The sequence below is a fragment of the Waltera sp. genome, assembly GCF_046969025.1.
GTDB classification, from domain to species: Bacteria; Bacillota; Clostridia; order Lachnospirales; family Lachnospiraceae; genus Acetatifactor; species Acetatifactor acetigignens.
This window is the reverse complement of the sequence record NZ_JBKVQF010000005.1, coordinates 25,075-82,745: the sequence shown is the minus strand read 5'-3', so window position 1 is coordinate 82,745 and position 57,671 is coordinate 25,075. Positions and strand designations below refer to the sequence as shown.

The following is a 57,671-nucleotide window of genomic DNA, read 5'->3' as shown; positions in this document are numbered from 1 at the left end:
GTATATGATGTAAAGGCCGGAACCCAGACCGACACCAAGATCCGTCTGCGCGGCAAGGGTGTTCCTTCCTGGAGAAATAAGGATGTCCGCGGTGACCATTATGTAACACTGGTGGTTCAGACTCCCGACAAGTTGAAACCGGAAGCAAAGGAACTGCTAAAGCAGTTCGATGTACTGACCGGAGATTCCCTGAATGCTGTGAAGAAAGCAACGGAAAGCGGAGAGGGAGAGTCCAAGGAGAATGACTCCAGGGACGGCAAGAAGAAAAAGTTTTGGAAGTAAAAGTTAATAAATAAAATTCCCCGTAGCCTCGGCTGGGGTAAGAAACGCGGCACGCTCGTGCTCTATCGCAGAGCGTAGCGGTACATAAGTGAGGAAAGTACCCTCGCAATGCGTCCCTTGGGACGCTATGGTACCGACGTCTGCTTACGGCACTGCTTATTCTTACACCCAGCCGGGGCTACTGGTTTGTTGGGAAAAAGTTAAAGGTATCTTTGAAGGCCAATGATATAGAATACAGTTTGGTTTTTTTGTCAAAAGGCAGGGTGAACGGTTTGACAGAATGGGCAGAAACGCTTACAATTCAAGTAGTTATGCTGTCTGTGACACGAAGGAGCCTGCAGGATGGAGAACCGGAAAGAGGAATTTCTGAAAATTGTATGTCAGAGTTATCTGATCGTTATTCTGGCAGTGCTGCCTCTTTATTATATTCCCTGGAATGGATATTATAAACTGGGTGATACCAAATATTACCTGTATCGCAATGTTTCACTGCTTTGCCAGGGGATCGCATTGCTGGCACTGTGTGTCTTTGCTGTAAGCAGCCGGTGGACAGGGGAACATCGGATTTTTGCCAGATCTCTGGCTGAAGTAGTGAAAAAATCGGTCGATAAATGCAGAACACATGCGGTAACGACGGCGGTCTGCCTGTACGGAATCTGTGCGTTACTCTCTGCAATCTGCAGCCCCTATGGCAGTATTGCGTGGAACGGAGAGCGGGAATGGTACATGGGAGCTGTCACGATCTGTTTGATGATCGGAGGTTTTTTACTGACGGCGAAGTACGGAGGTAGTTGTAAAACGGCGATATGGTTAGGAGAGGCGGCTTTTGTGGCGGTCACCCTGATCGGTCTGTTGCAGAAGCTGGGCTATGATCCTCTGGGACTTCTCAAGGGTTACGTTGTGGGGGACTGGGAATTTACCCATATGTTGACCACGCTAGGGAACAGCAACTGGCTCAGCGGGTATTACAGTGTGATGTTTCCCTTTTCCATGACGCTGTTTCACCGGGCAGTGGAAGCAGGGAAAAAAGGTCCCACACTGCTGGCAGGAACGTGCAATATGTTGGCCATGATGCTTCTGCTTTTACAGGGAAGTGACAGCGGTGTGATCGTGGCATGCACAGTCATGGGGGTGTGCTTTTGGCTCGACCGGAAGCAAACCGGACATTGGGAAGTATATTTCCTTTTTCTTGCAGCGGTGGCGCTGGGAATGTGCCGTTGGGGTAAATGGATGTTATATCTGGGAACGTTTGACATTCTCCTGCAGGATGGCATCGCCAAAAAACTGGCAGCCTGGCAGGGATGGATTCCGGTTGCAGCAGGGTGTCTGCTGCTTTGGGGAGCCTGTCGCAGGATTCCGGAGAATAAGAAAAAAATATTGCAAGAGGGAGTATTGTGTTGTGCACTGGCAGGAATAGCGGTAGTGCTGGCATGGTATCTGCATCGGTTGTTGGTAATCGATTTTGCGGAATGGGGCAATCGCCGGGGAAGATTGTGGCAGATGGCATGGATGGGTTTCCGGAAAGGAAATCTGCATCAGAAGCTGTTGGGAGCAGGCCCGGATTGTTTTGCATCGTATCTGGGAGAACTGTTGCCGGGAGGCACGGTGCTTTTTGATAAAGGATATTTTGAAGGTTCTGTTTTTACCAATGCACATAATGAGTGGCTCACCACACTGGTCAATATGGGACTGCTGGGTGTGGCTGCCTATGCAGCTGTTTTTATCACGGCGCTGCAGACATACAGGAAGAATTTTCTCGCAGTATTGTTACTGCTTACCTACGGGATACATTCCCTGATCAGCTTTCAGCAGGTGCTGAATGCGCCGCTTTTCTTCCTGATACTGGGATTGTGTGAAGCGGCGGCCCGGGGAGAAAAGACCAAAACCAATCAAATGGATACGGATGAGGAGTTGCTAGAAGCTATATGAAAAATATTTGGAAGATTTTTACCGGAGATCTGAAAAAACTGGTGAAGCAGCCTTTTGCGCTGGTTATTATTATCGGGTTGTGCGTGATACCGTCGCTGTATGCGTGGTTTAATATATTTGCCAACTGGGATCCCTATGCCAATACCGGAGGAATTCCTGTGGCGGTAGTATCCCTGGATCAGGACTATACGCTGAAAGACGGATCGGTGGTAAATATGGGAGAATCCGTACTGGAAAGCCTGCATTCCAACACCAGTGTAAAATGGATCTTTCTGGATACCGAGGAAGAAGCAAAAGAGGGCGTGGAAGCCGGAAAATATTATGCAGCCGTCGTCATTACCGATAAATTTACTTATAGTATGTACAATGTATTTTCGGATGATTTTGAGAATCCGGCGCTGATCTATTATCAGAATCAGAAGAGCAATGCCATTGCCACCAAAATCACGGATACGGTGGCAGGAACTCTGCAGAATACCATCAATGAGACCTTTATCAAGGTGGCGGCTACCACGGTATTTGAAGAGGGCAATACGGTGTCGGATCAGGTACAGGGGGACAGTTATGTAGAGGAATTCTGTTCCAAACTGGAGGAACTGAATGACAATCTGAAGGAATACAGTGCCATGATCGACTCCTTTCAGGCAGGCAATGCGCGGCTGGAGTCTGCCATCACCCATGTCAACTATGAGATTCCCGCGATGCAGAAGAAACTGGACAGCACCACAGCCAGTCTGAACCAGAGCAGTCAGGATCTGTCTTCTACCAGAGACACCCTGGGCAATTTCAGCAACAACATCGATACTTCCATGAGCAATATCAATAACTCTCTGGAAAGTATCAAAAAGGCTCTGGATGAAAGCAAACTGGCGGAGGATACCGCCCAGATGACGAGAGATCTGAACCGGGTGGCAAGAGATACCAATACGCTGAACGGACAAGTAAATACACTGCTGGCGGCACTGATCCAACAAAAGCTGGAAAGCGTCTCTGACGGTAATGCTGCGAACGGCGGCACCGGCAGCAATATCAACGCAGCGGCAACTGATGCGGCTATGGAAGCATTGAAAGCCATGCAGAAGGAACTGGATCTGATGAATACCGTAGTGGGCAGCGTTCTGGAATCCACGGACGACAAGGCTGCGGAGAATGCAAAGGTCAATGTCAACAATGCCATGAATAATTTAAGGAGCGCCATTGACAGCTGCGAGACTTCTGTAAGTAATATGCAGGGAATCTATAAGAATAATCTGGTGCCCCAGATGCAGAAGGTTCTGACAAATATGTCAGATTCTCTGAATCAGGTGACCAATCTGGTAAATACCCTGAGCAATACGGTGAAAAATGTCGGAGTTGTCATGGAAGGTGTCGGTGACACTGTGTCCGGAACCAGTGAGAGTCTGGGACAGATCAAAGATGTGGTAGATAATATCAGCGCCAAACTTACAGATCTGACAGAGAAGCTGGACGGTGCATCCGAAGAGGAAATGATGGATATTCTGGTGCGTTTCCTTGGAGGAGATCCGGATAGTCTGGGGGCATATTTTGCATCTCCCGTAACCATGGAGACCATAGCCATGTATCCGGTGGCTACGTATGGTTCTGCCATGACACCGTTCTATTCCACACTGGCGATCTGGGTAGGTTCTACGATCCTGGTGGCACTGGTGAAAGTAAAAGCCTCTCCGAAAGGGCTTGAAAATGTACAGAGCTATCAATTGTATTTCGGCAGATATTTGCTGTTCTTCTTATTGGCACAGATTCAGGCAGCCATCATTGTGGCCGGAGATCTGTGGCTGTTAAAAGTAAACATTGTGGAACCGGGGCTGTTTTTCCTGGCGGCAAGCTTTACGGCTACGGCATTTTCCCTGTTGATCTATTCTCTGACACTGGCATTCGGAGATGTGGGCAAGGCCGTCTGCGTTATTGTTATGGTATTGCAGATCGCTGGTTCCAGCGGTACCTTCCCGATCGAACTGCTACCGGACACCTACCAGAAGATTTATATTTTCTTTCCCTTCCCCTATGCCATCCGGGCCATGCGTGAGGCACTGGCGGGTATGTACGGTACTGCCTATATGGAAGCACTGGCAAAATTGAGCCTGTTTATGATCGAGGGACTGTTGATCGGCCTGGTGATCCGGATCCCGTTCGTAAAACTGAACCATTTTGTGGAAGAGCGTATGGAAGACACTGAGTTAATGTGACACCTGTTCAGAACCATGAAAACGAAAACTCCGCAGGAGTGGGTTTGTGAATGAAGTTCCGAACAGGCAGAAAGGTAAAATCATGGAGAGAAATTACGAAGAAATTTTTCAGAAGGTTCTGGATTACGAGCAGGCCCTTCATGAGAAGAATAGAAAAAGAATAAAGATCGGTCTGAAATGTATCTGGATCGTCCCCTTGTTTTTTCTGGCACTGTTGTTCCTGACTGGCAGCAACAAGGTCATCTTCCTGATCCTGTGGATCGTGTCGCTGTTTGCCCTGTCAATCTATCTGATCGTTGTGGAATATATGGATTATAATCTGCAGGAGAAGATCATGGAGCTCAAAGGAGAAGAAGGCGATCTCAAAGCGGTGACTCCGACAGACTTTGACCGGGCGGCGCAGATCATCCGGGAGACCCGGAAACTGATTGGTGAAGGCCTGAATTCCCCGGTCGAGACCGGGACCGAAGAGAATCCGGAAGACGAAACCGAAGAGGAAAACGAAGACGAGACCGAAGACTGGGAGGATGGTGAATAGTATGCATAATATCTGGAAAATATTTACCACCGACATCCGTCGGATCAGCAATAATGTGGTGGCGGTCGTTATTATCATGGGACTCAGCATCCTCCCGGCACTGTATGCCTGGTTCAACATTTTCTCCAACTGGGATCCTTACGAGCCCGCAGCTACCAGTCAGCTGAAAGTAGCCGTGGCTTCCGATGATGCCGGGGCGGAGATCATGGGGCTGTCTCTGAACGTGGGAGACAGTGTGCTGGAGGCTCTGGGAGCCAATACCACTATCGGCTGGGTGTTCCCGGAGACCACGGAGGAAGCACTGGAAGGTGTGAAGAACAGTGATTACTATGCGGCATTGATTATTCCGGAGACTTTTACTCAGGAAATGCTGGGATTTATCGACGGTGAAGTGGATCATCCCACCATTTACTACTATGAAAATGAGAAAAAGAATGGTATTGCCCCTAAAATCACGGGCAAAGCGAAAAATGCTGTGCAGGAACAGGTAAATGCCACCTTTATCAGTACTGTGGCAGAAGCGGTGATGAAAGCGGGAAATGCCCTTTCGGTGGTGAATGCCGGCGGGCAGACCAGTGTGGAAGAATCTCTGGATACCATGCAGGCACAGTTGCAGGACTATGTGGTTATGTTACAGTCCTTCCAGAGTATTATGACCTCCGCGGAGATGATCATGGAGACCAGCCAGAATATGCTTCCGGATATGGATAATATGCTGGAGAATGGACGAAATACCATGATCGGTATGCAGACCATGATCAATTCCAGCGTCGATGCGGTTGACGTTATGGGAGATATGGTGAGCAGCAGTATGGACATGGTCACGGAAGCGTTGCAGTATCTGTCGGTCTTTTCTGATGGATTGTTGGAGCAGATGGGCAGCAACAATGTTGGAAGCACCACGGACACCGGATTGGGCACGGCCATCGGACTGGTACAGGGCATGCAGGCCAATATGGATGTGCTGGGAAGCCTGATCACCGGACAGGATGCTCAGATTCAGGAGATCAACCAGTCTCTGAAAACGATCGAAGCGGATCTGAAACAGCTGCAAGACAGCAAGGGAGATGTGGATCATGATATCAATACTCTGCGGGCACAGATCCGGGAACAGATCCAGATCTGCAACAAACAGCTGAATAATCTGATGAGTGATTACAATAACAATGTCAGACCTTCTTTCCGGGCTACCGGCAAATCCATGCAGCAGGCTTTCCTGAATGCCGCAGCGATGATGAACGGTACGGATGTGAATATGGATGAAATTTCCGATATTCTGAAAGAGTATCAGCAGACTTTGCAGGAAGGTAATGTCAGCCTGCAGGATTCCCTGGTGATCGCACAGGAACTGCTGGACAAGGTCAGCAAAATAGCAGATAATATAAAACGGATCACCGGTGCGGAGACCTATGAGGATATTTTAAGCGCTATGGCTGCCGATCCGACGGCGGTGGCAGACTTCGTATCTTCTCCGGTCAGACTGGAGACGGTACCTGTTTATCCGGTGGATCATTACGGCTCTGCGGCATCGCCGTTCTATACGATCCTGGCAATCTGGGTGGGAGCGCTGTTCCTGGTGGCTATTATTCACGTGGGTGTGAAACCCATTGAACCGGGGGATCATTATAAGGCGCATGAGAGATATTTTGGCAGATATCTGCTGTTTTTCCTGATCGGACAGGCACAGACACTGCTTATTGTTCTTGGGAACCTTTATTATATTGAGATACAGTGTCAGCACAGGTTTTTATACTGGCTGGCGGCAGCCGTGGCCAGTGCGGCATTCAGCTGCTTTATGTATTCTGTGACTTTCGCTTTTGGAAACGTGGGTGAGGCACTGGCTATTGTAGTCATGGTCATCCAGGTGGCGGGAAGCGGCGGAACGTTCCCTATCGAGGCTCTTCCGCAGGTATTCCAGTGGATCTATCCTTTCCTGCCGTTCCAGTTTGGCATGAAAGCGTTTAAAGAATGTATTGCAGGAATGTACGGCGTGGATTATTGGATCAATGTAGGAAAAATGACACTGTTCCTGATCGTAGCATTGCTGCTGGGACTGGCACTGGAGCCGCCGTTCCGCAAGCTGAATCATATGATAGAGAAGAGTAAAGAGAAGACAGGGTTAATGATCTGATGAAGATGAAAAAAATGACTTCGGAAAAGAAACATAAAATTACAACCATTGGCTTATGGCTGATCCTCATTCTGTGCACGGCGGTATTGTTCTCCCTGTGTCTCAGTGAGGGGATCGACTATGATGAAGCATACAGTTATCGCACCGCCCATGACAATACGATGATGGGAATCATTCGCGTGGTACTGGCGGCCCATGATACGGATGTGCCGGTATGGTATATGGGATTGCGGCTGTGGTCGTTTCTGGTAGGAGACGGCATTATTGCCTACAAAATGTTTGCATTGCTGGGAACGGTATTGTCCATGCTGCTGGGGCCTGTTGTGATCCGCAGGCAGTGGGGAGCGAAGACAGCAGCCCTTTATATGATCATGGTAAGCCTGACACCTGCAATGATGAAGATCAGTGTGAACAACAGAATGTATTCCTGGACGGTGTTTGGAGTTACCGTCTGCGGACTGACCGCTTATTTCCTGCGGGAGCGGCTGAACAGTAAGGCCCTGTGGACGATATTGTTTCTGACGACCTTCTGCGGTATTTTCAGTCATTACTTTACCGCGTTCAGTTACCTGTTTATCTACCTGTATCTGGTGGCGGTGATTTGGCAGCAGGACAGAAAACAGATCTGGAAGCCGTTTGTCTGTGGTGGTTCCGTTGTATTGCTTTTTGTGGCATGGCTGATAAAATCCGATTTCTTTCATCTGCTGGTTTCTGATGGAAACCCGACGAACCGGTCCAAATTCGGTATTTACGAATTTTTTGATTTCATTTTCGGAACCGGAGTGAAGTATGCGACCAAAATGGGAGAACTTCTTTTTGTACTGACACTGGTCTGCGCGATCCTCTTTTGGAAGCGGCTGGGGAGAAGAAACGGTGTTTTTGCGGTTCTGTGTACCTGTATTTTCCCAGTAAGCTATTTGATGGCGGCGCTGCTGGCATTACACGCGTCCCACTTTTTTACCTACCGCCATGTTATGCATAGCATGGGATTGTTCTGGCTGGGAATGGCTATCATTTTATCCAGGATCAATTTACAGGAATGGATCGCCTGTCTGTCCTTCACTGTGTGGATGGGAGTGTCGGCCTACGGAATCTCTTATCATGAAGAATATGGTACAATCTCATATCTGGAAGAGACGAAGGCATTTATAGCGGAGAATATGGAGCCGGGAGATGTGGTCGTCTACGATACGGATTCCCGCTTCGGACAGCTATTCGGATGCTATATGCCGGACCAGATCTTTTATACCATGGAAGAGGTGCCGGATCTGGAAGAACTGGTGGGGAAAAGAGTCTGGTATTTCCAGTGTTTCGGACATCTGCTGGAGGAATCGGATAAATATACCGTAACCTATGAAAATATGGGACATTATGGATTTCAGTATATGGATGGGAATACGGATTTTGATATTTTAAAGGTGAACATAACGGAGGAAACGGGAAATGATTAAATGGGTGGAAAGAGGAGTCCTGCTGGCAGCGATACTTTCCATGTTGTTTGTATGGCCGTATGGAGGAATCCGTGAAGATAAAAAGGACAGTTCCTTAAGTGAGGATTATGGATATACAGAGCCCCTGCAGGTGGGAGAATATGCTTCGCAGTATTTTGTTGCGGAGACAGATTTTCTGAAAACACTGGAAATCGCAGTGAACTATAATCAGGAGGAAGAACGGAACGGACTTCTGGGTCTGGAGATATGGAAAGAGGATCAGAAGATATATGAAGGTGTGATTCCTTATGATGCCATGGAATCGACAACATTTTTCCCTGCCGTCATCGAGACCCGGCTGAAAAGGGGCGCTGTATATGAATACCGGATCGTGAATCAAAGTATTTCCGAGAATCTGCCGCAGGTAGTATATACTACTACGGAAAAGGCGCATGTACCGGAAAATCAGCAACTGGTGGTACATGAAGCAACTGTGGACGGACAGGCATTGAACCGGTACACCTGGAGAGAGAAGCTGGATGCGGTCAGCGTATTGGAAATCGACAGTTTTATTGCAATCGTGGCTGCAATGATATATGCTGTGTTGGAACAATGGAAAAGAAAGGAAAAAAAGAACAATGAAGTGGGTTAAATTCAGAATAAAGACGGTAACGGAAGCGGAAGATATTATTATCAGCACCCTGTACGATCTCGGACTGGAAGGGGCACAGATCGAAGACAAGGTGCCCCTGACCGCCATGGAGAAGGAGCAGATGTTTGTAGATATCCTGCCGGACGGACCGGAGGATGACGGCATTGCCTATTTAAGTTTTTTTGTAGAGGAAAAAGAGGACGGCAGTCTGGAAGTGGCCGGGGAGAAGACCACGACCGAAGCTGTACTTGCGGATGTAAAGCGGGAACTGGAAGACTTACGCCAGTTTATGGATATCGGCGAGGCTTCTGTTGTGGTAGATGAGACGGAGGACATTGACTGGATCAACAACTGGAAACAGTATTTCCACCAGTTCTATATCGATGATATTCTGGTGATCCCTTCCTGGGAAAATATCAAACCGGAAGATACTGACAAGATGGTGCTTCATATCGATCCCGGTACGGCATTTGGCACCGGTATGCATGAGACCACACAGCTGTGTATCCGTCAGCTGCGTAAGTTCATCACTCCTGAGACAGAGCTTTTGGATGTCGGCACCGGCAGCGGTATTCTGGCAATTTTATCCCTCATGTTCGGGGCAAAACATGCCGTGGGAACCGATCTGGATATCTGTGCTGTGGAAGCTGTGGCCCAGAACTGCGAAGTGAATGGAATCGATCCGGCACAGTTTGACATGATGATCGGCAATATCATTACAGACAAAGAAGTGCAGGACAAGGTAGGCTATGAGTGTTATGATATCGTGGTGGCCAATATTCTGGCAGATGTACTGGTACCGTTGACTCCTGTCATCGTACATCAGCTGAAGAAGGGCGGTATCTACATCACCTCTGGCATCATTGATGACAAGGAGCAGACCGTGGTGGAGGCTGTGAAGGCCGCTGGATTGGAAGTACTGGAAGTGACCTACCAGGGAGAATGGGTCAGCGTTACCGCAAGAAAGAATTAAGCGCTTAAAATAGGAGTTTCTATGTATCAGTTTTTTGTAGAACCGGAACAGATCGACGTGGCAGCGAAGAGCGTTATCATCCGGGGAACCGATGTGAATCATATCAAAAATGTACTGCGGATGCGCCCCGGCGAAGAAGTGGCTGTCAGCAATGGAATCGACGGGAAGGAATATCGCTGTGGGATCCTTGCACTGGAAGAGGACTGTGTCCGTCTGGAGCTTCGTTTTATCAAGGAAGACGGAGTAGAGCTTCCGGCGAAGATCTATCTGTTCCAGGGACTGCCCAAGGCGGACAAGATGGAGCTCATCATCCAGAAGGCTGTGGAACTGGGAGCCTTTCAGATCATTCCGGTGGCTATGAAACGCTGCGTGGTGAAATTGGATGAGAAAAAAGCGGACAGCAAAATAAAGCGCTGGCAGGGAATTGCGGAAGCAGCCGCCAAGCAGAGCAAACGAGGCGTGATCCCGACGGTGGCACCGGTTATGAGTTATGTGCAGGCGGTGAAAACGGCTTCTGAAATGGATCTGAAACTGGTACCTTACGAGCTGGCGGAAGGAATGCCACAGACGAAACAGCTCATCGAAAGCGCAAGACCCGGACAGCAGATCGCTATTTTCATCGGCCCGGAGGGCGGATTTGATCCGGAGGAGATAAGACTTGCCACGGAGGCGGGAATTCAACCGATCACTTTGGGGAAACGGATCCTGCGGACGGAGACGGCCGGATTTACGACTATCGCATGGCTGATGTATCAGTTGGAAAATTAGACAGCGGACGGCACGGATCGCCTGCCTGCGGCATATTTTAATCATAAGAAGAATATAGTAATTATTCAGAGCAAAAGGAAAGCCCGGAAGAGTCGATTTGGCGAATAGGGCGCTGAATAGTTACTGAAGAGATAGATAGCAAGGAGAAGAAGAGAATGGAAGTCTATATGGACAATTCCGCTACCACAAGGACATTCCCGGAAGTGGCAGAGTTGATGACGAAGATCATGTGTGAAGATTACGGTAATCCCTCCAGCCTGCATATGAAGGGAGTGGAGGCAGAGAAATACCTCCGCTATGCCAAGGAGACTCTGGCAAGGATTCTGAAGGTGGAGGAGAGAGAGCTTTTATTTACTTCCGGGGGAACGGAATCCGATAATATGGCACTGATCGGCTGCGCCCTGGCGAATTGCCGCAGAGGCAATCATCTGATCACGACGCAGATCGAACATCCCGCTATCCTGCAGACCATGCGTTATCTGGAGACCCAGGGGTATCGTGTCACTTATCTGCCGGTGGATCCCTGCGGACGTATCCGGCTGAAAGACTTACGCAGAGCCATGACACCGGAGACCATTCTGGTATCTATCATGCACACGAATAACGAGATCGGAGCCCTGCAGCCCATTGAGGAAGCCGGAGCTCTGATCAAACAGATGAACCCGGATACGCTGTTCCATGTGGATGCGGTACAGGGATTCGGAAAATCCCGGATCTATCCCAAGAAGATGCACATTGATCTGCTGTCCGTCAGTGGACACAAGATCCACGGACCGAAGGGCGTCGGACTGCTGTATGTAGGGGAACGGGTGAAGATCCAGCCCATCGTATTCGGTGGCGGACAGCAGCAGAACCTCCGCTCCGGTACCGAGAATGTGCCCGGTATTGCGGGACTTGCAAAAGCAGCGGAAATGCTCTATAGTCATTTTGATGAGGATCATGCCAGACTCTGCGCCTGCAAGAGACGATTCATTGAAGGTGTGGAAAGACTGGATCAGGTGAAGGTCAACGGACTTTTGCCGGATGCACCGTACGGTGAGGGAACGGCGGCACACATTGTCAGCGTATCTTTTGCCGGCGTCAGAAGTGAAGTGCTCCTGCATGCACTGGAGGACAAGGGAATCTATGTTTCTGCAGGAAGCGCCTGCTCTGCACACAAGCCGCAGCCTTCTGCTACACTGAAAGCCATCGGCATCGATAAATCCCTGCTGGATTCCACCATACGTTTCAGTTTTTCCGTATTTACCACGGAAGAAGAGATTGACGTATGTCTCCAGGCATTGTACAATATAGTACCTATGTTACGCAGATACAGTCGCAGATAAGCGATTTGAGAAACACTCAGAAAGGAAACGAACGTGTTTACATCATTTTTGATAAAATATGCCGAGATTGGCATTAAGGGAAAGAACCGTTACCTGTTCGAAGATGCTCTGGTACGCCAGATTAAGTATGCACTGAAAAAGTGTGAGGGAGAATTCCTGGTGCACAAGACACAGGGCCGTATCTTCGTAGATGCAGAGTCAGAATTTGACTACGATGAAGTTGTGGCACACTTACAAAGAGTCTTCGGAATCTCCGGAATCTGCCCGGTAGTGCACGTACAGGATGAGGGCTTTGAGAAGCTGTGTGAAACCGTGATTGACTACATTGCAAAAGTATATCCCGATTGCAATCAGACGTTCAAGGTGGCAGCGAGACGTGCCCGGAAAAATTACCCCAAGGATTCCATGACCATCAACATGGATATGGGAGAAGCTATCCTGAAGGCTTATCCCAATATGAAGGTGGATGTACATCATCCCGATATTATGCTGAACATTGAGATCCGTGAAGAAATCTATATCTACTCCGTGATCCTGCCCGGTCCCGGAGGAATGCCCGTAGGTACCGGTGGCAAGGGAATGCTGCTTCTCTCCGGTGGTATTGATTCTCCCGTGGCAGGTTATATGATCGCCAAGAGAGGCGTCAAGATCGATGCGGTATATTTCCATGCACCGCCTTACACCAGTGAGCGTGCGAAGCAGAAAGTAGTGGATCTGGCGAAGATCGTTGCCCGTTACACCGGACCGATCTATCTGCATGTGATCAATTTTACCGATATTCAGTTATATATTTATGAGAAATGTCCTCATGAGGAACTGACCATTATCATGCGCCGTTATATGATGCGGATTGCGGAACAGATCGCGAAAGAGACTGAGTGCCTGGGCCTGATCACCGGTGAGAGCATCGGACAGGTGGCATCCCAGACCATGAATTCCCTGATTGCTACCAATGAAGTATGTGAGCTGCCGGTCTACCGTCCGCTGATCGGATTTGACAAGCAGGAGATCGTAGAAGTATCCGAGAAGATCGGGACTTATGAGACTTCCATTCTGCCCTATGAAGATTGTTGTACCATCTTCGTGGCAAAACATCCCGTGACGAAACCGAACGTGAAGGTGATCCGCAGACATGAACACAATCTGGATGAGAAGATCGACGAACTGGTGAAGACCGCACTGGAGACCAAAGAACTGATCATTGCGGAAGCATAAGTGCGAATGCAGAGTAACTATTCAGAACCGGGGAAACAGAGGTACTGAATAGTTACTTTTTTGAAATGGCATATAAAAAACACCTCAAGAGGATTGCGTCTCTCAAGGTGTTCTCTGTTTTACTATGTATTCGGAATTCCGAATCGGTAACTTATACCAGATAAGGCTTTAATACTTCCAGAACCTCATCAGCGCCATCCTCTGCATGGATGTTCAGGTCGATAGGCTTGGAAAGATCCAGGCTGAAGATACCCATGATGGACTTTGCATCAATTACGTATCTGCCGGATACAAGATCGAAATCATAATCGAACTTAGTAATATCGTTTACGAAAGATTTTACCTTATCAATAGAATTTAAAGAAATCTGAACTGTCTTCATGTTGACTACCTCCTTAATGTGTGTCATACCTTCTGACTTTATATTAATGGGGGAACGCTCAAAAGTCAAGACGAAAACAATACAAAAAAAGTGAGGAATCCTATGAAAAGTGTAGCATTACACAACCTCGGATGTAAGGTTAATTCCTATGAAATAGAAGTAATGCAACAAATGTTACAAGAAAAAGGTTATACTATTGTACCATTTGATGAAACCGCAGATATTTATATTGTAAATACCTGCACAGTTACCAATATTGCAGACCGGAAAAGCAGACAGATGCTTCATCGTGCGAAGCAGAAAAATCCGGCGGCACTGGTGGTGGCTGTGGGATGCTACGTGCAGACCGGAAGGGAAGATGTTGAGCAGGATCCCTGCATCGATCTGGCGATCGGCAACAACCGCAAGAAGAACCTGGCATCCATTCTGGAGGAATATTTGCAGGATCTGGAACAGGAAGATGCGGTGGCAGAGAATGCAGAAAATGCCGGACATGGTGTGGACAAGACTCTGCATGACACTACTGTTATAGACATTAACCATACTGCAGAATACGAAGAAATGACTCTGAAACAGACGGCGGAGCACACCCGAGCCTATATTAAAATTCAGGACGGATGCAATCAGTTCTGCTCTTACTGCGTTATCCCCTATGCCAGAGGCAGAGTCCGCAGCCGCAGGGCGGAAGATATCATCCGGGAGATCACCGGCATGGCACAGAACGGATACCGGGAGATCGTATTGACAGGTATCCATATCAGTTCCTACGGCATTGATTTCGACGAGGAAGCCTGGAAGCGGGGAGAAAGTGTCTCCGTATTAAAAGAAGATGAGGAGAGAAGAGATTATTCCGGCAGCAGTAAGCTGATCGATCTGCTGGAACGGATCCATGATATTGAAGGTATTGAGCGGATCCGTATCGGTTCCCTGGAACCCCGCATTATTACGGAGGAGACGGCAGCCAGAATGGCGGCACTGCCGAAGCTGTGTCCCCATTTCCATCTGTCCTTGCAGAGCGGCTGTGATGCCACGCTACGCCGTATGAACCGTAAATATACTTCCGAAGAATATGCGGAGAGTGTTGCGCTGCTTCGTAAGGTATTTGACCATCCAGCCATCACCACAGATGTCATTGTGGGTTTCCCGGGGGAGACTGAGGAAGAGTTTGCGCAGACAAAGGAATTTTTAGACCGGATTCAATTCTTCGAGATGCATATTTTCAAGTATTCCAAACGGGCAGGCACCAGAGCGGCCGTGATGTCTCATCAGGTGCCGGATCCCGTGAAGACCACCAGAAGTGCGGAACTTCTGGCTATGGAGAAGGAACAGTCGAAGCAGTTCCGGACCCACTATGTGGGACGGGAGGCGGAGGTGCTTCTGGAGGAGACCAAGGAGATCGGCGGAATGGAATATCTGCTGGGACACACGAGAGATTATGTCAAACTGGCTGTCTCTGTGAAGGAAAATAAAAAAAATGTTGCAAATACCGTGATATGCGGCAGGGTACAGGGGTTTTTGACGGATGAAATCCTATTACTATCACCCCTTGAATTTTCAAAGTAAATGCGGTAATATAAGGCATAACGGAAAGATTTGCCCTATGGCAGAAAAAGAGGATCGTATGCAGGACTTAGGAAATACACAATACTTCAAGGTAGAGACAGAACCTGAGACCGGTGTGAAGCTGGTGCTTTCTACCGTATATGAGGCACTGACGGAAAAGGGATACAACCCGGTGAACCAGATCGTAGGTTACATCATGAGCGGGGACCCTACTTATATTACCAGTCACAAAAATGCCCGCAGCCTCATCATGAAGGTAGAGCGTGACGAACTGGTGGAAGAACTGCTCACGGAGTATATCAGGACAAAACACTGGAAATAATTACAGTTATCAGGAGGACCCACATGCGTATTATGGGGTTGGATTTCGGCTCACGTACCGTGGGCGTGGCGATTAGTGACAGTCTGCTGTTGACAGCGCAGGGTGTGGAGATCATTCGCCGCAAAGAAGAGAATAAATTACGACAGACGCTGGCCCGGATCGAAGAACTGATCGTGGAGAATGAAGTGGAAGAGATCGTACTGGGACTTCCCAAGAACATGAACGATACCGAGGGTGTCCGCGTGGAACTGACCAAGGAGTTCAAGGAGAAGCTGGAGCGCAGGACCGGTCTCCCGGTATATTTCTGGGATGAGAGACTGACGACTGTGGCAGCGGACAAAGCCATGATGGAAGCGGGAATCCGCCGTGAGAACCGTAAGGATTACGTGGATATGATCGCAGCTACTCTGATCCTGCAGGGCTATCTGGATCGCAGGAACAATGAGAAGAAAAAGGAAACAGAATGAGTAAATTGGAAAAGATTACATTTCGCCCCGAAGGCGAAGAACCTGTAGAATTTTATGTACTGGAACAGACCAGGATCGGTGGACACAATTACATCCTGGTAACCGATGTGGAAGAGGGAGACGGAGATGCCCTGATCCTGAAGGATATGTCTCAGGATGGTGAAGAAGAGAGCATTTATGATGTAGTCTCCGATGATGAAGAACTGGAAGCGGTATCCGGAGTATTTGCGGATATGTTAGAGGACGTTGATTTAATTTAGATCATATTGGGGCAGGTCATTAAGCCATAAAATCACTCCTGTGCAAGCACGTCCTGTTTTCAGGCTTATGACCTTGATATATGATAAATACAGGCAGTTCTGCGAGAAGGACGGTCTTATATTTATATATGATTTGTATGATTGGCAGAGAGGGATATTGGAGGCTTTGCCGGTTTCAGCATATAATGGTTTTGTGCTAAAAGTGACAGGGAATACACGAAGGGCATGAGAGATGCCGTTATTTTGATGGAATCGTAAGATCTGGGATGTCTGATCTCCACGGGAGTCTTTGAGAAGAGAGCCGGAAGGAGCAGGCGTGAAATCACAGATCTTTGTTTGCAGAGCATAACAATCCGTTCTAACGCCGGGATACATACACTAAGAACAGTTGTATAGACGTATAGAATTTGGAGGTAATTTCGTTGAAAAAGAAAAAAGAGAATAGTAACGTTTCAGGTCTGAAGATCATTCCTTTGGGAGGCCTGGAGCAGATCGGTATGAACATTACTGCCTTCCAGTACGAGGACAGTATTATTGTGGTGGACTGCGGACTGTCTTTCCCTGCGGATGATATGCTGGGAATCGATCTGGTCATTCCCGATGTAACATATCTGAAGGATAATATCGATAAGGTAAAGGGATTTGTCATCACTCATGGACATGAGGATCATATCGGAGCACTGCCCTATGTGCTGCGTGATATCAATGTGCCCATCTACGCAACCCGCCTGACCATGGGGATCATTGAGAACAAGCTGACAGAGCATAACCTCATGAAGAAGACCAAACGCAAAGTGGTGAAGTTCGGTCAGTCCATCAATCTGGGTGATTTCCGTGTGGAATTCATCAAGACGAATCACAGCATCGTAGATGCCGCAGCACTGGCAATTTATTCCCCTGCCGGTATCGTGGTACACACCGGAGACTTCAAGGTAGACTATACTCCGGTCTATGGAGATGCCATTGATTTACAGCGTTTTGCCGAGATCGGTAAAAAGGGTGTACTGGCACTGATGTGCGATTCCACCAATGCCGAGCGTCCCGGTTTTACCCCTTCCGAGAAGACCGTAGGTAAGACATTTGATACCTTATTTGAAGAACATAAAAATACCAGAATTTTTGTGGCGACTTTCGCATCCAATGTGGATCGTGTACAGCAGATCATCAACACGGCCTATAAATTCGGCCGTAAAGTAGCTGTGGAAGGCCGCAGTATGGTGAATATCCTGGATACCGCCATCAAGCTGGAGTGCATCAATATCCCCGAGAATACACTGGTGGATCTGGATCAGATGAAGAATTATCCCGATGAGCAGCAGGTGATTATCACCACCGGAAGCCAGGGCGAAAGTATGGCAGCCCTGTCCCGTATGGCCAACAATATGCACCGTAAGATCACGATCGGTGCGGGGGATACCGTAATCTTCTCCTCCAACCCCATCCCGGGCAATGAAAAGTCCGTCACCAAGATCATCAACGAGCTGCTCCGCAAAGGCGCAGATGTTATTTTCCAGGATGCTCATGTATCCGGACATGCCTGCCAGGAAGAGATCAAGCTGATCTATACCCTGATCCATCCGAAGTACGCAGTACCCGTGCATGGTGAATACAAGCATCTGAAGGCACAGGCCAAGATTGCAGAGAGTCTGGGCATCAGTAAGGACAATATCTTCATCCTGTCCTCCGGAGATGTATTGGAAGTCAGCGAGGAACAGGCCAAGGTCAATGGCAGAGTACCCGTAGGAGCTATTCTGGTGGACGGTCTGGGTGTCGGTGATGTCGGAAATGTAGTATTGAGAGATAGACAGCATCTGGCAGAAGATGGTATTATGATCGTGGTCATGAGTCTGGACAAGGCCAGTGGAGAACTGGTAGCAGGTCCCGACATTGTATCCAGAGGTTTTGTATATGTGAAGGAATCCGATGAACTTATCGAGGAAGCCAGACGCACCGTGGATGATGCGCTGCAGGCATGTCTGGATAAGGGAATTACGGACTGGGGTAAACTGAAGACCACCACCAAGGATGTCCTCGGCGATTATGTATGGAAGAAGACCAAGAGACGTCCCATGATCCTTCCGATCATTATGGAAGTGTAATAGCAGCGATTGCTGGAAAGGTCGTAAGCAGATGAAGATTACATCGGACGAAAATGTAAATCAGGCTGTAGAGCAGATGGTACAGGCGATTCGTAATACCGACGCTTATCTGGAATATCAGAAGCAGCTGGCCCGCGTGAAGGAGCAACCGGAACTTAAGAGACAGATCGATGAATTCCGGACCAGAAATTTTGAATTGCAGACCAGCAAGGACACCAACTTTGATAAGCTGGATCAGTTTACCAGAGAAAACGAAGCTTTCCGGGAGAATCCACTGGTGTCGGATTTTCTGGCGGCGGAGCTGGCATTTTGCCGTATGATGCAGGGGATCGGACTTTACGTTACCGATCAGATGCATTTTGAGTGAGCAAAAGGAAAGTCTCGAAGAGACGATTTTGCGAATGTATGGATCGAAATGCGGATTACTTGGATAAGAAAGGACAGAACACATGAAGGCAGCAAATTTGGCAGGTGCCGTATTGGGCGCTATCTTAAAAGTGGCATTTGCAGTGATCGTGGTATATCTGGTGTACACCGGAGCGTCTACATGCTACGACTATGGTTATCGTATTTTCACAGAACCGGCGGTCTCTGCCGGAGAGGGACGTAAGATCACAGTAACCCTGACCTCGGACATGTCCGCAACGGAGATTGGCACAATTATGCAGGAAAAGGGCCTGACACGTGACAGCAGACTGTTCGCATTACAGTATCTGTTATCTGAGAATAAGAAGGACTGGCAGCCCGGAACTTATGAGCTGAGTACTGCCATGACCGCAGAGGAAATGATGGAAGTCATGGCCGGACAGACGGAAAGCGCAACGGAAGAGACAGTGGAGACTATAGACAACGGCAGTGCGATTACCGGTGAGACACAGGATACCACTGCAGTTGCACAGTAAAGTGTGAAATGAGGGACAGTATGATCATAGACGAGAGAATGTCCGCGTTTATCGATTCCCTGGACAGCGGGAATCCGGCGTGGCTGAATGAGATTGAAAAATTCGCTCTGGAGACACAGGTTCCCATCATACGCAGATCCATGCAAAGTCTGCTGAAATTTTTGCTGAAATTTACAAAGCCGAAGAGCATCCTGGAAGTTGGGACTGCTATCGGCTTTTCTGCGTTACTGATGAGTGAATATGCACCGGGGGATTGTCATATCACGACGATCGAAAAATATGAGAAAAGAATTCCTATCGCAAAAGAGAACTTCCGTAAGGCAGGCAGGGAAGACCGGATCACTCTGCTGGAGGGTGATGCTACGGAGATCCTGCGGGAACTGGAAGGCACCTATGATGTGATCTTTATGGATGCGGCGAAGGGACAGTACATTCATTTCCTGCCGGATATCTTACGCCTGTTGGCCCCCGGCGGACTGTTGATTTCCGACAACGTATTACAGGACGGTGATATCATAGAATCCCGTTTTGCCGTAACCAGAAGGAACCGGACCATTCATGCAAGGATGCGGGAATATCTGTATGAATTGAAACATCATCCGGAACTGGAGACGGTGATCCTGCCGGTAGGTGATGGAGTGACACTGAGTACGAAGAAAGAGGAAAGCACGGTTACTCAAAATAAATAACATAATAATACGGGTATTCCCAGGTCTGGTAAGCCAGTCCGGACTCTGACAGATTCTGCAGGAATTCATTGTTCTTTTTGTATACCACATAGACGGAAGAAGGACTGATCTTCGTGGAATAGTCGGTGAGAAAATGATAAGTGTGTATACCGTCGGTAAAGGTTTCTTCATCCTGAGTATCATAAGGAGATGCGGGATAATAAAAGAAGAAAAACTCCTTCATGTTGACCAGATCCACATAGAGATCCGCATAATCCAGGTTGAGATTCACATCATCCACACACTCCCGGAAGGAGATGGAATACAGATAATTCGGGCAGACGTCGGTCATGGTATAGACCCGGAAATAAAAGCTGCAGAAAGAGATGCACCATAAGAGATAACCGGCGGACAAAAGGAGCATAAAGCCTGTGTGATAAGAGGACAGGAAACGGCAGCAAAGGAAAAGTCCTTTTATCAGGAAGAAGAGATAACAGATAAAGAAACTGTTAGCCCGGTAGACATAGCCGGATCCGGACAGACCAATGGTGATGAGACCGCTGAGAAAGAACAGCAGATAGATACTGTCGGCCTGAAAAGTCCGCTTGTACAGAGAGACAAGAAAACTGTAAACTGCACCGATAAATCCCAGAACAATAAAAGGAATGGATAAGGGATAAAGCGTGTAAAATTTAGGTACGGCATCTAAACGGTAGGAACCACATGTCAAGGTAATCTTTATGATATCTTTTATATTTTCCCAGAAAGAAGTGACTCCCACATCGGACATGCGCTCGGAGGCGATGGGAGATATGGTAAGCCCCAGAAAATGAATGGTTTCCCAGTGGAATAACAGGGAGCATACAAATAATATTACGGGCAGAGCTGTAATACATACACATGCAGCCCAGAGCAGAACCCGGCGGAAGGATATTTCTTTCGTGTATAGCAGATACAGGGAAATGCAGATCAGAAAAATAGGGATCAGGAAGTAACTCAGTGCATACGAATACATCGTGATACCAAAAAAGACTCCGGATAATATAAGGTTCCGAAGGGTCTTAGTCTGTGTGAAACGGATGAGAAACAGCAATGCTACAGCTGAGCAGCACAACATAAGATTACAGTCCAGGGCAAAACGGGCGGACATGATATAATAGGGGCAGACTGCCAACAGGAAAGCAGCAGCAATACTCCATTTTTGATCATCGAACACCAGACGGATACTTTTGGTCCCGACAAAAAACAGCAACAGGCTTGCAAGGACTGCGGGAATTTTGAGAAGCGTAAGAGACAGGTTGCCCTGTCCGACTGTCCGGATCAGCAGAGCCAGTAAGTAGGTATAAAGAGGACTCTGACCACCATAAAAATTCTGAGGGTAAAAAGGGCGTACATTGAGATACCGGTCGGTTCCGTAATGAGCCAGACACCAGGCATTATAACCCAGTCCTGCTTCATCGATATGAAGAACGTCAGGCAGGCTTTCCAGACGATAAACGCGCAGGAAGACCGCAATGAGAAACAACAGCAGGAGGGCTGCGGAATACCAGTATTTTTTCACCAGAGATTTCAGATCCTTCATTTGTGGATACCTCGCAATCAATCAAAATAAAATAAGTAATACGGTGAAAATTCTACCGTATGGCAGGAAAGTCCGGAATCGTTCAGATAAGAAATAAATTCCTGATTTTCTTTGCGGACAATGTAGGCTGCGGAAGGAGAGAGCGGAGTGGAAGCATTCAGTATATAATGCTTGGGGATTTCATCGTCTTCTTCCCGGGCGGACAGGGGAACGCGCTCATAAGGAGAAATAGGATAATAAAAATACAAAAACTCCTCTACATCAACGCAGTCCGCATAGATTTCTTTATCCCCGAGATTTTCGTCAATATAGGTGACAATGTCGGAAATATCGGCAAAATAGAAGGAATTTGCATAGGTATGCAGATCCAGCACGGAATATATAGTGTAATAGTAACGCATAAACGAAGCAATCCACAGCACATAGCCATAAGCCAGAATGCTCAGAAATGCTTTCCGGTAAACGGTAAGAAAATCGCAACATGCCCGGATACCACGGAGAAAAAAGAACAGATAACAGATATAGATGCTGTTGGCACGATATAGATGATCTGTAGGTGTCAGAGCAACCACAAAGGAGCAGCTGATGAAATAGAACAGATATACTGTGCCGGAATGAAAACAGCGTGTCCGGAAGGAATTTCCGAAGTCATAAACGGAACATAACATTCCCAACAGGATAAAAGGGATGGAAACCGGGTATAAGGTATAGAATTTATCCACGGAATCCATAGGATAAATACTGTATGTCAGAGTGATCTTAAGGTTGTTCCACAGATTTGCACCCAATGAGGAAAAAGAAATTTCATCCATGCGGTTGCCGGAAATAGGAGAAATTGTAAAGCCGAGAAAATGAATAGGCTCTGCATGGAAGAGAAGTGTGTAGGTAAAAAGGATCACGGGCAATGCCGTAATGCAGACACTGACCGCCCACAACAGTATTCTGGAAAACGTGATTTTTTTATGGTAAAGCATGTAAAGAGAGATCAGAACCAGAAAAATAGGTATGATCAGATAACTCAATGCATAAGAGTACAAGCTGATACCGAAGCAGACTCCGGACAGAAGTAAAGTATGTAGTTTTCCTGTTTTCAGATACAAAAGCAGTACAAGAACAGAACAGGAAATGCAGCACAACATCAGATTGCAGTCCAGGGCATAACGTCCGGACATCACAAAATACGGGCAGAAACACAGAAAAAGAGCAGCAGCGAGGGTGATTTTTTTATTATCAAAGATAAGGGACATGCTCCTGGTGCCGGTGATCCACAGAAGAAGACTGGCAAAGGCAGCAGGAAATCTTACCAGAAAAACGGACAAATTCCCCTTCCCGAAAAACTTGATCAGCAATACGACAAGGTAAGTATAGAGAGGGCTTTGGCCACCGTAAAAATTCTGCGGATAGAAAGGCAGCACATTGAGATAACGATCGGTACCGTAATTGGCCAGACACCAGGAGTTATATCCAAGAGCAGCTTCGTCTATATGTAAAACATCCGGTAAAACGGTCAGTTTATAGAATCTTAAAAATACTGTGACACAAAACAGAAAAAGTAATGTGATCTGATACCAGTTTTGTTTGCATAAATTCTTCATCTCGTGTATCCTTATATATTATGATGTCGGGGTCAAAAGCCCCCGACTTTGATGCCTACGGATTGTTCCGTGCTACGCACTCCCACAATCCTACCCAATATTCGCATATCGTGGGATTATCATCCCACTTTTCCCGCTGATCTCCCTGTTGTATAATGCGGGATTTCACGGATACCTGCTGCTGGGATATGTGGTGTATCTGCTGGGATCGAAAAAGGGAAAGCGGATTTTGCTGATAGTACCCACACTGCTGGTGTTTGCGGTATGCATTCTTTCCCCGGTCAACGGAGAACTGCGCTATATGCTGCCGGTGATGATAATGCTTCCGCTAAATCTGACATGGTGTGCTTATCAGGAAAGAGAATCTGTTGCAGAAAAAGAGGAGAAATAAAATGACATATAAAAAACCGGAACTTTTAATCCCGGCCAGCAGCCTGGAAGTATTAAAAACGGCTGTTATTTTTGGCGCGGATGCTGTTTATATCGGCGGAGAAGCTTTTGGACTGCGGGCCAAGGCAAAAAATTTCAGCAGTGAAGAAATGGCGGAAGGAGTTGCATTCGCCCATGCACATGGAGTGAAGGTTTATGTGACGGCCAATATTCTGGCGCACAATTATGATCTCGAGGGAGCCAGAAAATATTTTGCCGAGCTGCGGGATATGAAGCCGGAGCAGCCGGATGCGCTGATCATTTCCGATCCGGGAATGTTCATGATCGCCAAAGAAGTCTGGCCCCAGGTGGAGGTGCATATTTCCACGCAGGCCAACAATACCAATTATGAGACATATCTGTTCTGGTGGAAGCTGGGAGCCAAAAGAGTGGTGTCTGCCAGAGAACTGTCACTGGTAGAGATCAAGGGAATCCGGGAGAAGATTCCTGCGGAAATGGAGATTGAGAGTTTTGTCCACGGGGCAATGTGTATCTCTTATTCCGGCAGATGTCTGCTGAGCAATTTCTTTACAGGAAGAGACGCCAACAGAGGTGCCTGCACACATCCCTGCCGCTGGAAATATGCGGTGGTGGAGGAGACTCGTCCCGGAGAATATCTGCCGGTCTACGAGAATGAGCGGGGGACATATATTTTCAACTCCAAGGATCTGTGCATGATCGAACATATTCCGGAGCTGGTGGAGGCAGGAATCGACAGTCTCAAGATCGAGGGGCGTATGAAGACCGCATTGTATGTGGCAACGGTAGCCAGAACCTACCGGAAGGCCATTGATGATTATTTTGCCGATCCGGAGCTGTACGAGAAAAATATGGACTGGTATAAGGCAGAGATCTCCAAGTGCACCTATCGTCAGTTTACGACGGGGTTCTATTTCGGCAAGCCGGATGAAAATACGCAGATCTATGATAATAACACTTACGTGAACGAATATATTTATCTGGGAATTGTGGAGGCAGTAAAGGATTCTCTGTGCCGGATCGAGCAGCGGAACAAATTCTGCGTGGGCGATTCCATAGAAATCATGAAGCCTGACGGCACCAATGTACCGGTCACGGTGGAAGCTATGTACACCGAGGAGGGAGAAAGTGTGGACAGTGCACCCCATCCCAAGCAGGTGCTGTGGATAAAGTTATCCATGCCGCCGCAGGAATTTGATTTGCTGCGTCAGAAAAATGCTGATTGAGAAAGAGTGACCGGAGGTAACGCCTTATGAAAAGGGAAGGCAGAATTCATAAAGGAGTGTCCATAGGTGCCTATAGTATTCTCATCGCTTTTATGCTGTTGCTGTTGTGGACAGTACTCAGGTATCCGGGGAATCATCTGATCCCATGGCAGATGGCTCTGGGGGTGGCGGCTGCTACAGTGTTGCTGCTGGCGGCCGGTGCGGCATGGAATAAAATATATACGGTGACAGGCCGGAGAAATTCGCTGTATGCCGCAGCGCTGGTATTGTTTGGGGTGCTGCTTTATGTGGTTTCATTGAGCCGGCAGGGGAATGAGAATACTCTGCTGGATTACACCTATGTCTATCGGGATGCTCTGAATCTGGCGAACGGGAGAGAACTGGAAGACACCAATTATTTTTTGACCTATTCGAATAATCTGAAGCCGATGCTTTTGCTTTCCGTTCTGTTTCGGATGGCATTGCTGATGGATGTGTCCCCGTTTTATTTTGTTTTGCTGCGGAATGTAATTCTGGTGATGCTGGTGGCATGTGCCTGTGGTTATCTTGCGGAACGGAATGGGGATACTTGCTGGAGATTTCCGATCCTGCTTGCCTTTGTATTTCTGCTTCCGATGTGGGAGATGACTGCCGTGTTTTATACGGATTCCATGAGCTTCGGTATGGGAATCCTGGGACTGGCTTTCCTGAAATTGGCGGCAGCATCCAGGGGGAAGCGCCGGCAGATCCTGTGGGCGCTGCTTGCGGCCGGTATGGCAGTACTGGCAGGCACATGGAAGATCACAGTGATCATACCGCTGATCGCATGCGCTGTGATCCTCTTGTGGCAGAGAGTGTCGGTGGACCGTCGAGTGACATTGCTGTTTGGAGGTTTTGTCGTGATTCTGGGAGTGGCTCTGCAGCTCTGGGCCAATTCCTACGAGATCACAAAGGAAGCATCTGAAACAGCCAATCCTGTGATCAGCTGGGTGGCACTGGGAATGAAGGAAGACGGTTCCTGGACCAACAACAGAGAGTTTGTGGATCATATGTATGAATTTTCCACCAGACAGGAAAAACAGCAATACAGTATGGAATATATTCGCGAAAACAGATCGGAATTCTGGAATCCCGTACATTTGCGCAAAAAGGCAAGCTATAATTTTGCCAACGGAAATCTGGGGGCCAGTGCATTTTTGAACGTGGAGTACAGCGATGGAACCCTGCTCTGGGAAATGTTTTCGCCCTGGGGAAAATACTACTGGCGCACCTGTCAGTATTGTTTCTGCTACCTGGTGTCCATGTATGTGCTGTTACTGATCGGAATGATCCTCAGCCTTCGCAATATTATCAGAGATCAGGAACCACCTGTAATGTTGATGATCTGTCAGTTGGGATTTATCGGTATCGTTGTTTTTTTAATGTTCTGGGAAGCCAGTGGAAGACAGATGTACAATCAGATGCCCGGAATCCTGCTGGGAAGTGTTCTGAGTATAGAGTATTTTTGGAAAAACTTATCACTAAAACCTCGAAAATAATAATTGACCATTATAACGCACATGTTGTACACTGTATTCGATATTATTTTATTGTATACCGAAGGGAAGTAGGGACATGCGCGAAGAATTGAATGTAGAGGAGCTTTTTGCCAGCAAGGTGTTTACCCTGGGCAAGATGAAAGAGAGGCTCCCAAAGAGTACTTACAAAGAAGTGAAGAAGATCATGGATCAGGGAGGAGAACTTTCCCTGGCAACTGCGGATGTAGTGGCAAGTGCCATGAAGGATTGGGCCATCGAGAACGGTGCCACTCATTATACCCACTGGTTCCAGCCGTTGACCGGCATTACCGCAGAGAAACATGATGCTTTTGTGACACATCCTGATGAGGATGGCCGGATGATCATGGAATTTTCCGGCAAAGAACTGATCAAGGGAGAGCCCGATGCATCTTCTTTCCCTTCCGGAGGCTTACGTGCTACCTTTGAGGCAAGAGGTTACACTACATGGGACATCACCTCCCCCGCATTTATCAAAGAGACCGCTACCGGTCCGACCCTTTGTATCCCTACAGCATTCTGTTCTTATAAAGGCGAAGCACTGGATAAGAAGACACCGTTACTTCGTTCCATGGAGGCTCTGAGCAAGCAGGCGATCCGTATCGTCCGCCTGTTCGGCAATACAGAAGCTACCAAAGTACTGCCTTCCGTTGGCGCGGAGCAGGAATATTTCCTGGTAGATTCTGCCAAGGCTTTGCGGCGTGAAGATATTATTTTCGCCGGACGAACCCTGTTCGGTGCTCCCGCCCCCAAGGGACAGGAGATGGATGACCACTATTTCGGTGTTATCCGTGAGCGTATCGGTGGTTTCATGCATGATGTCAATATCGAGCTGTGGAAGCTGGGTGTAACATCCAAGACCCAGCATAATGAGGCGGCTCCCGCACAGCATGAAGTGGCGCCCATCTACGAGTCTGCCAATGTGGCAGTGGATCACAACCAGCTGGTAATGGAGACTCTGAAGCGTGTGGCAGGCAAGCACGGTCTGCGCTGCATGCTGCATGAGAAGCCTTTTGCCGGAGTAAACGGTTCCGGTAAGCATAACAACTGGTCCATCACTACGGACAATGGTGTAAACCTTCTGGAGCCCGGCCAGACCCCCAATGAAAATATTCAGTTCCTGCTGGTACTGGCATGTATCATGAAAGCTGTAGATACCCATGCGGATCTGCTGCGTCAGAGTGCGTCCAATGTAGGTAACGATCATAGACTGGGCGGTTACGAGGCACCCCCTGCCATTATTTCGATCTTCCTGGGCGAACAGCTGGAGGATGTGGTGGCACAGCTGGTGGAGACCGGTAAAGCAGACAATCTGAAAGAAGGCGGTGTACTTCGCACCGGTGTATCCACATTGCCGGATTTTGTAAAGGATGCTACCGACAGAAACCGTACTTCACCGTTTGCCTTTACAGGAAATAAATTCGAATTCCGTATGGTGGGAAGCGAGGATTCCATCGGAAGCCCCAACACCACCCTGAATGCCATTGTGGCAGAGGCGTTCTGCGAAGCTGCAGACCGTCTGGAAGGTGCGGAAGATTTCGATATGGCAGTCCATGATCTGATCAAGGAATATATGACGGAGCACCAGCGTATTATTTTCAATGGCAACGGTTATGCCAGGGAATGGGAAGAGGAAGCAGCCAGAAGAGGACTGCCCAATATTCCTTCCATGGTAGCAGCAGTAGATACTCTGACTACTCCCAAGGCTATCCATCTGTTTGAAAAGTTCGGTATTTTCACCGAGGCAGAGCTGCGTTCCCGCGCGGAGGTACTGTACGAGACCTATGCAAAGACCATCAATATCGAGGCACTGACTATGGTGGATATGGCAAACAAGCAGATCATTCCTGCAGTAATGAAATACAGCAAGTCGCTGGCAGATGCTGTTATTGCTATTACGGAAGCTGGCGGAGACACCTACGTGCCTACCCGTATGTTGCAGCAGATCACACAGAAGCTGACAGAGATGGAAAAGGCATCCGAGGCACTTCTCGAGGTGGAGAAAAAGGCTTCCGCCATGGAGAGAGGCAAGGAGCAGGCATTCTGTTATCATGATGAAGTCATGGTGGCAATGAACGCACTGAGAAAACCTGCGGATGAACTGGAAAAGCTGGTAGACAAGAAGTACTGGCCGTTCCCGACCTATGCGGATCTGTTGTTTGAGGTATAGAGCACTTCAGAGATCGCTTCGGATGCAAAAGTAAAGCCTCGTAGAGGCGATTTTGCGAATGGAGTTCTGAATAGTTACAATTTTTTCAAAAAAGGTATTGCATTCAAAAAAAATCTGTTGTATAGTAATGAGCCATAGAGGAGCGATCCTCACAAGTTAATATTTTTCAATGCGAAACGAAGGCGTTTACACTAGGAAGTGTAGCGCCTTTTTTTGTTGCTATTCAGAGCCGTAACTATCGTACATCTTCGGCGAATGCTTGCATGCGCAAGAAGATGTAACGATAGTTATTCGGCGAAGTAACTTACATAAGCAAAAGGAAAGCATCGAAGATGCGATTTTGCGCATGTAAGTTCTGAATAGCAACTGTGCAAGTAAGTCGCAGGAAGCATGGAAAATAGCAAGAATAAGGAGGAAACGAAGATGAGTGAAGTATTAAACGTGGAAGAAATCTTTGGCAGTAAGGTATTCACTCTGGGTAAGATGAGGGAAAGATTACCCAAGAGCGTATACAAAGAAGTGAAGAAGATCATTGATCACGGCGGAGAGCTGTCTCTGGCCACCGCTGATGTTGTAGCAAAGGCAATGAAGGATTGGGCCATCGAGAACGGTGCCACCCATTATACCCACTGGTTCCAGCCTCTGACCGGTATCACCGCAGAGAAGCACGATGCATTCGTAACCCATCCCGATGAGTACGGCAAGATGATCATGGAGTTCTCCGGTAAGGAGCTGATCAAGGGCGAGCCCGATGCATCTTCCTTCCCCTCCGGAGGCTTACGGGCTACCTTCGAGGCAAGAGGCTATACTGCATGGGATATCACCTCTCCCGCATTCCTGAAAGAGGATGCAACCGGCGTGATCCTCTGCATTCCCACTGCATTCTGTTCTTACAAGGGTGAGGCACTGGATAAGAAGACACCGCTTCTTCGTTCCATGGAAGCAGTCAGCACACAGGCACTGCGTATCGTAAGACTGTTCGGCAATACCGAAGCTACCAAGGTCGTAGCTAGCGTGGGACCGGAGCAGGAATATTTCCTGGTAGACAGAGATAAATACTTAAAGCGTGAAGACCTGATCTTCGCAGGACGTACCCTGTTCGGTGCACCCGCACCCAAGGGACAGGAGCTGGAGGATCATTACTTCGGTACTATCCGCGAGAGAATCGGTTCCTTCATGAAGGATCTGAACATTGAACTGTGGAAGCTGGGTGTAACCGCCAAGACACAGCATAACGAAGTGGCTCCCGCACAGCACGAGCTGGCTCCTATTTATGAGACCGCCAACATTGCGGTAGATCATAACCAGCTGGTTATGGAGACCATGAAGAAAGTAGCAGGACGTCACGGTATGACCTGCCTGCTGCATGAGAAGCCTTTCGCCGGAGTGAACGGTTCCGGTAAGCATAACAACTGGTCCCTGGGAACCGATAACGGTGTCAACCTGTTGGATCCCGGCGATACTCCTAACGAGAACATCCAGTTCCTGTTAGTACTGGCATGTATCCTGAAAGCCGTAGATACCCATGCAGATCTGCTTCGTCAGAGTGCATCCGATGTCGGCAACGATCACAGACTGGGAGCTAACGAGGCACCCCCTGCCATCATTTCCGTATTCCTGGGCGAGCAGCTGGAGGATGTGGTAAAGCAGCTGGTGGAGACCGGTGATGCTACTCATTCCATCCAGGGCGGTAAACTGTTGACCGGCGTATCCACTCTGCCGGATCTGGATAAGGATGCCACCGACCGTAACAGAACTTCACCGTTTGCTTTCACCGGCAACAAGTTTGAGTTCCGTATGGTAGGTAGTGCAGACTCCATCGCCAGCCCCAACACCACTCTGAACGCTATCGTTGCAGAAGCTTTCTGCGAGGCAGCAGACATTCTGGAGAAAGCAGACGATTTCGATATTGCCGTACACGATCTGATCAAGAAGTACCTGACCGAGCATCAGAGAATCATCTTCAACGGCAACGGCTATTCCGAGGAATGGGTAGAAGAGGCAGCCAGAAGAGGACTTCCCAACATCAAGTCCATGGTAGAAGCTTCCGAGACTCTGACCACCGAAAAGTCTATCAAACTGTTCGAGAAGTTCGGTATCTTCACCAAGGCTGAGCTGGAATCCCGCGAGGAGGTTCTGTATGAAACCTACTCTAAGACCATCAATATTGAAGCCCTGACCATGGTAGATATGGCGAAGAAGCAGTACATTCCTGCAGTTATGGAGTATACCAGGACTCTGGCGGATACCGTACTGGCTGTTAAGAGTGCAGGTGCGGATGCAACCGTACAGACCACTGTACTGAAGAGCATTTCCGAGAAGCTGGCTGAGGCACAGGCTGCAGAAACTGCTCTGGAGGATAAGCTGGCTGAGGCAGCAGGCATCGAAGATCCCAAGAAGCTTGCTTTCTTCTATAAAGATGTGGTACATACCGCAATGGATGACCTGAGAACTCCCGTAGATGAACTGGAGATGATGGTTGACAAGAAGGTATGGCCGGTACCTGCCTATGGTGATCTGATCTTTGAAGTATAAACAGCATTGCAAAATACCATAATACGTTTCTCTCATTGTGTTGAATAAAAACGGGGCTTGCCGCAGGACGGTGGGCCTCGTTTTGCAGTTATGTATGTTTCTTGTCATTGCTATGGGGAAATTCCTGTGTTATGATAACTGCATGATGAAAAATATACTGAAAAATAAGAAATTCTGGAAAATTATCTGTATTCTTGCAATCATTGCATATACGGCAAAAAATTTATTTATTGGTGCAGATACGGACGAAGGCTATGGCATCATGGCGGGTTATCGTCTTGCCATGGGAGACCGGCTGCTGCTTGAAATGTGGGAACCACACCAGACTTCTGCCATTTTTACGGCGGTTTTTATCAGGCTGTTTGTGAAGCTGACAGGTGGAGTGAACTATCTGAACCTGTTTTTGCGGCTCGTATTTTTCCCAATCCAGGCGTGCGTCAGCGTCTTTCTGTATAAGACGATCCGCAGGACGGTGCCGCAGATGGATGAGAATGTGGCAGCACTGATGGGGCTTCTCTACTATGTGACAACACCCAAGTCCATTTTTATTCCGGAGTATTCCAATCTTCATAACTGGTTCTTTGCACTTATGGTGCTGTGCCTTCTGAGATACTTCGGAGCGAAGGACTCCGAGGGCAGACAGACAGCAGGAGAGCTGCGGTGGCTGGTGCTGGCAGGTATATTCATGACCTGTGATGTGCTGGCTTATCCAAGTATGGTACTGGTATTTTTGTGCTGCCTGGTATTTCTGCTGGTGCGCAGATCAGAGAAAAAATGGAAAGAACTCTGTGCTTATGTACTGCCCTGTGTGGCAAGTGCGGCAGTAATGTTTACATATCTTCTGAGTTATATGACACCGCAGAAAATGTTGGAGATGGCAGGCGAGATCCTGGGAGAGGGGTCCCATCAGACTACTGTGGGAGAAAAATTGTTGGGATGGGGGTCAAGCCTGGGAGAGATGGCCATGATCCTTCTGTGTGCCCTGCTGGTGTCTCTGGGAATCCGATGGTTTATAGAGAAAGTGTGGAAGAAAAAACTTCCCGGACTGCTACAGCTTCCGGGCATGCTGTTTTTCGTAATTGTATTTCTGATCCAGATCTGGTTCTGGCTGTTCAGTTCCTTTAATGCAATTTATCCGCAGCTTTTGCTGATGGCAGTATCCCTGACGGGATGTTATACCTATCTGCGCAGAGACAAGACGGAAAAGCTGTTCTATGAACTGATCCTGCTGGCATTTGTCAATTATTTTTCGGTACTTCTGTTGTCTAACTGGGGACCGATGCTGCTGGTCACCTATCTCATTATGGGAGCAGTGGCCGGACTGGTATGTCTGGGAGACTGCTGGCAGAAGGAAAACACCGCAGGAAAGAAGGCAATTCAGATCCTGTGCCTGATCCTTGTGCTTGGGAATGCATTTTCCTATACCTGGCTGATTCTGGGATCCCAGGAATATCATGCCTATGTGATTCAAAATGTGCGTGGCATCAACAGAGAGGGATTACGCGCCGGAATCCTCACGGATTATATGACTGCATACCGTTACAACAATAATCTGGCTGTATGGCCGGAGGCCGTGCCGGACGGCAGTACCGTGCTTTATGTGGGACCGTCCCAGTTCTATTGTATGCTCGGAGAACATAAGCAGGCATCCCCCGATACGATCTGCTCTATGATCTATGATGAGCGTCTGTTGGACTACTGGAAGATCAATCCGGACAGATATCCGGATGTGGTGGTATTTGAAAGCTGTTATGGAGATATTGCCCAGGAAGGAGAGAACAGCTTTATCTGGAACTGGTTGATGGAGGATTTTAAGCCTGCAGAGAGGAAGGATTACCCCTATATCACGGTGTTTATGCGATGATTTTACGGAAATTGTTCCAATTTCATATATTTTTTTAAATTTTTTTTAAATTAGGTATTGCAAAAAGGGAACAGATAGTGTATACTTCATCAAGTAAACGACATAGGGCTATCGCCAAACGGTAAGGCAACGGACTCTGACTCCGTCATTTCAAGGTTCGAATCCTTGTAGCCCTGCGAAGCAGGGGTTGACCTGCGAATAGGAACCTCAGTAGAGAAATCTGCTGAGGTTTTTTCGTGTCCGGAAAATATTGGATTTACAGGAATTATGAATAAGCAGATTTAGGAAGCGAGTAATGAAGCATTATAGAACGAGGCGGAAGATGTATACTGATTTCTGCGGAGCAAGCTGAAAATTTACTTATGGATAAGTCAATTCATAGGTAATGGTTTTGAGTAAAAAATGAATATGACGGTTCTAAGGGCAAAAATTTCGGTTTTTGCCCTATTTTGTCGAAAAAAAGTGAAAAAGACAAGGAGAAAATGCAACAGAATCTCAAATGAGAACACAATGAGGATACGCTATAATTTATCCTATGATAAGCAATACTCAATGATATTATCGGAATTGAGGTGGGATAAGACCAGATAATTTATGAGAGAAGGTAATGTACATGAACGATCAAAAAAGACACAAGGAGGGAGCAGCAGACATTTATAGAACCCTTATGGATTTGGTAGGACCGGAGGATACAGAACTGATATTTGAAGAGTTCCGTGGGCAACAGGTCACCTTTCCGAAGAGATTCTACAAGGCGGATTATGTAGCAGGAGAAGTGAAACGTCGTTATGATGGTACGAACCTGCAGGAGCTTGCAAAAGAATTTGATTATACGGACAGACATTTGCGAAGTAAAGATATGGCAAGTGGTTGTAATTGCTGGAACGAAAGGAGAGAAATGATATGGCAGCAAATGTAGAAACTATGTTTTACACAAGAGAAAAACCATGGCACGGATTAGGAATAAGGGTGGCAGAGGCATTGACATCCAAAGAAGCTTTAACGAAGGCTGGATTAGATTGGCACGTGGTGCAGAAACCGCTGACAACTTATGATGGAAGCCCGGTTCCGGGATATTTTGCTAATATTCGTGACAAAGATGACAAGCTTTTGGGAGTAGTAACAGACCGATATACCGTAATTCAGAATGAAGATGCTTTTGCCTTTACCGATGGGCTGTTGGGTGCAGGAGTTAGATATGAGACAGCCGGCAGTTTGTCGGAGGGTAGAAGAGTATGGATATTGGCTAAACTTCCCAACGAATACATTATCAGGGGTGACAGGATCAGCCCCTATATGGTGTTTTCGAAAGGGGCTATTTGCTGGAGCTTTGATAAAAGGTCATGCGGAAAAAGCTGTTTCTTAGCTTTGTTGATGCGTTGACAGTAAAGACTAGTCTTACAGATAAGGCGCTGGAGATACTCTGCTTGATCTATAAAGAATCGCCGTGTGTTGATATAGAGGATTTTGTCACTCCCACCAAAACGGGTGCGTGCAATACGGTAACCAACCTGGAACATCGAGCTGAAGCAATTTATCGAGCAGCAGATCTCGAGGAATTGGGAGGCAGTCTTCATGTACTTCGACGAACTTTGGCAACAGATATGTATGATAATGGAGCACCAATTAAACAGATTGCTTCTTACATCGGTGATTCTGAGGCTACTACAGAAAAATATTATATTGCTGTCAGAAAAAAGATTATTTCCGAGGGGAAGGTGACGCAGATTGTACCAGTACCTGTTCAAAGGCGGACACAGAAAATATCATAGGGCAGCCATTGAGAAAATGAGAGGCTTGTGGTACTATGATTATAGGAAACGGCACATATTATGAATGGAAAGAAGGTGTAGGTAATGCCGCAGCAACTTGAAAATTTATTGAAGATTTATCGGGAGGAACTGGAAAAGGTTACGGATGACAGAGTAAAAAAGGTTATTCTATACGGATCGTATGCGAGAGGAGATTTTCGCCCGGATTCAGATGTGGATGTCATGGTATTGGTGGATGCGAATGTGGACAATGTAAGCCCCTTGGAAAGAAAGATCTGCGATATTACTTATGACTTCAATAATGAGCATGAGACGGATATCATGCCGGTAGTGCAGAGCAAGGATCACTTCGACTACTGGAAGAATGCGGATATGTTTTACCGCAATGTGGAGAAAGAGGGGGTAGTTATTTGAACAAATCGGAATCGGAAGGAACTTTTGCGGATGTGGCAAGGTATAAATGGGAGCAGGCAAAAGATGACCTGGAAACCGCAGAAATCCTATTAGAGGCTGGAAAATATAAGGCAGCCAATAACAGAGCGTACTATTCCTGCTATCATGCGATAGATGCAGTATTGGCGATGGAGCCGATTGCATTTAAAAAGCACAAGGACACGTTGGGATACTTTAACAAAAATTATGTCAACAAGGAAATCTTCCCCAGAGAGATAGGAAGAAAAATATCCCGGTTGGAGGTTATCCGTCATAAGAGTGATTATGATACCTTTTATATTGCGAGTAGGGAAGATGCCCTGGAGCAGATCGACGTAGCAAAAGAAGTTGTCGAACTGGTGAAGGATTACTTGGTACAAAAAGGGCTGTTTTGAGAGCGATAGGTCAATTCATAGGTCAATTCCGAACAGGACAATCTGTGGAAGCCTTGTTATTACGGGAATAGCGCTAAAAAAGGCAACGGACTCTGACTCCGTCATTTCAAGGTTCGAATCCTTGTAGCCCTGCGAAGCAGGGGTTGACCTGCTAAGAAGACCTCAGTAGAGAAATCTGCTGAGGTTTTTTTGTGTCAAATTCTAAAAAAAACCATAGCAATCACTAAAATTCTCATATTTTCAAAAAAAACACAAATGTTAAAATGAAATCATTCCAAAAAGAAAGAAGACAGGAGTGAGTTTATGGGAAAAACAAAAATGAAAAGAACGGAGGCTGGATCCGGTAATTTAAAGGAGCATTTTAAAAGAAACTGGCCTTATTATGTGATGATGTTGCCTGGAATTATATATCTTGTTATGTTTAAGTATATTCCTATGCTTGGTAGCGTAATCGCATTTAAAGATTATTCTGCATATAAAGGAATTTGGGATAGTGCATGGTGTGGATTGACTAATTTTAAAAAGCTGTTTACATATCCGGATTTTTACAAAATCCTCAGAAATACGGTTGTTCTGGGATTGCTGAAGACTGTTTTGACATTTCCGGTTCCCGTCATTTTGGCATTGATGTTAAATGAACTACGAAATGCTAAGGTGAAAAAGGGAATACAGACGATTATTTGTATCCCATATTTTGTATCCTGGGTAGTGGTAGGAGGACTGGTATTCGATATTTTTGGCATTGGTGGACTGTTTAATAACGTAAGAGAATTTCTGGGAATGTCTCCCTTACTGGTAATGCAGAAAGAAAGCTGGTTTCGTCCTATTTATGTTCTTTCTACGATATGGAAAGAATCTGGCTGGGGTACGGTAGTATATCTGGCGGCAATTAGCGGAATGGATCCGAGTTTGTATGAATCAGCTTCTATTGATGGTGCGTCGCGATTCCAGAAAATGAAATTCATTACATTTCCTCTTTTAGTGCCTACGGTGCTTACACTTTTACTTTTGAACATCGGAAGCTTTTTAACACTTGGATTTGATCAAGTATATAATTTATACACACCAATGACTTATTCAGTGGCAGATATTTTTGATACGTATGTTTTCCGTGTCGGAATTCAACAGGCACAATACAGTTTCGCAACAGCGGTAGGATTGTTCCAGTCGGTAGTAGGTCTGTTTATGGTAGTTACTTTCAATAAAATTGCAAATAAAGTTTCAGAAGACGGAGGATTGTGGTAATGAAGGCTTATACGAAAAAATCACATGTACGGGAATCTGCAAACGATAAAATCTTTGGGTTTGTAATTAGCTTGATTCTAATATTGTTTGCCGTTATTACGGCCATCCCACTTATTTCTGAGGCTGCAGTATCCTTGAGCTCCAAAACGGCATCACAGATGAATCAGATTAATTTATTACCGGTAGGATTTACGTTTGATTCCTGGAAATATCTTTTTATGAAAGGAAAAATATGGATGCCTTTCTTGATTTCGGTTTCTTCCACAGTGTTGGGTGTGGCGATAGCATTATTACTAAATGTTTTAATGGCATATCCGTTGTCGAAAACAGAATTCCGACCGTCCAAATATATTATGTTATTTGTGGTATTTACTATGGTGTTTGCTGCTCCTAAAGTTCCTTATTTTTTGACGTTACGTTCTTATGGATTATACAATAATTACTGGGTGTTAATTCTTCCTCATATTATGACAGCGTATAACCTGATTATAGTCAGAACATTTTTCAAACAGTTTCCCCGGGAGTTGGAAGAAGCTGCAATGATTGATGGATGTGGAAAATTTCGTATTTTGCTTCAAATTGTGCTTCCGGCTTCGAAAGCTGTGCTGGCTACGGTAGGATTATTTTACGGAGTGACAATGTGGAACCAATATGAGCATCCGATGATGTTTATACAAAATATGAACCTGTTTCCTTTACAAATGAAGATTCGAACAATTGTTGACGGAGGTGGAGAATTACAGGCAGTTACCATGGCACAGACGGCAAATTATACATCCGCAACGCTCAGCGCAGCAGCGGTTGTATTTGCGATTCTTCCGGTTTTGGTCGCGTATCCCTGGATACAGAAATATTTTGCGAAAGGTGCAATGCTAGGGTCTGTAAAGGGATAAATAAAAAATAAAGAAACACAGAGTAAGAACTAAAAAGCCCATATTTCAAAAGAAATAGGAGCTGATAAAATAGAATTACCAAAAGAAAGAACGAGGTGGAAAGGTATGAAAAAAAGGTATGCAAAGAAACTAATGAGTGCAACGCTGGCATCGGTGATGGTGATGTCAATGTTGTCGGGGTGTGGAAGTGCTGATTCTAAGAGCACAGAAGCAACAGAACAGACGGCAGAGGCTTCTACAGATGAGGATATTGAAATCTGGAGCACCAACAATGGATACCTTCCGGTGGAAGCAGGAAGTGAACTGTATAATTTTTATAAAGATATCATAGGTGTAGGGATTGTACAGCCTTATGTAGAGTGGAATGGTGGAGAAACCTATTTGGAGCAGTTGAATCTCAGAATTGCTGCCGGAGATATGCCGGATATGTTTACTCCCTGGAATGGTGTAGAGACAGAATTAATTGCGAATGGAGCATTACTGGATCTGACAGATCTGTTGCCTGAAAAAGCACCTCATTTGTGGGAGAGCATTCCGGAGGATGTCTGGGACGCAGTAAAAGCGAATGATCCGACCGGGCAAAACCGCATCTATGTGATTCCGCAGGTTATGAGTTACGGAAGAAATGGCGCTATGATTCGTAAGGACTGGCTGGATAATCTCGGTCTGGACATGCCCACAACCCAGGAAGAGTTTGTAGAAGTACTCAGAGCATTTAAAAACGATGATCCCAATGGCAATGGGGTGGCAGATGAAATCCCTACAGGTGGTCGTGCAGAAGCAAGATGGATGGGACAGTTGTTTGGACAGTACGGAATTGCAATGTGGGAAGGATATCCTCAGTGGGATATTTATGATGGAGAACTTACTTACTCTGCAGTAACCAAGAATATGCGAGATTGTCTGGAGTGGATGTCCGGGTTATATGCAGAAGGATTGCTCGACCCAGAGACTTTTCTGAATGATAAGGCTGCGTGGGACGGTAAAATCAATTCAGGTGTAGTTGGTATTTGGGAACATTTGCCTCAGGAATGCTATAATTATGCGGAAAATATTTATAATGGTACCGGAGTAAAACCGGAAATCGCTGTATTACCTGCCATTTCAGCACCCGGATATGAAGGGTATTATACAATGCGTCAGATGAACGGCGGAGGATTTGTTGTAGCAAATACGGATGATGAAGCGAAGATTGACAGAATCATGAAAGTATTAGATGCTTATGGAAACCAGGATCTGTGGATGAAATTTTATAATGGTGTGGAAGGTATGCACAGTGAAGTGGTAAACGGGGAATCCGTTCGTCTGCCGGATGATCCATCCACGCAGCAGAATTTGGTATTAGTACCTTTCAACCAAATTGCAACCATTGATTTCCAAGTGAATGTACTGTCTTCCCAGTTAACAGATGACAGAGCATGGGCAGTATCTCAGGCAATTGAGAATGCTCAGGAAAACCAGAAATATGTAAAGAGTTTTGCTGGGGACGGTATGCCGGAATCGATTACTTCTGATTATCCGGATATTGCTAACCGGACTTTATATATTGAATATGCTACCAAGATTATCACCGGAGAATACTCCATTGATAAGTTTGATGAATTTGTAGAAAAATGGTATGCCACCGGTGGAACGGAAGTAACTGAGAAAGCAAGAGAGTGGTACGCAAAAAAAGCACAGTAATATTCTGCAAGAAGATGAGGAGTCCTGAGAGTTTATTTCCCCAGGACTCCTTTGTAGAAACAGGAGTACAAAAGAATGCAGAGCTATAATCCATATCTGCCTTTGTGGGAATATATTCCGGACGGAGAACCACATGTATTTGGTGACAGGGTTTATCTATACGGAAGCCATGACGGGTTTGGCGGAAATAAGTATTGCATGAACGATTATGTCTGTTGGTCTGCCAATGTTCATGACCTAAAGGAATGGAGATACGAAGGCATTATCTACCGGAGCAGCCAGGATCCAAGAATGCCGGATGGTAACAGACAAATCTGGGCACCGGATGTCGCAAGAGGCAAGGATGGAAGATACTATTTATATTATTGCCCGGACGGTGACGGAGAGGCAATCGGTGTAGCTGTATGCAATGAACCTGCAGGACAATATCAATTCTATGGAATTGTGCAGGATAAAAAAGGACAATGGATCGGAAAACGGGAAGGGGATATCTGGCAGTTTGATCCCGGTGTTTTTATAGATGAAGACAGTAAAATTTACCTGTATTCAGGAAATGGTCCAAAGACAGAGAAGGATATAGGGAAAACACCTAAAAATTCCTGTGTCATGGAATTAAGTGACGATATGCTTACAGTCATAGAAGAACCAAGAATTCTGCTTCCAATATTGGGAAAAGCAAAGGATACCGGATTTGAGGGACATGAGTTTTTTGAAGCAAGTTCTGTCAGGAAGATAAACGGAAAGTACTATTTGATTTATTCTTCTGTTCGGTCGAGAGAATTATGCTATGCCATAAGTGAAAAACCGGATCGTGAGTATCGTTATGCAGGAGTACTGTCCGATAACTCCGGCGTAATAGAAGAACAGGATAAGAACCGGATACAGATCATGTGGGGAAACAATCATGGAAGTATTGAGCAGATCAATGGTAAATGGTACGTCTTTTATCATAGACCTACTAATAAGACACAGTTTTCAAGACAAGCCTGCGTTGAAGAGTTAGTTATGTTGCCGGATGGCAGGTTTCAACAGGCAGAGATGACATCACAGGGATTCAACGGAGCTCCGCTGGAAAAAGGTACATATCCTGCGTCCATAGCATGCATACTGCATGGAAAATTAGAACCTGAGATATCCAGGCCGGACAGCAATGCGCAGCCCTATGTGACACAGGATGCTCCGGATAAAAATCCGGATGAAATACAAGATGAAAATGCAGCGCCCAAGCAATACATTACCTGCATAGAAGACGGAGGATGCGCAGGGTATAAATATTTTCAATTCGATGACCTGAAAAAGATAACGATAACGACCAGAGGATGCGCAAAAGGAGAAATCTGTGTTAGAATACAGGAAAAAGATAAGGAGATAGGGCGTATTTTTGTGATGCCGTCAGAAGACTGGGAAAAGAACCAAACTGATATAAAAGAATGGAGAGGTATTGGTACTTTGATGTTGGAATATTACGGACGGGGAATGTTGGATATGCTTGAAATCTCTTTAGAATAGAACAGCGAATAATCTATGGGCGGTGTGATGACAATGAAGAAAATGTGGAACAACCTGAATATAGCGACAAAATTGATTCTTGTATTCTCGATGGTCAGTGTGATGCCATTGTTGGTTATGAGCTTTGTACTATATCATATTTCCGCTAATAGTCTGGAATCCACCATGGAGGAAACTGCATCTATTTTCAGTTCACAAATAGCCTCTGACATGAATGGGTTTATCAGCGATTATGATGCGCTTACAAAATCTCTGCTGGTGAATGAAGGTCTGATGGATCGTCTGGACACAGAGATTCCGATATCACAGAGAATAGAGAATAAACTGTTTTATCGTGAACTGGTAATGAGACTGATGACGATGGAAAGTGAAATTCAGTCTGTGACGATCATGAATGAGGAAGGCGGATATTTTCAGTATGATCGTACCGGAAGATCTTTGAGTTATGAAGAATTGTTGCGGCAGGACTGGTTTTTAAAGGAACAGGAGAATTCGGAAGTTCTGTTTCTGACACCGTTGCATGACTGCTCTTATTATGATAGAAACAGAGATCAGATATTGGTTACATTTGGACGTCGTGTATACGGTGTAAACGGAAAATATGCCGGGATGATACTGATAGACCTTGCTCCGTCCAGTATTATCAAATTGAGTGATATGTTTCTTCTGGAACGCAATCAATATAATATCAAAATTAATATTACAGATGCACAGGGGGGACTGATATATGATTCTGATTTGTCCAGTGGCAGAGTTCATTACAGCGGGATTGACAAAGAAAGCCTGCTGTTTTATGAAAAGAACCCTGACGATTATATCGTAATAGAAGATACGACGAAACAGTTGGGAATTAAGGTGAATACTGTGATCCCGAGGAGCAAGATGTATCTGCGTGTCAGCTTTATCCAGAAGGTGACATGGATACTGGTGGCGGTTCTGATTGCAATCATTATTTCCGCTTCCATTTTATTCAGCAAACAAATGGTATATTTAATCCGGAAGTTGCAGAGTAGTATGAAAAGATTGGAAAATGGAAACTATGAGTTGATTGAGGAAACAGTTGGAAATGATGAACTCGGAAGCCTGGTAAAAAGCTATAATCATATGGTCGGTAAGATGGAAGCACTGCTTGAGGAGATATATCAGGCAGGTGTACGCCAGAAAAATGCACAGTTTCTGGCACTTCGTACCCAGATTAATCCCCATTTTCTGTTTAATACCCTGGAATCCATTCGCATTAAGGCTATCCTGAACGGAGATGATGATGTGGCCGATATGGTTAAGATTCTGGCAAAAATGTTTCGTAATGTCCTGGACAGTGATAAAAAGAATTACACAGTAAACGATGAACTTGACAATATTCGGTCTTATATCTGCCTTCAGAATATCCGCTTTGACAATGTGATTACTTTGCATGAGGATGTGGATCAGAAGCTCTGTCAGGCACGTATCATGCCGATTCTGTTCCAGCCGGTCATTGAAAATTCATTCAAATACGGAAGCAGAGAGAGTGGTATACCGATCAAAATATCTATATCAGGAAGACTGGTTGATGAACATATTATGGTGTTTACCATTCAGGATGATGGTGCCGGTATGTCCGGTGAGAGACTGGAAGAAGTACGACACAGCCTGGAGGCATTGTCGGAAACATCACAGAGCGAGGAAACACAAAACTCTCATCGAATCGGTCTTCGCAATATAGCAGAGCGGATCAGATTGCGCTATGGAAATGAAGGAAAGCTGAGTATCTTATCAAGTGATGAGTACGGAACAGTGGTGGAAATTCGAATTCCTTATATGGAGCAGGAAAGAGGCTGATCAATATGGCATATAAGTTATTGATTGTTGAGGATGAAAAGGAAAAGGCAACCGGAATTGCCTATTTGACTGGAAAGTATAATCCGGAGTGCAGACCGGTTCTGCTGGCACATGACGGAAGAGAAGGATATGAGAAAGCCACCGCAGAGCAGCCGGATATTATTGTTACGGATATCAGAATGCCTGAAATGGACGGATTGGAAATGATCCGGGAACTGAAAAAGGCAGGATGCTCAGCTGAGTTTATTGTATTAAGCGGATATGCAGAATTCAGCTACGCAAAAAAGGCAATCGAACTGGGAGTCAGAGATTTTATCACAAAACCGGTTGATGAGAAAGAACTGAGTGAGACAATAACCAGGGTGTGCGGAGAAATTGCAACCAGGAGAAAGACACAGGATTCCTTGGGAAAATTGAATGATGATATGCGTAACTATGCATTGAGGGATTTCCTGACAGGTGGCACGGACAGCCGCTATAAGGTGGGAGAATTCCTGAAGGAAATGAGAGTTTTAGAAAATTACAGTCAGTATACCTGTCTGGTACTTGCTGCAGAAAATCAAGAGGAGAATATACTGCCTGTAGAAGGCTTGATTCTACAGGGGGAACAGTTCCTTTACAGTATCCGCATCGGGAATGCACAAACAGCGGTAATCATCGGAGCAAACAATTTTACGACGGAAGATAAGAAGACGCTTGTCGGAAAGTATATGATTCAAAACACGAAGGACGCAGGTCGGTTCAGTATAGGAATCGGAAGTACTTATAAAGAGTATGAAGATCTCCCTAAAGCATATGAGGAAGCTTGTGTAGCTATCAATTACCGTATTTTGAAAGGCTGCGGAACCGCTATTTTATTTGAAGAACTTTGCAATATGGAAAACCGGCCGGAACTGCTTACGGAAGAAGAGACAGAGCAATTAAAGGATAGAATTGATCGTTTTGACCAGAATGGCTTCCGGATTACCGTGAAAGGAATTTTTCACAGAATTCTTTCAGAGAATACATTGACACTTCCGGAATTGCAGAAACTGAGCTTGAATATTGTGCTTCTGGGATTACATAACATACCGACGGCACAGCTTCAGATGAATGAATACTTTGGAAAGAATTTATTTACTTTGAAGAGTATTGAAAAATTCAAGACAATGGAACAGTTGGAAAACTGGATCATGAATATGGTCAGCAGTGTCAATGAAGTTATGCTGAAAGATAATATGCCGAAAAAGAAGGACGTTATTGCAGAAGCAAAGGAGTACATCAGGCAAAACTATAATCAGAATATTTCATTGAATGACATATCCGGGAAATTTTATATTAATCCTTACTATTTCAGTCAATTGTTTAAGAAAAAAACCGGAATGACCTATCAGAAGTATCTGACAGATTATCGTGTGGATCGTGCCAAAAAGCTGTTGGCAGAGACGGAACTGCATATTTATGAGGTGTGTAAAGCGGTGGGATACAGTGATGTAAACCATTTTAATCAGACATTTGAACGGGTGGAAGGAATGAAACCCAGCGAGTACAGACAAAAATACAAACAGGAAGAGAACTGACAGCAGATGAGGAGGCGTTTATGAATTCCAAAATAAACAGCCTGTTGCATGGAGAGATGGAAAATTATATTTTTCCCTTTTTCTGGCAACACGGTGAATCGGAAGCAGTGCTGAGAAAATACATGCAGGTAATTTATGATGCAAATATTCGTGCGGTGTGTATAGAAAGCCGCCCACATCCGGATTTTGTGGGAGCCGGCTGGTGGCGGGATATGGACATTATTTTGGAGGAAGCAAGAAAACGGAAAATGAAGGTCTGGATACTGGATGACAGTCATTTCCCCACAGGATATTGTAACGGAAAAATTGAGGAAAAACCGGACACCTGCAAGAGATGGTTCCTGACCTACCGAGTGTTGGACAGGGTGGCTCCGGGAGAAAGAAAAGTCTGGAAGAGACCAAGCTACGATAGAGCAGAACCGTTTGTCCCATCCTGGATCGAGAATTATTTTCACATGGAATTTGAAACATTCCCGGGAGATCAGACACTGGGGATAATAGCGGTGCGGAAAAACGGATCAGTGGAGAAAGATCTGATATTGCTGGAGGAAAAAAACGGAGAGATAGCGTTTGCACCGACAGAAGGAGAATGGAAAGTATATGCACTTCATCTGACGAGAAATCGTGGGTCACATCGTAATTACATGAATATGTTGGATGAGGAGGCCTGTCATACACTGATCGAGGCTGTGTATGAGCCACACTATGCACATTATCAAGAGGATTTCGGAGATACCATTGCAGGATTTTTCTCGGATGAACCGGAGATCGGGAACGGTCATCTCTATCAGATGGATCAGAAGATATATCAGATGGAAGATCAACCTTGGAGCAGGGAACTTGCACAGGATCTTGAGAAAACGTTTGGAACGGAATATGCAAAATATCTGCCGCTTTTATGGGAAAGGGAATTTGATGAGAATCTGACGGCCAAGGTGCGTTTCAGTTACATGGATAAAGTTACCAGATGCGTGGAAAGGGATTTTTCCCGGCAGATAGGAGACTGGTGTCACAAACACGGTGTCGAATACATAGGCCACCTGATCGAAGACAATAACCAGCATGCTCGCTGCGGATCGAGTCTGGGACACTATTTCCGCGGACTGGCAGGACAGGATATGTCAGGAATAGATGATATTGGAGGACAGGTATTACCACAGGGAGAAGATATTGCTTATGTCTCTCATCTGGGGACACCGCGTGACGGTGTGTTTTATCATTTCACATTGGGGCGTCTTGCTTCCAGCGCGGCAGCAATAGATCGTCGTAAAAAAGATCGCTCCATGTGCGAAATTTTTGGAAATTATGGCTGGAAAGAAGGGGTGAGACTGGAGGCATATCTGGCGGATCATTTTATGGTTCGAGGTGTGAATCATTTTGTTCCGCATGCTTTTTCGGCCAAGGATTTCCCGGATCAGGACTGCCCACCGCATTTTTATGCACATGGACATAATCCGCAATACCGTCACTTTGGAGTGCTGATGAATTATATGAATCGTATCTGCAATCTGATAAACGGTGGACATCATGAGAGCGAAGCGGCGATTTTGTATCATGGCGAAGCCGAGTGGACGGGAATGACATGCATGTATATTCAGGAACCGGCGAGAATTCTGACGGAAGCACAGATTGGATTTGACTTCTTGCCGTCAGATATTTTTACAGACAGTTGTTATGAAACGGATCTGAGTGACGGATTACAGGTCCATACACAGAAATATAAGATTTTCATTATTCCACAGACCGATTATATAACAAAGGAAACGGCAGAAGCTGTTATCCGACTGGGAAAACAGGGATTCCCCTGTGTATTCCTAAATGCCTATCCCAAAGGAATATGCAGTTGGATCGACAGTAATAGTGAAGCGGAAAGGTTGTCACAAATACGCAAATACGCAGAAACATTGCCGGTAACGAAACTTTTGGAGTACATGAGAAAGCACAGGATGCCGGAAATACAGATGATTCCGGAGAATAAAGATATTCGCAGTTACAGGTATCATGGAGACCCGGAACTCTTGTACCTTGTGAATGAAGGAACGACGATATATGAAGGCACGGTGCTCTTGTCAGATAAAAGAGAGATATGCTATCGGTATAATGCATGGGAAAATGAACTGGAAGAGCTACAGCTAAAAGAAGGAAATTCGATAGAGTTTAATGTGCGGATAGAACCCGGAAAAAGTTGGATCATCATATTTGATACGGAAACCCCGGACTGTTTGAAAAAGCAATCGACGTATGCGGTAACAGGAGGCAGAAATTTGAATAAAGGATGGACACGCTCGGTGTGCGATAGCATTCATTATCCTGTATTTGAACAGCCTGTAGCGGTAGAATTACCAGATCATGCAGAGAAGGAAATGCCGGATTTCGGCGGTGTGATTCGTTATGAACAGGAAGTGGAACTGAGACCGGAAGAAATACAACATGCAGTTTTAGAAATCAGTGACGCAGGGGAAGCCGTACAAGTATTTGTAAACGGAGCAGATTGTGGAATCCAGATTATTCCACCGTATCGGTATGAGATTGATAAGTTACTTATAACAGGAAAAAACCGGATTGTAATCGAAGTTGCTACTACATTGGAGCGGAGAATACCACCAAAGAGAAAACAGGAGAACTGGAAACCGGAGAATCAGATCGGTTTATGCGGAGAAGTACATTTATATCACAAAAAATAACAAGAGCAGGAGGAACAGGAAAATGAAATTATTTCCGGAGAATTTTTTATGGGGAGCAGCCAGTGCTTCCTTCCAGATAGAGGGAGCCAGAAATGAGGATGGTAAGACCGACAGTATCTGGGACGCTACTGCAGATGGACACATCAAGCGGAACCTAAATGGGGATAAGGCTTGTGATCATTATCATCGTTACAGAGAGGATATCGCTCTGATGAAAGAGCTGGGATTGAAGAGTTACCGGTTTTCCGTCAGTTGGCCGAGAGTTATGCCTCAAAGAGGTATTATCAACGAAAAAGGACTTCAGTTTTATCGAGATCTGACAGGCGAACTGCGTCGTGCCGGGATTGAGCCGCTGTGTACTTTGTATCATTGGGATCTTCCTATGTGGGCTTACAACGAAGGAGGATGGGAGAATCCACAGATTATTGATGAATTTAAAGAATATGTTCAGACTGTGGTAGACGCTTTATCTGATAAAGTGCGTTATTGGATAACGTTCAACGAGCCGGCATGCTTTATCGGGTTCGGTTATTTTGAAGGTCGACAAGCTCCCTTTAAGACAAATACGATGACAAAAGAGCAACGATTCAGTGATCTGGCTTACATCAGCAGGAATGTATTATTATGTCACGGATATGCGGTGAAAATTATTAGAGAACGTTCGAAACTTGCAGATCCGCAGATTGGATTCGCCTTGAATGGACGCAATTTTGTGGCGTATGATGAAACGACTGATGGAATCGAAAAAGCAAGAAGTGAAATGTTTGATATTGAAAAGGGATTTTCCATGGCGGTAAACTGGTGGGCAGATCCAATGATTTTGGGAAAAGCACCACAGTATCTGGAAAAGGTTTTGACACAAGAGGATTTGAAAGTAATCTGCCAGCCGTTGAACTTTTTTGGGTATAATATTTATTTTGCTAACAATTATAATGCAGATGCAAAATCTCCCGATCTCGGCTGGCCCGGAATGCCACGTACACAGTTAGGATGGGCGATTACCCCCGAGGTACTTTACTGGTCTCCGAAATTCCTGTATGAACGATATCATCTTCCAATTCTGATTACGGAGAATGGTATGTCCAATCTTGATTTTGTAATGAGTGACGGTAAGGTACATGACCCTCAGAGGGTTGATTATATGTATTGCTATCTGAGTAAATTGTATCGTGCAATGAATGATGGGATTCCTGTGATAGGATATACAGCATGGGCATTTACAGATAATTTTGAGTGGGCGGAAGGATGCGACCCGAGATTTGGATTAGTTTATGTGGACTATAGATCACAGCAGCGAATTCCGAAAGATTCCTTTTATTGGTATCAGCAGGTGATTCGGGATAATGGTGTTGGCGATATCATGCAGTAAAGAGGCGTATGATAAAAAAGTACAGAACAAACATTCGATTTTGTTCTGTACTTTTTTATTTTTGAATGATATACTAGACGGGTAATCATACTAAGAAAATGATGGAGTTTTTCGAGGCGCTGGTAGAGCAACTTTATGATGAAATAATAGTGAAGAATTTAAGAATTTTTGATATAATAAGAAGAGCAGAAAAGGAGGACTGATACAATGACTAATGCAGAAGCTTGGGATTATGCAATCGGAATGATCAGGGTAGATGGACTTGAACCTACAGAGGATTTAAAAAAAATATATCGAAAAAGAAAAAACAGGTGAGGCAACGATGGAAGATGTTAAAAAATTTCTTGATAAGAAATATAAGATGAAGGAGCCTGCGAATGCGTGATCCGTATTTGTATGAAAATACAGAGGTATTAAAAAACAAACTGGATATCAGAACGCAGGATGGGCTGAATGATGCGGAAGCAGATTACGTGGTGTATCGTTTAAAAGAGTTAGCAATGAATCCATTGCCGGGAGAATATAATACCGAACATCTTTTAAGGATGCACCATTATATTTTTTAGGATTTATATGAATGGGCAGGAGAACCACGTATCATTGCTATCTATAAGGAGGAAGATGTCCTCGGAGGTATGTCAGTAGAGTACTCTGATCCGTTTGATATCGTGAAGGATATTCACAATATCCTTTCAGATATGCGAGGAAAGCCTTGGAAAGATATGGATAGAAAGCGTGCAACAGTCGAATTTTGCGATTCTCTGGCAAGACTATGGAAAGTACATCCTTTTCGGGAAGGAAACACCAGAACAACGATAACATTTTGCTGCCAATATGCTGATGCGATTGGCTTAAAGATAAACAGAGAGTTATTTGAAAAAACAGCAGATATGTTCGAATGGCCTTGGTAGCATATAATGCATATTTTGCGGATGGCAGTAATTTCTCAAAGAGAGAATATCTGGAAAAAATAGTATATGATGCAATGGCTGAGCGTACAGTGTTATGAAAATGTTGAAATATTGCGTGTTATCATCAGGGTATAAGAAGTACAGAACAAACATTCGATTTTGCTCTGTACTTTTTTATTTTTGAATGATATACTAGACAGGTAATCATACTAAGAAGATGATAGAGACTTCCTATTTTTACAGATAGAGTTTTACAGATAGAAGCGAAAATCAGGAGAAGGAATATGGATCATTTCAAATTACATTCCGAATATCAGCCTACCGGAGACCAGCCGCAGGCCATTGCGGAGCTGGTGGAAGGCTTTAAACAGGGCAATCAGTTCGAGACGCTGCTCGGTGTCACCGGTTCGGGTAAGACGTTTACGATGGCGAATGTCATTCAGGCACTGAACAAGCCGACGCTGATCATTGCACATAACAAGACGCTGGCAGGTCAGCTCTACGGGGAGATGAAGGAGTTTTTTCCGGAGAATGCGGTGGAATATTTTGTCTCCTATTATGATTATTACCAGCCGGAGGCGTATGTGCCTTCTTCGGATACTTATATTGCAAAAGATTCTTCCATCAATGATGAAATTGATAAACTGCGCCTGTCCGCTACGGCATCCCTGGCGGAGCGCAGAGATGTGGTAGTGGTGGCCAGCGTGTCATGTATCTACGGCTTGGGAAGCCCTGACGAATATCAGGACTTGATCGTATCCCTGCGCCCCGGTATGGTGAAGGACCGGGATGAGGTGCTGCGGGAACTGATTGATATTCAGTATAACCGTAACGATATGGATATCCAGCGTGCGACCTTCCGTGTCCGCGGAGATGTGGTGGAAGTATATCCGGCGCAGGGCGGCGATTATCTGATCCGGATAGAATTCTTCGGGGATGAGATCGACCGGATTGCGGAGGTGGAGCCGCTTACGGGGAAAATTCATGCAGAACTGAACCATGTGGCAATTTTTCCGGCATCCCACTATGTAGTGTCGCAGGAGAAAATCAAGGCTGCCTGTGGCAATATCGAAGAAGAGATGAAGGAACGGGTACAGTTTTTCAAGGGCGAAGACAAGCTGATCGAGGCCCAGCGGATTGCGGAACGGACGAATTTCGATATTGAGATGCTCCGGGAGACCGGTTTCTGTTCCGGTATCGAGAACTATTCCAGACATCTGAACGGACTTCCTGCGGGAGCACCGCCCATGACGCTGTTGGACTTTTTCCCGGATGATTTCCTGATTATCGTGGACGAGTCCCATATGACGATCCCACAGATCCGCGGTATGTATGCCGGGGACCGCTCGCGAAAGCAGACACTGGTGGACTACGGTTTCCGTCTGCCCTCGGCACTGGATAATAGACCGTTGAACTTTGAGGAATTCGAGGCGCATATCGACCAGATGATGTTCGTATCCGCCACTCCTTCCGATTATGAGAAGGATCATGAACTGCTGCGGACAGAGCAGATCATTCGTCCCACAGGTCTGCTGGATCCGGAAGTACAGGTGCGCCCGGTAGAGGGACAGATCGATGACCTGATCGGAGAGGTCAACAAGGAGATCGCACAGCATCATAAGGTACTGATCACCACACTGACCAAGCGGATGGCAGAGGATCTTACGGATTATATGAAGGAAGTCGGTATTCGGGTGAAATATCTGCATTCTGACATTGATACGCTGGAGCGCGCCCAGATCATCCGGGATATGCGTCTGGATGTGTTCGATGTACTGGTAGGTATCAACCTGTTGCGAGAGGGTCTGGATATTCCGGAGATCACTCTGGTGGCCATTCTGGATGCGGATAAGGAAGGATTCCTTAGAAGTGCGACTTCCCTGATCCAGACCATCGGCCGTGCGGCCCGTAATGCGGAAGGCCATGTCATCATGTATGCGGACACCATCACGGACTCAATGCGGGAAGCACTGGATGAGACCAACAGACGTCGTGAGATCCAGATGAAATATAATGAAGAACATGGTATCACCCCCCAGACGATCAAAAAGGCGGTGCGTGATCTTATCAGCATCTCCAAGGTAATCGCCAAGGAAGAGGTACGCTTTGAGAAGGATCCCGAATCCATGACGAAGAAGGAACTGGAGAAGCTGATCGGCGAGATCCAGAAGAAGATGCAGAAAGCAGCGGCAGACCTGAATTTCGAAGCGGCAGCAGAACTTAGAGATAAAATGCTTGAATTAAAGAAACAATTAAATGATATGGAATAAAAGTAAAGCATCAAAGATGCGATTTTGCGAATGGGGCTCTGAATAATTGGAGAACGATATTTTATTTAAGAAAGGCAAGACAATGGAAGAAGCAAAGAAGATGCGTCCCCGGGAGTACATTAAGATCCGGGGTGCCAATGAACATAACCTGAAAAACATTAATGTGGACATTCCCAGAAACGAGCTGGTGGTATTGACCGGTATGTCCGGTTCCGGTAAGTCCTCTCTGGCATTCGACACGATCTATGCAGAGGGACAGAGACGCTACATGGAATCCCTGTCCTCATATGCGAGACAGTTCCTGGGCCAGATGGAGAAGCCTAATGTGGAAAGCATCGAAGGACTGTCCCCCGCTATCTCCATTGACCAGAAATCCACCAACCGTAACCCTCGTTCTACCGTAGGTACGGTAACAGAGATTTATGACTATTTCCGTCTGCTGTATGCGAGAATCGGTATTCCCCACTGCCCGAAGTGTGGCAGAGAGATTGCCAAGCAGACTGTAGATCAGATGGTGGATCAGATCATGAACATGGGAGAAGGCACGAAGATCCAGTTGCTGGCCCCCGTGGTCAGAGGCCGCAAGGGCGAGCATGCCAAAGTGCTGGAGCGTGCCAAGAGAAGCGGTTATGTCCGGGTACGGATCGACGGCAGCATGTATGAACTGACGGAAGAGATCAAACTGGATAAAAATATCAAGCACAATATCGACATCGTGGTAGATCGTCTGGTGGTAAAGGATGGTATTCAGCGCCGTCTGACAGACTCTATTGAAAATGTACTGGAACTGGCAGAGGGGCTGCTGGTGGTGGATGTGATCGGCGGCGAACCGGTGACTTTCAGCCAGAGCTTTTCCTGTCCGGACTGTGGTATCAGTGTCAGCGAAGTGGAACCCAGAAGCTTTTCCTTCAACAATCCTTTCGGTGCCTGCCCGGTATGCTTCGGCCTGGGATATAAGATGGAATTCGACGAGGATCTGATGATCCCGGACAAGAGACTCAGCATCAATGAGGGAGCCATCACGGTCATGGGCTGGCAGTCCTGTGCGGACAAGTCCAGCTTTACCAATGCTATTCTGCGGGCACTGGCGAAGGAATATAATTTTGATCTGGATACTCCCTTCCAGGATTATCCCCAGAAGATTCATGACATTCTGCTCCACGGCACCAACGGTAAAGAGGTCCTGGTGCATTATACCGGCCAGCGCGGCAGTGGTGTGTATCCAGTAGCCTTTGAAGGCCTGATCAAAAATGTGGAGCGCCGCTATCGTGAGACCGCTTCCGAGAGCAGCAAACAGGAATATGAGACCTTCATGCGCATCACTCCCTGTAAAGAATGTAAGGGCATGCGACTGAAGAAGGAATCTCTGGCGGTTACCGTATGCGACAAGAATATTTATGAGATCACATCCATGTCCATCCGTGATCTGCAGAAATTCCTGGATACCATGACGCTGACGAAACAGCAGCAGTTCATCGGTGAGCGTGTGCTGAAGGAGATCCGCGCAAGAGTAGGATTTCTGGTGGATGTGGGACTGGAATATTTGTCTCTGGCCAGAGCTACGGCTACCCTGTCCGGCGGTGAAGCACAGCGTATCCGTCTGGCTACCCAGATCGGTTCCGGACTGGTGGGTGTATGCTATATTCTGGACGAGCCCAGCATCGGCCTGCACCAGAGAGACAATGACAAACTGCTGAATACTCTGAAGAACCTGCGGGATCTGGGGAACACTCTGGTAGTGGTAGAGCATGATGAAGACACTATGCTGGCAGCGGATTATATCGTGGACATTGGTCCGGGAGCCGGTTCCCACGGCGGAGAGGTCATTGCCTGCGGCACAGCGGAAGAGATCATGCAGATTCCGGAATCCATTACGGGACAGTACCTCAGCGGCAAAAAGCGGATTCCCGTACCGGAGACCAGAAGAACTCCCACCGGCTGGATCAAAGTACTGGGAGCTCAGGAAAACAACCTGAAAAACGTAGATGTAGAAATTCCTCTGGGTGTGATGACCTGTGTCACCGGTGTCTCCGGTTCCGGAAAAAGTTCACTGGTGAATGAGATCCTCTACAAGCATCTGGCGAGAGAATTGAACCGTGCCCGCTGCATTCCCGGCAGACACAAGGGTATCGAAGGTGTGGAACAGCTGGACAAAGTCATCAACATTGACCAGTCTCCCATCGGACGGACTCCCAGATCCAACCCCGCTACTTATACCGGAGTATTTGATCTGATCCGCGATCTGTTTGCTTCTACGGCGGACGCAAAGGCCAAGGGTTACAGCAAGGGACGATTCAGCTTCAATGTCAAGGGCGGAAGATGTGAAGCCTGCGGTGGCGATGGTATCATCAAGATCGAGATGCATTTCCTGCCGGATGTCTATGTGCCCTGTGAGGTCTGCGGCGGTAAGAGATACAACCGTGAGACACTGGATGTAAAATACAAAGGCAAGAGTATTTTTGATGTGTTGGATATGACGGTGGAAGAAGCATTGCCTTTCTTCGAAAATGTACCGTTTATCCGCAGAAAGATCGAGACCCTGTATGATGTGGGACTTTCCTATGTAAAGCTGGGACAGCCTTCCACTACCCTGTCCGGTGGTGAGGCACAGCGTATCAAGCTGGCCACGGAGCTTTCCAGAAGAAGTACCGGCAGGACCATCTATATCCTGGATGAGCCTACCACAGGACTGCATTTTGAGGATGTCCATAAGCTGGTGGAGATCCTGCACAGACTGGCGGACGGCGGCAACACGGTGGTTGTCATCGAGCATAATCTGGATGTGATCAAGACCGCGGATTATATCATCGATATGGGACCGGAAGGCGGAGACCGCGGTGGTACAGTGATCGCCAAGGGAACCCCGGAAGAAATCGTCAAGGTGAAAAAATCCTACACCGGTTACTATGTGAAAAAGATGCTGGAGAAGGACAAGAAACTACGATAACTATTCAGACCCCCATTCGCAAAACGCTCTTTCATGGCTCCCTGATTCTGAATAGTTATCAAATTTTAAGAATTACCCTCTATGAAAATGGAAAAAATTCAGTTATAATATGATGTATATGACTAAAATAGCGTGTAGAGTCAAGACTTATAGATAGATACCATCGGAAAGGGGTAATAAAAAAGATGCAGTGCACAGATATCGGAATTGATTTAGGTACCGCCAGCATTCTGGTATACATCAGAGGAAAGGGCGTTGTATTAAAGGAGCCCTCTGTTGTAGCTTTTGATAGAGATACAAATAAGATTAAAGCCATCGGTGAGGATGCAAGACTGATGCTGGGAAGAACTCCCGGCAACATCGTAGCCGTAAGACCGTTACGTCAGGGTGTTATCTCTGATTATACCGTAACCGAGAAAATGATGAAATACTTTATCCAGAAAGCGCTGGGGAAGAGAACTTTCCGTAAGCCCCGTATCGCTGTCTGTGTTCCCAGCGGCGTTACAGAGGTAGAGAAGAAGGCAGTAGAAGATGCTACCTACCAGGCAGGTGCCAGAGAGGTTTCCATTATTGAGGAACCCATCGCAGCTGCTATCGGTGCGGGTATTGATATTTCCAAGCCTTGCGGTAATATGATCGTAGATATCGGCGGCGGTACTTCCGATATCGCAGTCATATCTCTGGGAGGTACTGTAGTCAGTGCTTCCATCAAGATCGCAGGCGATGATTTTGATGAAGCCATTGTTCGTTATATGCGTAAAAAACATAATCTGCTCATCGGTGAGAGAACCGCAGAGGATCTGAAGATCAAGATCGGTTCCTGCTACAAGAGAGCGGAAGTGGATTATATGGATGTCAGAGGACGTAACCTCGTGACCGGTCTGCCCAAGACTGTTAAGGTGTCTTCCGAGGAGACCGAGGAGGCATTGCGCGAGACTACCGCACAGATCGTGGAGACCATTCACAGCGTACTGGAGAAGACTCCCCCTGAGCTGGCAGCCGATATTGCAGACAGAGGAATCGTACTGACCGGAGGTGGAAGCCTGCTGCGCGGTCTGGAAGATCTGATCTCTGCCAAGACAGGTATCAACACCATGACAGCAGAGGATCCCATGACAGCAGTGGCCATTGGAACCGGTAAATACGTAGAGTTCCTGGCAGGCTACAGAGAGTAACACAGACAGCTCCGGGGAACCGGAAAAGATAGACGAAGGCAGGATGCCGTACATTTGTCGAAGGATCGCAGCCACAAATGGAGGATATGAATGGTTAAAGGCTTGTATACCGCTTACACCGGTATGGTAAACGAACAGAACAGAATGGATATCATGACCAACAATCTGGCCAATGCATCTACCGTTGGATATAAAAAGGAAGGATCCACCAGCCAGTCCTTTAATGATGTGCTGACGGTCAAGATCAAGGACCAGTCGGTAGGCATGAGAAATGTCCAGAAGATCGGTATCAAAAATCCCGGAGTGAAGATCGGAGAGAATTATACCGATTATACGCAGGGATCTTTCCGCATTACGGATAATACCTATGATCTGGCATTAGCCGGAGATGGCTTTTTTGCCATTGAATTTACCAATAAGGCAGGAGAGACCGACACCAAATACACCCGTGCAGGACAGTTTACACTGAATAAGGATGGATATCTGGTAACGGAAGAGGGTGACTATGTTCTGGATACCCAGAACAGGAGGATCCGCCTGAATACACTGTTAGATTCCAAAATTACGGATGACGGTACGATTTATCAGAACGATCAGGCAGTTGCCAGAATTCAGGTGACGGACTTTGAAGATTATGATTACTTGGAAAAATATGGAGAGACCTATTATCAGCCCATTGAAGGGGCCAAAACGACTACGGCAGATGCACAGGTGAAGTCAGGCTATCTGGAGATGGCAAATGTACAGATTGTATCCGAGATGGTAAATCTGATCTCCATTACCAGAGCATATGAATCCAACCAGAAGGTGGTCCAGACCATTGATGGCACTCTGGATGTAGCAGCGAACCAGATTGGTAAACTGTAGTAATGAATTCGGCTGGGACAGCCGATAACTGATTATAGAATATTTTCAGGATAAAAATCAGGTCATGGATGACATAAGGGACATTGTGAGAGGAGACTACATATGGTCAGAAGCTTATGGACAGCAGCGACCGGCATGATCGCACAGCAGACAAATGTGGATACGATTGCCAACAATCTGGCAAACGTAAACACCACAGGTTACAAAACACAGGTGAATGAATTCAAGAGCCTGTTATACCAGAACATCCAGACGAAGACAACTTCCGCAAACGGAGATACCAAGCCCGGCAGTGCGCAGGTAGGTCTCGGTGTAAGAAATGCTTCCATCAGTTCCGTATTTAAGGAAGGAAGTCTGACAGCATCCGACAGCGACACCGCATTTGCAATTGATGGCAAGGGTTTCTTTGCAGTAAGAGGAGCGGACGGCAATACCTACTACACCAGAAACGGTAATCTGAAGTTTACACTTGCAGCCAACGGCGGCAATATGCTGGCTACTTCTGATGGACTTCCGGTACTGGATACACAGGGTAAAGCAATTGTTCTGGGCAGCAATTATGTGATGAGCAATATTACAGTCAGCAAGGACGGAAGTCTGTGTTATCCCGATGCAAAGAACAAACCTCAGCCTATCGGCATCACAATAGGTGTTTTCCAGTTCAATAATCCGAACGGACTGGAAAGACTGGCAGACAGCCTGTATCAGCAGACCGCAGCCAGCGGACAGGCTATCAACGAAGCAAGAAATAATAATGTAGAAAAGAGCAGTATTATCCAGGGATATCTGGAAAGCTCCAATGTACAGGTCGTAGACGAGATGGTCAACATGATCGTTGCACAGCGTGCCTACGAACTCAACTCCAAAGCCATCACAGCATCCGATGAGATGCTACAGCAGGCCAACAACCTGCGTAGGTAATGAGAAATGTCAAACCGTAAGATGACGATTCGCCTGCTTGCAGGCGGAAACGTCAGATTGCGGTTTGATAGGGCGAATGCCCGACATCGAAGGAAACGCGAAGCGTTTACGAGATGCATTGCTCATTACCGTAGGGACGATTCGCCTGCTTGCAGGCGGAAACGTCAGATTGCGGTTTGATAGGGCGAAT

At 46.2% G+C, this 57,671-nt stretch carries 47 protein-coding genes, 2 tRNA genes and 1 pseudogene (1 of these 50 running past the window's edge); 47 read left to right on the top strand and 3 right to left on the bottom strand.

Annotated features, from left to right (window positions below):
- The 11 genes from dnaJ to thiI form a co-directional block, all read left to right on the top strand.
- Positions 1–282, top strand: partial view of a molecular chaperone DnaJ gene (dnaJ, locus tag ACLTOH_RS03870; protein ID WP_022312150.1) — the 3' end only. Its footprint begins 900 nt before the window's first position; only the last 282 of its 1,182 coding nucleotides appear in the window; its start codon lies beyond the left edge, outside the window; the stop codon is at positions 280–282.
- Positions 283–624: 342 nt separating this feature from the next.
- Positions 625–2,211, top strand: coding sequence for an O-antigen ligase family protein (locus tag ACLTOH_RS03865; RefSeq protein ID WP_118668608.1), 1,587 nt, complete (start codon positions 625–627; stop codon positions 2,209–2,211).
- On the top strand, positions 2,208–4,418 hold the full coding sequence (locus ACLTOH_RS03860) for a YhgE/Pip domain-containing protein (RefSeq protein ID WP_022312148.1): 2,211 nt from the start codon (positions 2,208–2,210) through the stop codon (positions 4,416–4,418). Before ACLTOH_RS03865 ends, ACLTOH_RS03860 begins: the two co-directional genes overlap by 4 nt.
- Before the next feature lie 82 nt (positions 4,419–4,500).
- Complete coding sequence (locus ACLTOH_RS03855; RefSeq protein WP_412123675.1) at positions 4,501–4,956, top strand: hypothetical protein; 456 nt, start codon at positions 4,501–4,503, stop codon at positions 4,954–4,956.
- Position 4,957: 1 nt separating this feature from the next.
- Positions 4,958–7,087 (top strand): YhgE/Pip domain-containing protein, encoded by a 2,130-nt coding sequence (locus ACLTOH_RS03850; protein ID WP_117465971.1) that lies wholly within the window; start codon positions 4,958–4,960, stop codon positions 7,085–7,087.
- Positions 7,087–8,538 (top strand): hypothetical protein, encoded by a 1,452-nt coding sequence (locus ACLTOH_RS03845; RefSeq protein WP_227732150.1) that lies wholly within the window; start codon positions 7,087–7,089, stop codon positions 8,536–8,538. The genes ACLTOH_RS03850 and ACLTOH_RS03845 overlap by 1 nt, the downstream gene beginning before the upstream one ends.
- Entirely contained in the window at positions 8,531–9,169 is a 639-nt protein-coding gene (locus tag ACLTOH_RS03840; protein WP_227732152.1) for a hypothetical protein, read from the top strand. The genes ACLTOH_RS03845 and ACLTOH_RS03840 overlap by 8 nt, the downstream gene beginning before the upstream one ends.
- Complete coding sequence (gene prmA / locus ACLTOH_RS03835) at positions 9,156–10,142, top strand: 50S ribosomal protein L11 methyltransferase (protein ID WP_022312143.1); 987 nt, start codon at positions 9,156–9,158, stop codon at positions 10,140–10,142. The genes ACLTOH_RS03840 and prmA overlap by 14 nt, the downstream gene beginning before the upstream one ends.
- A gap of 21 nt (positions 10,143–10,163) precedes the next feature.
- The gene (locus ACLTOH_RS03830; protein ID WP_118538167.1) at positions 10,164–10,910 is read left to right on the top strand and encodes a 16S rRNA (uracil(1498)-N(3))-methyltransferase; all 747 of its coding nucleotides are present in this window, start codon (positions 10,164–10,166) and stop codon (positions 10,908–10,910) included.
- Between the two features lie 155 nt (positions 10,911–11,065).
- Positions 11,066–12,235, top strand: a complete 1,170-nt coding sequence (locus ACLTOH_RS03825) for a cysteine desulfurase family protein (RefSeq protein WP_412223413.1) — start codon at positions 11,066–11,068, stop codon at positions 12,233–12,235.
- Between the two features lie 33 nt (positions 12,236–12,268).
- Complete coding sequence (gene thiI / locus ACLTOH_RS03820) at positions 12,269–13,450, top strand: tRNA uracil 4-sulfurtransferase ThiI (RefSeq protein WP_022312140.1); 1,182 nt, start codon at positions 12,269–12,271, stop codon at positions 13,448–13,450.
- A gap of 151 nt (positions 13,451–13,601) precedes the next feature.
- Here thiI and ACLTOH_RS03815 read toward each other — a convergent pair whose 3' ends face one another.
- On the bottom strand, positions 13,602–13,832 hold the full coding sequence (locus ACLTOH_RS03815; protein WP_022152847.1) for an HPr family phosphocarrier protein: 231 nt from the start codon (positions 13,830–13,832) through the stop codon (positions 13,602–13,604).
- A gap of 102 nt (positions 13,833–13,934) precedes the next feature.
- On the opposite strand from ACLTOH_RS03815, the gene ACLTOH_RS03810 reads away from it, so the two are divergent.
- From ACLTOH_RS03810 to ACLTOH_RS03775, 8 genes are all read left to right on the top strand, one after another.
- Entirely contained in the window at positions 13,935–15,395 is a 1,461-nt protein-coding gene (locus ACLTOH_RS03810; RefSeq protein ID WP_262593594.1) for a MiaB/RimO family radical SAM methylthiotransferase, read from the top strand.
- 58 nt (positions 15,396–15,453) lie between these two features.
- Complete coding sequence (locus tag ACLTOH_RS03805) at positions 15,454–15,717, top strand: IreB family regulatory phosphoprotein (RefSeq protein ID WP_022152845.1); 264 nt, start codon at positions 15,454–15,456, stop codon at positions 15,715–15,717.
- A 23-nt stretch (positions 15,718–15,740) separates the two neighbouring features.
- On the top strand, positions 15,741–16,184 hold the full coding sequence (gene ruvX, locus ACLTOH_RS03800; RefSeq protein ID WP_118538161.1) for a Holliday junction resolvase RuvX: 444 nt from the start codon (positions 15,741–15,743) through the stop codon (positions 16,182–16,184).
- 5 nt (positions 16,185–16,189) lie between these two features.
- The gene (locus ACLTOH_RS03795) at positions 16,190–16,444 is read left to right on the top strand and encodes a DUF1292 domain-containing protein (protein WP_118538206.1); all 255 of its coding nucleotides are present in this window, start codon (positions 16,190–16,192) and stop codon (positions 16,442–16,444) included.
- 422 nt (positions 16,445–16,866) lie between these two features.
- Positions 16,867–18,543, top strand: a complete 1,677-nt coding sequence (locus ACLTOH_RS03790; protein WP_022312134.1) for a ribonuclease J — start codon at positions 16,867–16,869, stop codon at positions 18,541–18,543.
- A 31-nt stretch (positions 18,544–18,574) separates the two neighbouring features.
- A complete protein-coding gene (locus ACLTOH_RS03785; protein ID WP_118503139.1) occupies positions 18,575–18,910 on the top strand; it encodes a YlbF family regulator in 336 nt (111 codons plus the stop codon).
- Between the two features lie 82 nt (positions 18,911–18,992).
- Entirely contained in the window at positions 18,993–19,445 is a 453-nt protein-coding gene (locus ACLTOH_RS03780) for an endolytic transglycosylase MltG (RefSeq protein ID WP_117465963.1), read from the top strand.
- A gap of 20 nt (positions 19,446–19,465) precedes the next feature.
- Positions 19,466–20,134 (top strand): O-methyltransferase, encoded by a 669-nt coding sequence (locus ACLTOH_RS03775; RefSeq protein WP_412223410.1) that lies wholly within the window; start codon positions 19,466–19,468, stop codon positions 20,132–20,134.
- Here the strand turns inward: ACLTOH_RS03775 and ACLTOH_RS03770 are convergent.
- Positions 20,118–21,695 (bottom strand): ArnT family glycosyltransferase, encoded by a 1,578-nt coding sequence (locus ACLTOH_RS03770; protein WP_412223408.1) that lies wholly within the window; start codon positions 21,693–21,695, stop codon positions 20,118–20,120. The two genes, ACLTOH_RS03775 and ACLTOH_RS03770, sit on opposite strands and share 17 nt — an antisense overlap.
- Before the next feature lie 17 nt (positions 21,696–21,712).
- The gene (locus ACLTOH_RS03765) at positions 21,713–23,290 is read right to left on the bottom strand and encodes an ArnT family glycosyltransferase (protein WP_412223407.1); all 1,578 of its coding nucleotides are present in this window, start codon (positions 23,288–23,290) and stop codon (positions 21,713–21,715) included.
- Between the two features lie 148 nt (positions 23,291–23,438).
- On the opposite strand from ACLTOH_RS03765, the gene ACLTOH_RS03760 reads away from it, so the two are divergent.
- From ACLTOH_RS03760 to ACLTOH_RS03625, 28 genes and pseudogenes are all read left to right on the top strand, one after another.
- The gene (locus ACLTOH_RS03760; RefSeq protein ID WP_117465957.1) at positions 23,439–23,681 is read left to right on the top strand and encodes a DUF6020 family protein; all 243 of its coding nucleotides are present in this window, start codon (positions 23,439–23,441) and stop codon (positions 23,679–23,681) included.
- Between the two features lies 1 nt (position 23,682).
- Positions 23,683–24,924: a peptidase U32 family protein gene (locus ACLTOH_RS03755; RefSeq protein ID WP_227732178.1), complete on the top strand. Its 1,242-nt coding sequence runs from the start codon at positions 23,683–23,685 to the stop codon at positions 24,922–24,924.
- Positions 24,925–24,950: 26 nt separating this feature from the next.
- A complete protein-coding gene (locus ACLTOH_RS03750) occupies positions 24,951–26,441 on the top strand; it encodes a hypothetical protein (RefSeq protein ID WP_412195716.1) in 1,491 nt (496 codons plus the stop codon).
- 76 nt (positions 26,442–26,517) lie between these two features.
- Entirely contained in the window at positions 26,518–28,629 is a 2,112-nt protein-coding gene (locus ACLTOH_RS03745; protein WP_337417533.1) for a glutamine synthetase III, read from the top strand.
- Positions 28,630–29,052: 423 nt separating this feature from the next.
- Positions 29,053–31,164: a glutamine synthetase III gene (locus tag ACLTOH_RS03740; RefSeq protein WP_412223406.1), complete on the top strand. Its 2,112-nt coding sequence runs from the start codon at positions 29,053–29,055 to the stop codon at positions 31,162–31,164.
- Between the two features lie 82 nt (positions 31,165–31,246).
- Positions 31,247–33,028 (top strand): hypothetical protein, encoded by a 1,782-nt coding sequence (locus ACLTOH_RS03735; protein WP_412223405.1) that lies wholly within the window; start codon positions 31,247–31,249, stop codon positions 33,026–33,028.
- 104 nt (positions 33,029–33,132) lie between these two features.
- A tRNA-Gln gene (locus ACLTOH_RS03730) sits at positions 33,133–33,204 on the top strand.
- A 437-nt stretch (positions 33,205–33,641) separates the two neighbouring features.
- Entirely contained in the window at positions 33,642–33,947 is a 306-nt protein-coding gene (locus ACLTOH_RS03725; RefSeq protein WP_191835435.1) for a Mor transcription activator family protein, read from the top strand.
- Positions 33,932–34,333 (top strand): annotated as a pseudogene (locus ACLTOH_RS03720) (DUF932 domain-containing protein); the annotation flags it as partial. The gene ACLTOH_RS03725 and the pseudogene ACLTOH_RS03720, both read left to right, overlap by 16 nt.
- 38 nt (positions 34,334–34,371) lie before the next feature.
- The gene (locus ACLTOH_RS03715; RefSeq protein ID WP_118503127.1) at positions 34,372–34,800 is read left to right on the top strand and encodes a tyrosine-type recombinase/integrase; all 429 of its coding nucleotides are present in this window, start codon (positions 34,372–34,374) and stop codon (positions 34,798–34,800) included.
- 84 nt (positions 34,801–34,884) lie between these two features.
- Positions 34,885–35,214 carry a nucleotidyltransferase domain-containing protein gene (locus ACLTOH_RS03710; RefSeq protein WP_118503125.1) on the top strand — a complete coding sequence of 110 codons (330 nt, stop codon included), beginning with the start codon at positions 34,885–34,887 and terminating at the stop codon, positions 35,212–35,214.
- Complete coding sequence (locus ACLTOH_RS03705) at positions 35,211–35,627, top strand: HEPN domain-containing protein (protein WP_118503123.1); 417 nt, start codon at positions 35,211–35,213, stop codon at positions 35,625–35,627. Before ACLTOH_RS03710 ends, ACLTOH_RS03705 begins: the two co-directional genes overlap by 4 nt.
- A 63-nt stretch (positions 35,628–35,690) precedes the next feature.
- Positions 35,691–35,759, top strand: a tRNA-Gln gene (locus ACLTOH_RS03700).
- A 171-nt stretch (positions 35,760–35,930) separates the two neighbouring features.
- Complete coding sequence (locus tag ACLTOH_RS03695; RefSeq protein WP_118503121.1) at positions 35,931–36,872, top strand: ABC transporter permease; 942 nt, start codon at positions 35,931–35,933, stop codon at positions 36,870–36,872.
- Complete coding sequence (locus ACLTOH_RS03690) at positions 36,872–37,765, top strand: carbohydrate ABC transporter permease (RefSeq protein WP_118503119.1); 894 nt, start codon at positions 36,872–36,874, stop codon at positions 37,763–37,765. Before ACLTOH_RS03695 ends, ACLTOH_RS03690 begins: the two co-directional genes overlap by 1 nt.
- Positions 37,766–37,870: 105 nt before the next feature.
- Positions 37,871–39,448 (top strand): extracellular solute-binding protein, encoded by a 1,578-nt coding sequence (locus ACLTOH_RS03685; RefSeq protein ID WP_118503117.1) that lies wholly within the window; start codon positions 37,871–37,873, stop codon positions 39,446–39,448.
- Between the two features lie 75 nt (positions 39,449–39,523).
- Positions 39,524–40,957 carry a family 43 glycosylhydrolase gene (locus ACLTOH_RS03680; RefSeq protein ID WP_412223403.1) on the top strand — a complete coding sequence of 478 codons (1,434 nt, stop codon included), beginning with the start codon at positions 39,524–39,526 and terminating at the stop codon, positions 40,955–40,957.
- Between the two features lie 33 nt (positions 40,958–40,990).
- On the top strand, positions 40,991–42,778 hold the full coding sequence (locus tag ACLTOH_RS03675; protein ID WP_412223401.1) for a histidine kinase: 1,788 nt from the start codon (positions 40,991–40,993) through the stop codon (positions 42,776–42,778).
- 5 nt (positions 42,779–42,783) lie between these two features.
- A complete protein-coding gene (locus ACLTOH_RS03670; protein ID WP_118503111.1) occupies positions 42,784–44,337 on the top strand; it encodes a response regulator in 1,554 nt (517 codons plus the stop codon).
- A gap of 20 nt (positions 44,338–44,357) precedes the next feature.
- Positions 44,358–47,021 (top strand): hypothetical protein, encoded by a 2,664-nt coding sequence (locus tag ACLTOH_RS03665; RefSeq protein ID WP_118503109.1) that lies wholly within the window; start codon positions 44,358–44,360, stop codon positions 47,019–47,021.
- A 22-nt stretch (positions 47,022–47,043) separates the two neighbouring features.
- Positions 47,044–48,390 (top strand): glycoside hydrolase family 1 protein, encoded by a 1,347-nt coding sequence (locus ACLTOH_RS03660; RefSeq protein ID WP_118503107.1) that lies wholly within the window; start codon positions 47,044–47,046, stop codon positions 48,388–48,390.
- Positions 48,391–48,767: 377 nt separating this feature from the next.
- Positions 48,768–48,956 (top strand): hypothetical protein, encoded by a 189-nt coding sequence (locus tag ACLTOH_RS03655; RefSeq protein WP_243028851.1) that lies wholly within the window; start codon positions 48,768–48,770, stop codon positions 48,954–48,956.
- 69 nt (positions 48,957–49,025) lie between these two features.
- Positions 49,026–49,301 (top strand): Fic family protein, encoded by a 276-nt coding sequence (locus tag ACLTOH_RS03650; RefSeq protein ID WP_243028849.1) that lies wholly within the window; start codon positions 49,026–49,028, stop codon positions 49,299–49,301.
- Between the two features lie 284 nt (positions 49,302–49,585).
- Positions 49,586–51,571: an excinuclease ABC subunit UvrB gene (uvrB, locus tag ACLTOH_RS03645; protein ID WP_118503105.1), complete on the top strand. Its 1,986-nt coding sequence runs from the start codon at positions 49,586–49,588 to the stop codon at positions 51,569–51,571.
- Between the two features lie 82 nt (positions 51,572–51,653).
- A complete protein-coding gene (gene uvrA / locus ACLTOH_RS03640; RefSeq protein WP_181968677.1) occupies positions 51,654–54,518 on the top strand; it encodes an excinuclease ABC subunit UvrA in 2,865 nt (954 codons plus the stop codon).
- 185 nt (positions 54,519–54,703) lie between these two features.
- Positions 54,704–55,693: a rod shape-determining protein gene (locus tag ACLTOH_RS03635; RefSeq protein ID WP_022312050.1), complete on the top strand. Its 990-nt coding sequence runs from the start codon at positions 54,704–54,706 to the stop codon at positions 55,691–55,693.
- Between the two features lie 90 nt (positions 55,694–55,783).
- Positions 55,784–56,560: a flagellar hook-basal body protein gene (locus tag ACLTOH_RS03630; RefSeq protein ID WP_022312051.1), complete on the top strand. Its 777-nt coding sequence runs from the start codon at positions 55,784–55,786 to the stop codon at positions 56,558–56,560.
- 102 nt (positions 56,561–56,662) lie between these two features.
- A complete protein-coding gene (locus ACLTOH_RS03625) occupies positions 56,663–57,481 on the top strand; it encodes a flagellar hook-basal body protein (protein WP_117465950.1) in 819 nt (272 codons plus the stop codon).
- Positions 57,482–57,671: the final 190 nt, after the last annotated feature.

Excerpts from the sequence above, each read along its gene's own strand:
- ACLTOH_RS03855 (WP_412123675.1), top strand. The coding sequence starts at position 4,501 with ATGGAGAGAAATTACGAAGAAATTTTTCAGAAGGTTCTGGATTACGAG.
- ACLTOH_RS03825 (WP_412223413.1), top strand. The coding sequence starts at position 11,066 with ATGGAAGTCTATATGGACAATTCCGCTACCACAAGGACATTCCCGGAA.
- ACLTOH_RS03830 (WP_118538167.1), top strand. The coding sequence starts at position 10,164 with ATGTATCAGTTTTTTGTAGAACCGGAACAGATCGACGTGGCAGCGAAG.
- uvrB (WP_118503105.1), top strand. The coding sequence starts at position 49,586 with ATGGATCATTTCAAATTACATTCCGAATATCAGCCTACCGGAGACCAG.
- ACLTOH_RS03740 (WP_412223406.1), top strand. The coding sequence starts at position 29,053 with ATGAGTGAAGTATTAAACGTGGAAGAAATCTTTGGCAGTAAGGTATTC.
- ACLTOH_RS03710 (WP_118503125.1), top strand. The coding sequence starts at position 34,885 with ATGCCGCAGCAACTTGAAAATTTATTGAAGATTTATCGGGAGGAACTG.
- ACLTOH_RS03685 (WP_118503117.1), top strand. The coding sequence starts at position 37,871 with ATGAAAAAAAGGTATGCAAAGAAACTAATGAGTGCAACGCTGGCATCG.
- ACLTOH_RS03840 (WP_227732152.1), top strand. The coding sequence starts at position 8,531 with ATGATTAAATGGGTGGAAAGAGGAGTCCTGCTGGCAGCGATACTTTCC.
- ACLTOH_RS03865 (WP_118668608.1), top strand. The coding sequence starts at position 625 with ATGGAGAACCGGAAAGAGGAATTTCTGAAAATTGTATGTCAGAGTTAT.
- ACLTOH_RS03665 (WP_118503109.1), top strand. The coding sequence starts at position 44,358 with ATGAATTCCAAAATAAACAGCCTGTTGCATGGAGAGATGGAAAATTAT.
- ACLTOH_RS03805 (WP_022152845.1), top strand. The coding sequence starts at position 15,454 with ATGCAGGACTTAGGAAATACACAATACTTCAAGGTAGAGACAGAACCT.
- ACLTOH_RS03785 (WP_118503139.1), top strand. The coding sequence starts at position 18,575 with ATGAAGATTACATCGGACGAAAATGTAAATCAGGCTGTAGAGCAGATG.
- ACLTOH_RS03770 (WP_412223408.1), bottom strand. The coding sequence starts at position 21,695 with ATGAAGGATCTGAAATCTCTGGTGAAAAAATACTGGTATTCCGCAGCC.
- ACLTOH_RS03765 (WP_412223407.1), bottom strand. The coding sequence starts at position 23,290 with ATGAAGAATTTATGCAAACAAAACTGGTATCAGATCACATTACTTTTT.
- ACLTOH_RS03655 (WP_243028851.1), top strand. The coding sequence starts at position 48,768 with ATGCGTGATCCGTATTTGTATGAAAATACAGAGGTATTAAAAAACAAA.
- ACLTOH_RS03675 (WP_412223401.1), top strand. The coding sequence starts at position 40,991 with ATGAAGAAAATGTGGAACAACCTGAATATAGCGACAAAATTGATTCTT.
- ACLTOH_RS03670 (WP_118503111.1), top strand. The coding sequence starts at position 42,784 with ATGGCATATAAGTTATTGATTGTTGAGGATGAAAAGGAAAAGGCAACC.
- ruvX (WP_118538161.1), top strand. The coding sequence starts at position 15,741 with ATGCGTATTATGGGGTTGGATTTCGGCTCACGTACCGTGGGCGTGGCG.
- ACLTOH_RS03775 (WP_412223410.1), top strand. The coding sequence starts at position 19,466 with ATGATCATAGACGAGAGAATGTCCGCGTTTATCGATTCCCTGGACAGC.
- ACLTOH_RS03650 (WP_243028849.1), top strand. The coding sequence starts at position 49,026 with ATGTCAGTAGAGTACTCTGATCCGTTTGATATCGTGAAGGATATTCAC.
- ACLTOH_RS03845 (WP_227732150.1), top strand. The coding sequence starts at position 7,087 with ATGAAGATGAAAAAAATGACTTCGGAAAAGAAACATAAAATTACAACC.
- ACLTOH_RS03680 (WP_412223403.1), top strand. The coding sequence starts at position 39,524 with ATGCAGAGCTATAATCCATATCTGCCTTTGTGGGAATATATTCCGGAC.
- ACLTOH_RS03815 (WP_022152847.1), bottom strand. The coding sequence starts at position 13,832 with ATGAAGACAGTTCAGATTTCTTTAAATTCTATTGATAAGGTAAAATCT.
- ACLTOH_RS03635 (WP_022312050.1), top strand. The coding sequence starts at position 54,704 with ATGCAGTGCACAGATATCGGAATTGATTTAGGTACCGCCAGCATTCTG.
- ACLTOH_RS03850 (WP_117465971.1), top strand. The coding sequence starts at position 4,958 with ATGCATAATATCTGGAAAATATTTACCACCGACATCCGTCGGATCAGC.
- ACLTOH_RS03810 (WP_262593594.1), top strand. The coding sequence starts at position 13,935 with ATGAAAAGTGTAGCATTACACAACCTCGGATGTAAGGTTAATTCCTAT.
- ACLTOH_RS03745 (WP_337417533.1), top strand. The coding sequence starts at position 26,518 with ATGCGCGAAGAATTGAATGTAGAGGAGCTTTTTGCCAGCAAGGTGTTT.
- ACLTOH_RS03755 (WP_227732178.1), top strand. The coding sequence starts at position 23,683 with ATGACATATAAAAAACCGGAACTTTTAATCCCGGCCAGCAGCCTGGAA.
- ACLTOH_RS03695 (WP_118503121.1), top strand. The coding sequence starts at position 35,931 with ATGGGAAAAACAAAAATGAAAAGAACGGAGGCTGGATCCGGTAATTTA.
- prmA (WP_022312143.1), top strand. The coding sequence starts at position 9,156 with ATGAAGTGGGTTAAATTCAGAATAAAGACGGTAACGGAAGCGGAAGAT.
- ACLTOH_RS03750 (WP_412195716.1), top strand. The coding sequence starts at position 24,951 with ATGAAAAGGGAAGGCAGAATTCATAAAGGAGTGTCCATAGGTGCCTAT.
- ACLTOH_RS03715 (WP_118503127.1), top strand. The coding sequence starts at position 34,372 with ATGCGGAAAAAGCTGTTTCTTAGCTTTGTTGATGCGTTGACAGTAAAG.
- ACLTOH_RS03630 (WP_022312051.1), top strand. The coding sequence starts at position 55,784 with ATGGTTAAAGGCTTGTATACCGCTTACACCGGTATGGTAAACGAACAG.
- ACLTOH_RS03860 (WP_022312148.1), top strand. The coding sequence starts at position 2,208 with ATGAAAAATATTTGGAAGATTTTTACCGGAGATCTGAAAAAACTGGTG.
- uvrA (WP_181968677.1), top strand. The coding sequence starts at position 51,654 with ATGGAAGAAGCAAAGAAGATGCGTCCCCGGGAGTACATTAAGATCCGG.
- ACLTOH_RS03690 (WP_118503119.1), top strand. The coding sequence starts at position 36,872 with ATGAAGGCTTATACGAAAAAATCACATGTACGGGAATCTGCAAACGAT.
- ACLTOH_RS03725 (WP_191835435.1), top strand. The coding sequence starts at position 33,642 with ATGAACGATCAAAAAAGACACAAGGAGGGAGCAGCAGACATTTATAGA.
- ACLTOH_RS03660 (WP_118503107.1), top strand. The coding sequence starts at position 47,044 with ATGAAATTATTTCCGGAGAATTTTTTATGGGGAGCAGCCAGTGCTTCC.
- ACLTOH_RS03625 (WP_117465950.1), top strand. The coding sequence starts at position 56,663 with ATGGTCAGAAGCTTATGGACAGCAGCGACCGGCATGATCGCACAGCAG.
- ACLTOH_RS03780 (WP_117465963.1), top strand. The coding sequence starts at position 18,993 with ATGAAGGCAGCAAATTTGGCAGGTGCCGTATTGGGCGCTATCTTAAAA.